The organism is Caproiciproducens galactitolivorans, assembly GCF_029266045.1.
Taxonomy (GTDB): Bacteria; Bacillota; Clostridia; order Oscillospirales; family Acutalibacteraceae; genus Caproiciproducens; species Caproiciproducens galactitolivorans.
In genome coordinates this window covers 57672-115342 of sequence record NZ_JAJUFJ010000004.1, presented here as the reverse complement: position 1 = coordinate 115342, position 57671 = coordinate 57672, and the positions used below count along the sequence as shown (strand labels likewise).

Sequence of the window (57671 nt, the reverse complement as noted above, 5' to 3'; positions counted from 1 at the left end):
AGGTTTCCGTAAAGGCCGACATCGAAACCCTGTACGACGAAGTGCTGTCCGGCAATACCATCCTGCTGGTGGACGGGATGAACCAATTTTTGCTTCTATATACCAGCGGGACAGAAGGCAGGGCAATAGGGGAAACAACCTCGCAAACGGTTATCCGTGGGCCTAAAGAAGCATTTACGGAAAATTTAAATACAAATATCTCGCGAATCCGAAGAATTGTCAAGGATAAATCCCTCAAAATCGAAAAAATGTCCCTTGGGGAGAAAACCAAGACCAAGATTGCGATTTTATATCTGGAAGGAATAGCAAAAGAAGAAATCCTGAACGAGCTCCGGGCAAGGCTGAATAAGATTAAGGTGGACAGTATTCTCGACAGCGGATATATTGAGGAATACATTAAGGATGATCCGAATTCCGTCTTTCCCGAATTCCTCAATTCTGAAAGGCCGGATACGGTATCGGCAAACCTGCTGGAAGGGAAAGTGGCGATTTTTGTGGAGGGTTCGCCCTATGCGTTGACGGTTCCAGCTTTATTTATTGATTTTCTACAGGTGAGTGAGGATTATTACCACCATTATATTATTTCTTCCTTTATCCGTTTTGTGCGGTACCTTGCCTTACTGCTTACTTTGGTTGTTCCGGCATTATATATTGCTTTGACTACGTTTCATCAGGAAATGATACCCACTACTTTACTGGTCAGTATAGCGGCGCAGCGAGAGGGCGTTCCGTTTCCCGCTTTTGCGGAAGCTTTTCTGATGGAAATTATTTTTGAAATCCTGCGAGAAGCGGGCATTCGGATGCCCAGGGCGGTCGGCTCCGCAATTTCAATTGTCGGCGCATTGGTCCTTGGCCAGGCTGCTGTTCAGGCTGGAATCATATCCGCTTTTATCGTGATTATTGTATCCATTACAGCCATCGCCAGTTTTGCTATCCCGAATTATGAATTGTCTAATGCGATCCGGTTAATCCGATTTGCTTTTATGATTTTGTCCGCTTGTTTTGGCTTGTTTGGCATTTTTATTTGTTTTGTTATATTAATCCTGCACTTAAGCAAGCTAAAATCCTTTGGGGTTCCTTATTTGACTCCATTTGCGCCTGCAGAGGCAATTGGAAATAGAGATGCAGTAGTTCGTTTTCCAATGTGGAAAATGAAATACCGGCCGCATGTCATGGTTGGCGCCGAGTCCGTCAGGGTGCAAATAGACCCGCCTTTAACAGATAAAAGAAAGGATCAGGAAATTTTTTGAACCGGGTACCGGGGGAGACATTTATGAAATTAAAAAAAATATTTGCTATTCTTCTTTCGGTTGCATTGTGTTTGGGCTTGACCGGGTGTTGGAACAGCCGGGAATTGAATACGTTGGCTTTTGCCACCTCCTTGGGACTTGATAAAACCGATAAGGGTATTCTTATGACCGTACAGGTGTTTAATCCAAGGGCGATCGCTTCCCAAAAGACAGTAAATGAAACGTACGTTATCATTTATACGCAGGAGGGGAAAGATATTATGGAAATGGTGCGAAGAATGATTACCCAAAGTCCCAGAAAGATTAATGTTACCCATCTTCAGACCGTTATATTCGGGGAAGAGTTTGCCAAGGAGGGGATTGGTCCGGCTTTGGATTTTTTTTCACGCGAGCATCAGTTTCGAACGGATATTTATTTTACCGTTGCTTACGATTCCACAGCGAATCAAATCCTGAGAACTCAGTCCAAACTGGATGCAAACCCCTCGAACAACCTGTTTTCCTCCATAAAGTCATCGGATCAAATCTGGGCGGGAAGTAAGTCCGTAAAAATAATTGAATTAATTAATTCCATTATATCGGATGGAAAGGAGGCGGTGGTTACAGGGGTGGAAATTACCTCCCGTCGTCCGGGTAGAGATACCCTAGGTGAATTGGAGAAAATGGAGGATGACCCGATTCGAGTAAGAAATCTGGCGTTTTTTAAAGGGGATAAATTTGCGGGGTGGCTAGATGAGGATGAGTGCAAGGGATACAATTATTTGATGGGAAATGTTTGGGATACCGTAGGCTATGTTGAAGCCCCAGAAATTGGAAAAATAACAACAGAGATAACCAATATGGAAGCGGATCGGAATGTGGAATTGGTAAATGGAAAGCCGGTCATCCATGTATCTTTAAAATTTCGAAGCAACATTGAAAATGTAACGGGAACATTAGATATTTCAAAGGTAGAAAATCTGCGAAAAATCGAAATGCTATGTGAGAAAAAATTAAAAAAGCAATGCCTGAAATCGCTTGCACACACAAAAGAGTACGGCAGCGACATTTTTGGCTTTGGGGAACTAATCCATCGGAAATACCCCCGCTACTGGAAAACTGTTAAAGAGAATTGGAGCGAAGAGTATAAGCAAGTTCCGGTAGACTTGAAGATTGACTATGAAATCCAAAGAACGGGTACGTTAGGAAATACCTTTTTTAAAGGAGGAAGCAAAAAATGAAAGTTGCCTGTATGGTATTTGTAATCCTTCTGGCGATTTTTCTATCGATTCGTGATATACCGGAGATGAAACGACAAAAATCATACAAGGAAATGGCTGTTTATGTAATTATACTATTCCTTGGTGTCATGCTTACGATCTTAAAAGCGAATGGGGCAGATCTTCCCAATCCTGCAGATGTTGTTGTTGCGGTTAATTCACCGTTTGTTGCCATGCTAAAAGGCGTTTTGGAGTGATATAATTGGACAAAGTAAAAATAAATAACCACCAGGTTTTTTCATTGGTTGCGGATTATACCATTGGGACAACCATCCTTTCCATAATTTCGGGCGTCGCGGAGTATGCCGCTCAGGACGCCTGGATCGTTGCACTGATTACACCATTGATGGGCTTTCCTTTTCTGTTGATTTATTTTTATTTGGCAAAATTATTTCCCGGAAAAACGCTGGTGGGAATCTTACAGGATGTTTTCGGTAAATGGCTGGGAACGATTCTGTCCGCATACATTGTTTTTGTATGTTTTTTAAGTGTATCTCAGGTTGTTTTTTATATAGGGAATTTTATGAAAACAGAATATATGACGGAAACGCCTTTATACGCCTTTAATACGTTTTTAATCATTGCCATGGCAATAGGATTAATGTATGGCCTGGAATGTATTGCCCGTACTTCTGAAATTTTTTTTTATATAATTACTTTTCTTGTCCTTCTTGTTATTATACTGGATCTTCCCAATGTCAAAAAGGAAAACCTATTTCCTGTTGCTGAAAATGGGATAATTCCGATTCTTAAAGGCTGCCTGTATCTGAACAGTTATGTAGCATGGCCGCTTATTGTTTTTATGATGTTTTGTCCCATAAATGTTGAAGATATCCAGAAAACCCGGAAGTCGTTTTTTTACGGTTATTACTGGGCGTCGTTTCTGAACTTTTTATGCACGATTATGTCTATTTTGATTTTAGGTGCCACAATAACGGCGCAGACAAACTACCCTACTTACCTGATTTCAAAAGAAATTGATGTTTCTGTCATTACCAGAGTGGAAGGGATTGTGACCTTTTCCTGGATGTGTTCCGAGTTTATAAAAGTTTCCGTCTATTTTTACGCAGGGCTGGTGGGATTTACGCAAATATTAGAGCTGAAGGATTACAAAAAAATGATTATCCCCATCAGCATTGTACTCTTGGTCTTTTCGGGTGTAGTCTATCCGGATGCGCAATATCAAAATATGTGGGATTCTACAATGTGGGAGCTTCTAATCGGCTTCATCGCGGCTGTCCTTCCAATTACTATAATTATCATGAAAAAAATAAAAGATGGGGTTAGACATATCCAGACGATGAAAATAAATGAAAAAGAACACTATGATAGCGTTCAAAGCTTATTCTATCTGGGGCTTGCAGCGTTTATTATCATTCTCTCCTTCTTTTTGATAAAATTTTTATTAATGTAGCTGAAGATGTATCAATTTGCGGAAATGGGGCGGGTTTTTTACTGCCCCATCTGTTTTTTGAGATTCGTCAACAATGAAGTTTTACAGCGGATTATACATATTTCTATATTGGCATTGCGGTCGGCTCCATTGGCTGCGAAAGACTTTGTAGTAAAATATAAGTAAAATAGTTTTATTTTACAACTAAAAAAATCAGCGCAGAAAATGGGAAAATTCATTCTGTAAAAGATTTTACCGTAAAAATATAAGTAAAAAACGCGTAAAAATTAAGAAAAATATTGAAATTTTTATTAAACCATGATACAATTCAATCAATCAAAAATTACACGCAGGAGGTTGTATTATGAAAAAGGTCGTTTCAATTATTCTGTCCCTCAGTATACTATTGACGCTTATGGCAGGGTGCGGCAGTTCACCCAATACCGAGAGCGGGGGCGCAAATACAAACGGTGGAAGCTCTTCGGGAAAGGTGACCATCCGTTTTTCATCTTGGGACTCTGCTGAGTCTTTTGAGCAGCAGCAAAAACTGGTCGATGAGTTCAATAAAACCCACCCGAACATTCAGGTGAATTTTGAAGGTTACGGCGATCAGTACGACACGAAGATTTCTGCGGCCATAGGCGCCGGAGATGCGCCCGATGTTATGTACATGTGGAATTATCCGAAATACAAAGAGGCGCTGGAACCTTTGGACAGCTATATTCAGAAAGAAGGCGACAGCTACAAATCCAATTTTTACGAAACTCTTTGGAACTACAACTCTATGGAAGGACAAATTCTGGGCCTTCCGGTAGGATATACCTCGTTTGTCCTGTATTACAATAAAGATCTGTTCGATAAAGCAAAGGTTGCGTATCCGACAGACAACTGGACATGGGATGATTTACATGCTGCGGCGAAAAAATTGACCGATCAAGGAAAGAAGGTCTATGGCTACGCCGTTCCTGCAAAACCGGATCCGTACGATTATGAAATGTTCCTGTGGTCAAACGGAACATCTTATACCGGTGTAAACGGTACCGTTCAGGGCTATCTCAACAGCGATAAGGCGGCACAGGCGTTTACTGTTATGCAGGATATGCTGAAGGACGGTTCGGCTATTTCGGTTACTTCCAGTAACTATGGTGAAGCAGAATTTAAGTCCGGCAAAACAGCTATGTACATCACGGGTGCCTGGTCGGTTAATACCTTGAAAAATGCAAAAGTTAACTTCGGAGTAGCCCTTTTACCCCGCTATTCCTCAAATCAGAAATCCGTCAGTGCGGTTGGGTCGTCCGGTGTTGCAATTTCGAAGACTTGCAAGAACAAGGAAGCCGCTTGGGAATTTGCAAAATACTGGACGAGCGAGGAACTAAACAAGGCCCGCATCGGCTATGAGCTTCCTGTACTTAAATCCGTAGCAGAATCGCAGAATTTTTCCAGCGATCCGATTTATTCCAAATTCTATACCATGTTGGAGGAGAGCAAAAACTATACGCCGACTTTATTGAAGTATTCGAATTGGAGCGATCTTTCTGACAGCCTTACACAGGCATTTGAGCAGATGTTTAATCCAAGCGTCTATAAGAACCCGAAAGATGCATTAAACGATGTTGCAAATAATTTCTAAAACTCCCTTATTTTCCGGGTTCAAGGAATCAATCGTCGGGCATGGAATCTTTGACAGGCGCCATGCCCGGCGGCAACTATTGAAAGCAGTTTAACGGGAGAAAAAGATGAAAGAATTAACCAAAAAGAAAAAGATCAATTTTACCCCATGGATATTTATTTCGCCATGGATCATAGGGTTTCTGATTTTTACCGCGATGCCGCTTCTCTTTTCCCTGATCATGAGCTTCTTTAACTGGCCTGTGATTGGTCAAAAGGTTTTTGTGGGATTTCAGAACTATATAACAATGTTTACGAAAGACGCGCAGTTTTACAAATCACTATTTATTACGCTGAAATTTGCCCTGATTTTTGTGCCGTTCAATTTGATTATAGCGCTGATTCTGGCGGTGATGATCTCCATACCGGTACGCGGGGTCTATGCGTACAGAGTTATCTTCTATCTGCCTACGGTTGTGTCAGGCGTTGCCGTGTCCATCATCTGGGGATGGATACTTAACGGACAATATGGTGTGTTTAACTATATTCTTTCTTTTATCGGAATCAGCGGGCCGGACTGGCTGAATAACCCTTCTTGGGCAATCGTTGCGATTGTTATTGCAGGTGCATGGGGTGTCGGTACCATGATGCTGATTTTCTACACGGCGATAAAAGCAATTTCAAAGGACCTTTATGAAGCGGCCTATATTGACGGCGCGTCCAATGTCCGCTCTTTCTTTTCCATTACGCTGCCCCTAATTACGCCGACTCTCCTATTCAACCTGGTTACGTCTATTATCACATCTTTGCAGGAAATTACGCTGGTGCTGTTGCTCACAAACGGAGGGCCGATGAAATCCACCTATTTTTACGGGCTGTACGTCTTCAACAATGCGTTCGTTAAAAACAGGCTCGGCTACGCTTGCGCGAACGCGTGGTTTATGTTCCTGATCATCCTTTTGCTGACAGCGCTTGTTTTCAAATCTTCGGATGTCTGGGTTTACAACGCGGCGGGGAAAAACAAGAAAAGGAGTAAAACATCGTGAAATTAAGTAAATTGGAAAAAAACATATTTTACATTCTGCTTACGGCGTTTTCTCTCTACTTTTTGCTGCCTTTTGTCTGGATGATTCTTACCGCATTGAAGTCGGAAGCGGAAGCCTATACTTTTCCGCCGAAATTTTTCCCGTCTGTTTGGCATTTTGATAATTTTAAGGCAGCTTGGAATTCGCAGCCGTTCGGCACATATTTGGCCAATTCGCTGATTGTTGCCGTTTTGACTACAATCGGGCAGATTGTGTCCTGTTCTATGGTGGCATATGGCTTTGCCAGATTCAATTTCAAAGGCAAAAAAGTGCTTTTTACCCTTTTGCTTTGCACAATGATGCTTCCATGGGACGTTACAGCGATTCCCCTTTATATGGAGTTTAAGATTTTCGGCTGGATCAATACGCTGAAACCACTAATTGTACCCGCGTTTTTTGGCTCCGCGTACTATATTTTCCTTCTTCACCAGTCCCTTACCAGTATTCCGCGGGATTTTGAGGAAGCGGCAAAAATTGACGGCGCCAATGAATTTCAGGTGTTTACCCGCATTTTCTTACCCATTATGAGACCGGTTCTGAATTTAATCGGCGTGCTGAATATTATTACGGTCTGGAATGACTATCTTGGACCCTTGGTTTTCTTAAATGATCGCAGCAAGTACACGCTTGCCCTTGGGCTGGCAGCATTTAAGGGTGTACATACGCAGCAGATTGTCCCAACAATGGCGATTACAGTTGTTATGGTAATACCTCCTCTCATTGCGTTCGGATTTGCCCAGAAATATATTATAGAAGGAATGAGCGGTGCGATTAAGGAATAAACGAAGAGGGCAGTTTGGAATTTATATGGAGGTTTATGAATGTATGCAGGAACAAAAGAAGGATTGGGAAAATGTAGGACTTATCGGGATTAACCGCAGGGAACCGAGAGCTTATTACGCTGTTTATAGCGATGAAACCGCCGCGGCTTCCAACAAGGAATCCGTTCTTTCCCTCAATGGGGAATGGAAATTCCTGTATTTGGAATCCCCGGAGCATTCTCCGGCAAATTTTTTCCGGGCGGATTATGATACTTCCAAAATGGACACGATCCCGGTGCCGTCGTGTTGGCAGTTGCACGGGTATGGCGCTCCGCATTATACAGATTTGTATTATCCTTTCCCGATTGATCCGCCGTTTGTGCCGTCCGAAAATCCAACGGGGATCTATAAGCGGAAATTTTCTCTTGAAGAGAATTGGTGCAAACGGAGAACCGTTCTGCGCTTTGGTGGAGTGGATAGCTGTTTTCACGTCTGGGTCAACGGAAGTTTTGTCGGTTACAGCAAAGGAAGTTATTTGACTTCCGAGTTCGAGATCACGTCTCTTGTACATCCCGGGGAGAATGAGATTACCGTACGTGTTATCCAGTGGTCGGACGGAAGCTATCTGGAAGATCAGGATATGTGGTGGCTTAGCGGGATATTTAAGGATGTGGAGCTTATCAATGAGCCATATATTTGCGTGGATGACCTTTTCGTGCGCACAGAGTTTGAGAATGGGTTCGACGAGGCCATGCTGCAAATCGACGTACTTTGCTCCGATTATCAGGAAAGCCATCTTCCTGTTGAATTGCATTGCAGGTTAATGGATGAATATGGGCAGACAGTCGCCGTCCTGAACGGAAATGGAGTTCCCAAAGAAAGGGGAATCCATATCCTCTTGAATTCTCCGGTGGAACATCCGCTTTTATGGAGCGCGGAAACCCCGCATTTGTATCAACTTCAAATCGAAGTAAGAAGCGGTTCGGAGTTAATGGAAGTCGTTCGCACCGACGTCGGGTTCCGCAAAGTCGAAATAAAAGACGGCAATCTTCTTTTGAACGGACGTGCCATCCTCTTTAACGGAGTCAACCGGCATGATTTCTGCTGTGACACCGGAAAGGCTTTGACCCGCGAGCAGCTTCTGGAGGACGTGCTGATTATGAAACGCAATAATATCAATGCTGTACGTTCTTCCCACTATCCAAATGATCCGTATTTTTACCACCTTTGTAGCAAATACGGATTGTATGTGATCGAGGAAGCTGATCTGGAGTGCCATGGCTTTGAGCTGACGGGAAAATACAACTGGCTCAGCAACAGCAAGGAATGGGAAAAGGCTTACGTGGACCGTGCGGTTCGCATGGTGGAACGCGACAAAAACAATCCCTGTGTCCTAATGTGGTCGCTGGGGAACGAGTCGAGCTTCGGAAGCAATTTTATCGCGATGAAAGAGGCGATCCGTCGCATTGACGACACGCGTCCGATTCATTACGAAGGGGACGCTGATACATTGATTTCTGACGTTTACAGCACAATGTATACAAAGCTGGATAAGCTGCATGAAATTGGAAAGGATGAGCTGCTGGAAAAGCCGCATATTCTGTGTGAATACGGCCACGCCATGGGCAATGGGCCGGGAGGTCTTGCAGAATATCAGCAGGCCTTCCGCAAATACAGAAAATTGCAGGGCGGCTTTATCTGGGAATTCTGCGAGCACGGCATCCGGCAGAAGGCGGAGAATGGCAGCGAATATTTCGCCTACGGCGGCGATTTTGGCGACAAGCCAAACAACGGGAATTTCTGTCTTGACGGCCTGTTGTTTTCCGACCGTACGGAGTCCCCGGGAATGAAGGAATACCGCAAGGTCATTGAACCGGTGAAAACCGAAGCGGCCGATCTTTCAAAAGGCCTGTTTGACATTACCAACCTGTATGATTTTATGGATTTATCCCATCTTGAGCTGCGCTGGAGCGTTGCTTGCGACGGGCAGACCCTTGAAAAAGGCAAGCTTCCGCTTGAGGGCATTCATGCCGGGGAAACCCGCCGGATTACCGTACCCTTCCATGCTGTTCATCCGAAACCGGGAAGGCATTACTGGTTGAATTTCTCTTATGTGCTGAGCAGGGACTTTCCTTATGCCCCCTGCGGGCATGAAACGGCAAACGCGCAATTTGAACTTCCGGTATTCCTTCCGGCTTGCGCGCAGCGCCCCGCTTTTCGAGCACCGAAAAGGATCCGGGAGGGCAGTAAGCTAAGCTTTACCGGAGCAGGCTATCAGATAACCTTTGATGTGTTAAAGGGAACCCTTCTGGAATATTCCGCAAACGGCCGCCCGGTGTTGACACGCGGGCCGAAACTGTGCTTTTGGCGTGCCTCGATTGACAACGACATGTATGTAAAGGATAATTGGAAAAACAAATATTTCCTTGACCAGATGCAGGAAAGTGTCCGCAGTTATACGGTTGTAGATAAGGACGACTGTGTTTCGGTAGCCTTTCAGGTAAGAGTCGGGGCACCGAGTCAGGCTTGGGGATTTTCCGCCGTATATGAATATACCATCTATCAGAACAGCATTTTGCTGCATGTGTATGGGGAACCAAAAGGGCTTCAGTTTGACGCCCCGCAGAGTATTCCGCGCATCGGCGTGGAAATGCAGCTGCCGCGCTCCTATGATTTGGTAACATGGCTTGGGCGCGGTCCAGGGGAATCTTATCCGGACAGCAAAACCTCTGCTCTGTTCGGCCTTTACCGGAATACGGTGGCTTCCATGCATACGCCGTATACCCGTCCGCAGGAAAACGGGAACCGGAGCGACGTATACTGGGTGACCCTTGAATCACCGGACAATGCGGTACTGTTTAAGGCAAAGGATACCTTCGACTTTACGGTACATAACTATACGAAGGAAGCACTAGAGAAAGCGCGCCACTGCAATGAAATCCAGACGGCAGATCAAACGATTCTCAATATTGATTACCGGCAGAACGGTCTTGGCAGCGAAAGCTGCGGTCAGGCGCAGTTGCCGCCTTACCTGCTGAAGCCGGAACCGTTTGAACTGACATTTGAAATTGTGCCTTACCGCTTCGGCGATGATCTTTACGAACTCATGTCTCTGTGAGAAGCAATAGGTGAGAAAGAATGATTGATTTAACGAAAGTGCCAATGAGCCGGTTCGGTTCTTATTTTGCTATATCCCAGGATGCAGAGAGCGGGGAGGTTATCCTTCGCGATCTGCATGGCGGGGATGAATGCCCGGATAAGCTTTTTACGCTGGAAATCCCGGGAGAAAACGAAAAGGCAAAAACAGCGGTGCGGGCGGAGCCAACCTTCCTCACGCTCAGCGCGGGAGAAGGAAAAGTCGAAGTCTGCTTCGGAACACCGGATACCGTGAACATCTACGGAACAAACACAGGCTTGCGCCTGCTTACGAAAGAGCCGACGCGCTACGACACCGTTCTTCCGCTTCCCGATGGAGGATGGGAGTTTATTTCTTATAAGAAGGATTATAAATATCGGTTCGACTGTGTGGGCGGCACGATCCTTGTAAAGAAGCAGGAGGACGGCATATCGCCTGTTTTTGAAATCATCCCTTCGGGAAACTACTTTGAGCTTGCGATTACCGGATACAGGGTAGTGTGCGGACACAGTCCGCACACGGATTATCGGCAGGCCAGGCAGGAAACCGATCGGTCGTATGCCTGCTGGCTCAGCAGTATGAATGTACTGGGCGGTGGAGAAATGGCAGAGCTTGCAGCCTATATCGCATGGTCCTGTGTGGTGGGCGCGGAAAGCAATCTGACCCGCCCCGCCATGTATTCCTCCAAGAATGTTATGGCGAACGCGTGGAGCTGGGACAACTGCTTCTGCGCGTTGGCGGTGGCGGGCAGCTACCCTGAACTGGCGCTGGACCAGTTGCTGTTGTTTGCGGATCATCAGGATGCGTCCGGCGCTTACCCGGATTTCGTCAACGATCGGTTTTCCTCTTATAGCTGTGTGAAGCCGCCTGTTTTCGGTTGGACATGCGAAAAGCTGCAATCCATCCATCCTTTCTTTAAAAGAAGAGAGGTGGTCGAACAGCTCTATCGCACCGTTGAACGCAACACCCGGTTTTGGATGGATTATCGAAAGGTGGACGGCCTGTTCTTTTATACTCACGGCAATGATTCCGGATGGGATAATGCCTCGGTTTTTGGAAAGGGAGTTCCTTTGGAGGCGCCGGACCTTACCGCCCATTTAATCCGGCAGGCGGATTCGCTCGCTTCGATGGCGGAAAAGCTCGGGGACAGAAAAGCCGCCGGCGAGTGGCATGAACGGGCACAGCAGTGGACCGGAATGCTTTTGGAAAGGCTCAGCGACAGCGATGGCTTTTTTGCAAGAGTGCAGGGGGAACCTTTAGAGTGCCGAAGCAGTCTGCTTTTGTGTCTCCCCGTTATCCTCGGAAACAGGCTGCCCGGCGCAGCGATAGAGAAGCTGCTGGATTCGCTCGAAAATCGCTTCTTGACGCCATACGGCCTTGCGACGGAGGAAGTATCCAGTCCCTATTACCGGCAGGACGGGTACTGGCTGGGACCGGTTTGGGCGCCGGTTATGTATCTTGTTACCGATGCGCTTAAGCAGCTTGGAAGGCTTGATTTAGCGAAAACGTATGAGCAGCGATTTTTGTCGGCCATTGAAAAGAGTGGCATGTCTGAAAATTTTGATCCGCTTACAGGCTGCGGAAACTGCGATCCGGCCTTTGCTTGGACGGCGAGTGTCTGTCTGCTTTATTTAAGGGATATTTCGGATTGGAATGAATGGATTTGAAGAAATATAAGGGAGAACTCGGTTTGCTTGTAACCGCGATGATTTGGGGCGGGGGATTTGCCGCCTCGAAAGCAGCCTTGGAAACGAACCTTACGCCTTACCAAATTACCGGAATTCGTTTTTTCATTGGCGCGCTTTTGCTTTCCGCAGTATACCACAAGCATTTCAAAAATTTGAATTCAAGGATTTTGCTCTCCGGTATGCTGTTGGGATTCTTTCTTTGTGCAGCGTTTACTTTGCAAACCATGGGCTTGCAATACACTACTGCGTCAAAAAACGCTTTTTTAACAGCGATCAATGTCGTAATGGTGCCGTTTATCGGTTTGGCTTTTTTTCATGAAAAAATCGATGTCTATGGGATCGCCGGAGGATTCCTCGCCGCTGCAGGCGCGGGCGTACTGATGCTCAACGGCGCGTTTACCGTTAACATAGGGGATGTGCTGACGCTGCTTTGCGCGCTTTGTTTTGCCTTCCATATTTATTGCGTTGGCATTTTTGTGAAAACATGTGATGCTGTTTTACTCACAATTATACAGTTTGCTTTTGCATGCGTTTTTTCGGTTCCGATGATACTTCTCTTCCCGGGTGGGCAGAGTTCCATTGGCGTCAACGGCGTGTTCGCCCTCCTTTATCTTGGGGTGCTCAGCACCGGCGTAGCGTTCCTGCTGCAGAACGTATCCCAGACATTGACAACCTCCACGAGGGCTGCGATAATATTATCTAGTGAGTCGGTTTTCGGGTCTCTGGCTTCCGTGCTGTTTTTAGGAGAAGCGCTGACCTTCCGGACGGTTCTCGGATGTCTCATGATTATTGCGGCAGTATTGATTGTGGAAACCAAGCTACCGTTTTTAAATAGAAGTAGGCCTAAAGAAAACGTATTGGGTCAAGATGGAGGCAGAGAGTAACTTATGGCTTTAATAAAAGATGTCGCTGAACGGGCCGGCGTTTCAATTGGAACCGTTTCAAGGGTGCTGAATTATGACGAAACCATCAATGTGACGGATGATACCAGAAAACGCATTTTCGAAGCGGCACAGGAACTGGAATATACTCCCATTCAGCATAAAAAAAAGAGAAAACAGAAAATCGGGTTGATTTATTCCTACTCTCTGGAAGAGGAATTGGAGGATATTTATTATTTATCGGCCCGTGTTGCAATTGAAAAAACGATTCAGGATGGCAAAGAAAGCGTTGTACACCTTTCGCTTTCCCAAAATCTGGAGAAGCTGAAAGGGATTGACGGTATTATCGCGCTCGGAACGTTTCATAAAGACGAAGTGAAGATGATTCGGCAAGCCAATAAGCCGGTCGTTTTTGCCGACTGCTCACCGGACGAAGACTCTTTTGACTCCGTTGTGATCAACCTTGAAAAGGGTGCCCGCAAAGTCATGAATTATCTTTACGACCTTGGACACCGGAAAATTGCGTTTCTGGGCGGGAACCTGCCCGGGGAGGAAGCCGTCGATTTCCGTGAAAGGGAATATGAGCTTTTTATGCGGAACCACGATTGCTTTTCCGAGGAGCTTGTGATGGCGGGAGGCTACACGCCGAAGGACGGCTATCACATGATGAGCGAACTGTTGCAAAAAAAGCAAGGAGTAACCGCGGTTTTTGCGATTAATGATTCGGTTGCCGTGGGTTGCTATAAAGCAATTTACGAAAATTCCCTGCGGATTCCGGAAGATATCAGCGTTGTCGGATTCAACGATATTCCCACCGCACAGTTTATGCTTCCGCCGCTTACGACCATCAAGACGCATGTTGATCTGATGGGTGAAACGGCGGTCGCCCTTATTCGCGAAAAAATCAGCATGCAACGCACGGTCTCCAAAAAAATCGTTATCCCGACTGCCTTGGTGGTCCGCGAAAGCTGCTGCGATATCGGCGGCAATACAGATTGATTATGCTGGAGAAGAACAGAAATAATTTGAATGAAGAAAAAGCCTGCATGGCGCGAAGCAAATCCGCTATGCAGGCTTTTTGATGTCTCATGATAATATTTAAATTTTTTTAAATTTTCGAAAACTTTTTACCAATCAGCAGCGTCTAATAGAAGTAAACAAGTTGATACGTATCAAAACAACAGGAGGGAGCGGTTCGCACGAATGGGAAAGAAAACAATTGAAATGCAAATTGCGGACTATGTAATGAAATATCAGGATAGCCATTACCGGTTGGCTTATAGTATAGTAAAAAATTCATACGATGCACAGGATGTTGTTCAGGAGTCTATAACCAAGGCCTTTTCCTCAAAAAAATCACTAAAGGAACCGGATTACATAAAAACATGGTTCTACCGAATTGAAGTGAATACTGCTTTGGACTTTCTGAGGAAACGAAACAAAACGGTTCCGTCCGATGAAGAGATGCTTACCGGTCAGGATTCAGGGGAATATGATGAGTACCAGAATTTTGACTTACAAAAAGCGTTGGATGAGTTACCCGTCAACTACCGGAGCGTTGTGATTTTGCGGTATTTTGAAGATTTGAAAATCGAAGAGGTTGCCGAAGTGCTGAACGAAAATATAAATACCGTCAAAACCAGATTGTATAAGGCGCTCCAAAAACTGCGCATAACGATGAGTGATGTGAAGGAGGATTAACGATGCGTGATCAAAAACTGGATCAACTGAAAAAAGAATATATGGATACGCCGATTCCCCAGGGACTGGATGCTTTAGTGCGTAAGACATTAAGGGAAAATGGCGTGTATTCCATCCCCAATAAGAAGGTTTTCCGAAAACTTGGCGCGATTGCCGCGTCGATCGCGATTGTTTTCGGCGTGTTTGTAGCGGAAATCAATTCAAGCCCCGCTTTTGCAAAGTCTATGGAGGAGGTTCCGGTGGTCGGAAACCTGGTGAAGGTGCTGACGTTCCGGGAGTATACGGTCAAAGATAAAGATTATGAAGCGGAAATCAAAGTGCCCCAGATTCAGGGACTGAAGGACAAAAAACTGGAGAACAGTATCAACGAAAAATACCTTCAGGAGAGTAAAAAGCTGTATGAGAAATTTATGGCGGAAATGCAGGAGATGAAAAAGGCGGGTGCCGGTCATAAAGGAGTGTACAGCAGCTACGAAGTGAAGACGGATAACGATACTATCCTGTCGGTAGGTCGTTCGGTTCTGGAGGTTCAGGCGGATTCCTACGAGAGAGTGCAATACGATACCATTGATAAGAAAAAGCAGGTTTTACTAACCCTTCCAAGCCTTTTTAAAGACGACCAATATATTCAGGTCATCAGCGACAACATTAAAAAGCAGATGAGAGAGCAAATGAAGAAAGACCAAAATGTCGTGTACTGGCTAGACGATAAGGAAATCGACCCAAGTGAACTGTTTAAGCAGATTAAGAAAGACCAGAGTTTTTATATTAATAAAGATGGAAAGCTTGTCATCGCGTTTAATCAATTTGATGTAGCGCCCGGATATATGGGGGCGCCTGAGTTTACAATTCCGACGGACGTTTTGTCCAATCTATTAGTAGGAAACGAATATATCCATTAAGCTTTTCTTGATGGAAAGGAAAGCCGCTGTCAGCACAATTGGTGAGACAGCGGCTTTCTGTATTAATTAGGAGTGGAGCAATCATTTATAAAGCGGGCCGTAAGTGGCGCACGCTCTGTAATCTGCGTCTTCCAGGTCCTTTGTTCCGAATGCGGACCAGGAATGGGGGCGGTAAATATCTTCGTCGGGAACATTATGCAGGGAAACGGGGATTCGCAGCATACTAGCAAGGGTGATTAAATCCTTTCCGATATGCCCATAGGCGAAAGCGCCGTGGTTGGCTCCCCAGTTCGCCATTACGGAATAAACATCCCGAAAGGCGCCCTTCCCAGTCAACCTGGGAACAAACCAGGTTGTTGGCCATGTCGGGTCGGTGCGGATGTCGAGCTTGTTGTGAATCTCGTCCGGAAGGACAACAGTATAGCCTTCGGCAAGCTGAAGCACCGGGCCAAGGCCGTCGATAATATTCACACGAATTAAGGTGATGGGCATTTCCGCTTGTGTTTTGAAGTGCGAAGAGAATCCGCCGCCCCGGAAGTAACCGAGGTTTGCCGGGCACCAGTCTGTCGCTTCTGTCATGGCCCGGATATCCTCATCGGTAATATCCCACCATTTTTTCATAACGCCCTTGCCCTGCTCGTTTTTGCAGGCACCGGTACCGTCGAGCGCGGCTGCTCCGGAATTAATTAAATGCATGAATCCATTTGCAGCCATGCCGGTCGGATTTTTGTCCGTTACGCGTTTTACCGCTTCAGGACTCCAATAGGTTCTGACATCCGCAAACACGCAGGCGGTTCCGGTTAGCAGCTTGCCGAATAGCATAGCAGTACCGTTCAGCCCGTCATTTTCCGTTGCCAGCGTAATCGGCTGGCGTTTACCGTTCCAGTCAAAGCTTGAATTGAGGATAGCTTCCGTAAAGTCGCCGTTCGGAAGCCAGTCCGTCCACATCCGTTGCCCTTGGAAGCCGCCGAGGATGGCATTGCGGCCAAGGGCTTCCTCGTGTCTTCCGATCTCGTTGAGCTTTTCGTTGCCGAGCATGATATCGCGGCAGACTAACGTCATCTTTACAACAAATTCCCACTCTTTTTCCTTCTGCTCTCTGGTACTAGGATGGGCGTTGTTGTCCACGCCCTCCTTGCAGTTTGCTTTTGTCCAGGCAAGCGCTTTTTCATATTCTTTATGATCGTAAATGCCGAGATGGATTCTTCTCAGGATTTCCGTCATATCCACCCATTCCGCGCGGATACCAAGGTATTTCTGGAAAAACTCCGCGTCGCAGTAAGACCCGGCGATTCCCATGGCTACCGCACCCAGCCCGACATAAGCTTTATTGCGCATTTGCCCGACGGTAACGGCGCAGCGAGCAAAACGAAGGATTTTTTCGGCGACATCGCCGGGGATCGACCGGTCGTCCATATCCTGTACATCCCGGCCGTAAATGGAGAAGGCCGGAAGTCCGCGCTGCGCGTGAGCCGCCATGGCCGCGGCCAGATACACCGCGCCGGGGCGCTCTGTCCCGTTGAAACCCCATACGGCTTTGATTGTGAGCGGGTCTAAATCCATCGTTTCGCTTCCGTAGCACCAGCAGGGCGTTACGCTCAGGGTTGCGCACACGTTCTGCCCGGAGAAATACTCGGCGCACCGGGCGGCTTCCGCGCCCCCGCCGATGGTGCAGGGGGAGACGACGCATTGCACTGGGGTGCCGTCCGCGTAGGTTATGTTTTCTTCAATTAAAGCCTTTGCGGCGTTTGCCATGCCCATGGTCTGGCCTTCCAGACCTTCACGGATTCCGCCCCAGCGACCGTCAATAACAGGCCGGATTCCAATTTTTGGATAATTCATATTGCTTTTCCTCCTAAATCTTTTATTTGCTTTCCTTTTCTTCCGATCGAAGTTTTCTGATTATTCCGATTCAAGCAATTGCCTGAATTTTTTAAAGTTCTGTTTCCATAAGTTGTGGTTTTCAGGAAGATATGTGTATGGTTCAAACGAGTTCCGGACAATCCTTCTTGCATGGGAAAGGTTGGGTATGCGGCCCAGGGCGATCAGTTGAACCGCCGCGTTCCCCAAAGCGGTTGCCTCCGCAGGGCCTGCGATCACTTTCCGGTTGGCGGCGCTGGCGGTCATTTGGCAAAGGAACCGGTCTTTCGTACCGCCGCCCGCCATGTAGATGCAGGGATACTCTTTGCCCGTGCATTCCTGTATCTTCTCCAAGGTATACTGATATTTCATAGCGATGCTTTCGTAAATACAGCGGACGATTTCCCCGTCGGTACGGGGGACATACTGCCCTGTCCTTTTGCAGAAATCCCGGATTCTGCCGGGAATATCGCCCGGCGGCACAAAGGTCGGCGCATCCGGGTCAATCAGGCAGGCAAACGGCTGGCTCGCTTTCGCCATTTGTTCCATGTCGGTGTAGGAATATGTTTTGCCCGAACAAATAAATTGGCGGCGGGTTTCCTGAATCAGCCATAACCCGGTGATATTTTTTAGGAAAGTGGTTGTTCCCCCATAGCCGGACTCATTTGTCAGGTTGAAAAGACGCGATTTTTCATTAATAATGGGAGCCTGCAATTCGGTTCCGAACAGGGACCACGTGCCGCAGGAAATAAAAATAAAGTCCGCTGTTTCGGCGGGAATGGCGGCAACGGCGCTCGCGGTGTCGTGGGAAGCCACGGAAATTACGGTTTTCGGTTCCGTTTCCAGTTCGCGGCTGAGTTCCTCTGTGAAAGTTCCCACGACTGTACCGGATTTCACGATAGGGGGAAATAAAGAAGTTCGGAGTCCCAACTGTTCAATCAACGACGGATTCCATTGTTTATGGACGGGGTCCATGAGCTGCGTGGTGGAAGCAATGGAACATTCAGTGTGTTTTTTGCCTGTTAGCAGGAAATTGAACAAATCCGGCATCAGAAGTACCGTTTCCGCACTTTGCAGAAGCTCCGGCCTGTTTTGAGCAATGGAACAGAGCTGAAATACGGTATTGATCTCCATCAATTGGTTTCCTGTGAGCTGATACAAACGCTCTGCGCTGATCTTTTTGCAGACGGCGTCCAGCATCCCCGTTGTGCGCCGGTCGCGGTAGTGTACCGGATTTTCCAAAAGGGTATTTTCTTTGGAAAGCAGGCCGAAATCCACACCCCAGGTGTCGATTCCGACGCTGTCGAATCCGCCCGCATGATTTGCCAGAACGATTCCCCGTTTGATTTCGTGAAAAAGCCGCAGAACGTCCCAGTAAAGTGTGCCGTGAACCATAACGGGCTCATTGTCAAAACGGTGGACTTCTTCCAGCTTGATTTTTTCTCCGTCAAAATGCGCCAGCATGGCTCTTCCGCTGGAAGCGCCGAAATCAAAGGCCAGTACTCTTTTTTCTCCCATATACACGCCTCCTTCTGCGCTATTTATGCCTTAGCGGTTGTATTTTTTATAACCGGGATGTTTTCCGGTTACATGGTAATAGGACGTTCTTAAATCCAGAAGTTTCTTTATATTATCCTGCGAAATTTCTTTCGCGCCCCCCAACAGGTGCGCGGTAAGGCTGATTTTTGCAAACAGCTCCAGCGTTTCCATCCGGTAGTAAGCCGTAATCAGGTCAGTCCCGATAGAGAGTGCGCCATGGTTTTCAAGCAGCATAACGTCGTGTTCCTTCAGATACGGCGTAATGGCTTCCGGTACTTCCATGGTGGAAGGTGTGCCGTAGGGAGTAAGGGGAATGGAACCGATCGCAATGACGGTTTCAATCATAGAATACTCGTCCAGGCTTTTGCCGGCGACGGCATATCCGGTCGCTGTCGGCGGATGCGCATGAAGCACCGCGCCAACGTCGTCCCTCTCTTCATAGCAGCGCAAGTGCATTTTGATTTCGGAGGAGGGGCGGTATCCCTCCTCTCCCTCTAAAACTTCCCCTTTGGCGTTGATTTTGACGATCTTTTCCGGCGTAATAAAACTTTTGCTGATGCCGGTGGGTGTGGCAAGAAAATTGCCGTCTTCCAGTTTTACCGTAACATTTCCGTCGTTTGCCGCTACCCAGCCCAACTGCCACATTCTGTGGCATATATCGCAAATCTGTTCTTTTATTTGCTGAATTTCCATAAAAGCTCCCCCTCGTCGATATATTTAAAAATTTCTTGTATTACTTCAAATTATAAATATACTGAAACAAATGTAAACAATTTGAAATATTGTTGCAAATATTGAGCGAATTCAGCTATAATTATTTCATAATTATTCAAAATGTTTCAATGAATGGTAAAGGAGTTTTGCGTTATGTTTGCGGAAGACCGATATGATAAAATTATGGCGATTTTAAAGGCAAAAAAGCATGTTTCGTTAGAATATCTGTGCGAACAGCTCTATTGCAGCCGGGCGACCATACGGCGCGACTTAATCGGATTAGAAAGCATGGGGCTGGTTATCCGAAAGCGTGGCGGTGCGGTGCTTGCCACGGGTGGAAACTGGGAATATCCCTATACATTCCGCAATATGGAAAAGAAAGATGAAAAAACATATATCTGCACATTGGCGGAGAATTTTTTAGCAGACGGTCTTTCCCTTTTTTTAGATTCCAGTACGACGGTAATGAATATCTGTCCCATCTTAAAAAAATATAACAATTTATCTGTAGCGACAAACGGAATCGCAACCGCCCTTAGCTTAATTCAGAATGACTGCGCGGATACTTATATGGCGGGCGGCCATGTAAAATACGGCTCAACCTCCATTGTGGGGGAACAGGCAAGTCATTTTTTTACCGAATTTAAAGCGGATTTAGCGATTATATCCTGCCGGGGGATAGACCCGCAGGGCGTGTGTGAAGCGAATCAGCAGCAGGTTATGGTAAAAAAGCAGATGATGAAAAACGCGGCGTCTACCATTTTACTTTGCGACAGCAGCAAATTTAATCAATCTTACTTTTTTCGGCTAAGCGGATTTCAAGGCATCGACGCAATCCTGACGGAGAAAAAGCCGCCGGCGGAAATTGCAAAGGCGGCGGCAGAGGCATCATGCGATATTTTGTTTGAATAAAATGTCACAACAGTAATGCCGTACATGCGTAATGGCTGGCATTTTTACTACATTTCTTCACTGTTGCTGTAATCGCGGGGAGAGCATCCATAAAATTTTTTAAATTTTTTACTGAAATAAAATACATCGGAATAGCCGACCATTTCCGCAACCTGAATGATTTTATAATCCCTTGTGGTCAAAAGTTCCATGGCTTTTCCCATTCGCAGAGCCGTTATCGACTGTACAATGGACTGGCCGGTGACTTTTTTATAGACGCTTCCCACATAAGCAGAGTTAAGACCGAAAAATTCAGAAATTTTCGATACGGAAAGTTCGGGATCCGTACAATTCTTTGTGATATAATCCCTTATTTTTTTGACCAAAACGGCATCCGAAGGTATCGTGACGATATGCTCCATACATTGCACGCCGTAGGATACGATAACTTCCGCGAGTGCCTGTAAAGAATAGCCTTCATCAATCAGTTCCCAGGCAAACGCATTCAAATTTTTTGCGGGCAGGAATACTTGATGGGAGTTTACGCTGTAAATAATGAGGATTTCCGTCACAATTAGGCTGAGCTGATGAGGATTCCCTGTTTTCTGAATATCGTCAAACAAATGATCCAGCAATTTTTCCAGATTATCTTTATCTTTTGCATTCAAATAAAGTACGATATTTTCCCGCAGAGATAAAAAGGCTTTTTTATCAATTTTATAAATCTCGCTGTTTTTCTGGCGAACCAGTTTTTTTCCGTCGTAAAAATACCGTTTCACAAGGTCATCTAATACCATCTGATACTGGGTTGCCCAAACAGACTGAATCGGAAAAGCTTCCCCAAGGGATAGAAAGAGATACCCTGTAAATTCATCTAGAAAATCATTGCAGAGAGCAAAAATTTCCTCGGAATTGCGTTCTTCTTCTAAATAAAACTGAAGGATTGCTATATGTTCGCTTTCCTGAAAATACTCAAAAGCAATGTTTTGGCTGCTAATCTTTTTACTGAACTGTTCAATGCAGGACTTCATTCCTTCATAGCAGTAAATACCCAGAAAACAACAGAAGCGGAAAGATGAAAAATCAGGATATGCCTGAAACAGTTCGCAAACGTCGATTCCTCCGGTCGCCACTTTATAAATAAAAGAGCGTCTGAGATACTGGTTGTATTTTCGAATGCCTTCCTGGCTTTTCAGCGATGACAGGATATTATTCCTGCAGGAAATCAGGGCGCTGTCCAGGCTTGCTTTGTCGATGGGCTTTAATAAATAATTTACCGCCTGGCATTTAATCGCCTTTTGGGCATACTCGAAGTCGTTGTATCCTGAAAGAAAAATTACTTTGGTGTTGATACCGTGTTCATATATATATTCCAGGACTTCCATACCGGATTTTATCGGCATTTTAATATCCAGCAGCAGGATGTCCACAAGGTGCCTCGTTACAAAATCGATTACCTCCTGCCCGTTTTCCGCTTCGCCGACACAGCGCAGTTCCAGCTTGTCCCAGTCGATAATACGCTTCAGACGCTGACGGATAAAAAATTCGTCGTCCGCTATTAAAACATTCAGCATGATCGTTTACACCTCCTTTGCGATTTCCAGCGTAATTGTGCAGCCGTTATCGGCGTTTTGCTCAATTTTCAGGCCATATTGGTCGCCGTAATACAGTTTGATTCGCTGATCTACATTTTTCAGACCAAAATGGCTGTTTTGTTCTTCCCAGATTTCCTCAATCCTTTTTTGGGAAATTCCAACGCCGTTGTCACGGACAGTAAAGCGAATGCCGTTTTCCGATTCTGTGATATCAATATTGATCATACCGGTGTAATAGATTTGCGCAATCCCATGGTAAATGCTGTTTTCTACAATCGGCTGCAAAAGAAGCTTCAGGCAGGGGTATGCTTTTAAATAATCCGGACACGAGATGGTGAATTCAAACTTGTTAAAGTACCGGATGCGCATGATATTCAGATAGGCGGTTGTAATGGAGATCTCATCCTTAATGGTTACGTAAAAACTTCCCTTGCTCAAGGTTTCACGATAAAATTTGGAAAGATTCATCACCACTTCAATTAGTGTTTCATTTTCATTGATTTCAGCCAGAGAACAGATATTATCAAGCGTGTTATATAAAAAATGAGGATTAACCTGTTCCTGCAATAAATCGAGAGAAAGCTTCTGTTTCATTTTCTGCTCTTTCAGAAGATTGTCTTTCAGCTTTGCCTGAGCGGCCAGCATATCGTTGAACCGGTTAAACAGAAAGTTGATTTCATTCTGGCCGGTGTGATTGGGGACGGGCTCCCACCTGCCCTGAATGACCTTTTGGATATGCTTGATAAGTTGGTTGATGGGTGACGTAATCGTCTGTGTTATTTTATGTGACAGAATGGTGCAGATTACAACTCCGCAGGCGGCAATGAAAACAGAAAGGAAAATAAGGAAGTAAATCGGCTGCAAAAAAATATTGCTGCTGACCTGGGTAATGATATACCAATTCAACTTTTCAAAATACTTATAAAATACAATATTATTGTTTATAAAGTAAAACCCGGATTTGTTTTTAAAAAGCGCGTTGTCCAAATTTGGATAAACGGAATACAAGGGGTACAGGCCGTCCGTGCTTTGGATGGAACCGGTTGAATCAACAATACAGGTGTTGTTCTCGTTTTCCGTATTCTCATAAATACTGGAAATGGCCGTTTCCGGTATAGATATTTCAACATACCCTAACATTTTTCCTGTGCTGTAACTGTAAAATCTTTGCAAAAGCATTAAGACTGGTATTTTTTGATTTCGGTCATAAATGGATATCTTCTTCGCAGTAAGCCAAATGCGGTCGGACGAAATTTCAATGCCGCTTAGGCTGTCTTCGTTGGTGGGAACTTCGGTGGAAGCGATTAGCTGTTTTGAATCGCTGTATATGTTGACACTATAGATAAAAGAAGTAGATTGAATAATTGTATTTAACTCGTCCTTTAGCCGCATTTGATCCATTTCGCTGAATTTTTGTCTTTTTGTATTGAATTTGTTTGTCGTGTCCTGAACCGCCGCGTTTACAATAATGCTTTTCGAGTAATTATCAACGGAAGTCAAGAAAAAATCCAGCTGGCTGTTGATGTGCTCCAGATTTTGAATAGAGGATTTCGTTTCCAGATCCATCACATTTGTAAAAATAATACTGCAGGTAGCGATGGAAATTAATAAAATAATGGCCGATGAAATGGCAAACATGCTCCCGAAAATCTGTTTGTTCAACGGCATACCTTCCATTTTTGCAGGGATTCTCATAATTTCTCTCCTTGCTGTTTATATCTGCATTATTTTAACATGTTTTTTTAAATAGAGTTGCATATATGAATCAATAATTCGATATTTTTTAACAGAAACAAAAAAATATATGAAAAAAGTACAAATAAAAAGGAAATTGTCCATGTTCTTAATAGGTAAATTGTTGTTATGATAAAGTCCAGAGAAAGGGAAGATATTCCTTTATTAAAAAATGGAGGTATCATTATGAAAAGGTTTTTATCCCTGTTTCTTGCGGCTGCCCTTTGCGCCGGCATGACGGCATGTTCCGGGAGCACCGGAAGCAAAAGCGACGGCAATTCCGATGGGGAAAAAATTGAGATCCGGCTTTTAACAAGAATGGCCGGTACGACCAAACAGGTTGAAATTTTTAAAGACATTATCAAAGAGTTCGAAAGCAAACATCCGGACGTGAATGTTATTGATGAGTCACAGGGCGACGAGTCTTCCTTTAACAACAAGCTGAAAACCGATCTTTCTTCCGGCACGCTCCCGAATATTTTCCGGATTCAGGGCGTTGCGAACCTGAGCGAATATATTGACAACGGCTTGATTATGGATCTGGACCCGGTTCTGAAGGCGGACCCGGAATGGAACAAATTCGTGCCCGGCGCGCTTTCTTACTATCAGGTTCCAAACCATAACGGGACTTACGCGATTCCAATGGAATCGGGCCTGATCGGTATTTATTATAACGAGGCTCTCTTTAAGAAGGCCGGAATCGATTCCTTCCCGGAGACATGGTCCCAGTTTAAAACAGCCATTCAGAAATTAAAGGCAATCAATGTAACCCCAATTGCTCTGGGTGCAAAAACAACCTATATGGCAGGCCATCTCCACGACCAGATTTTCTACAAATGGATGGGAACCGGGGCAGCAAAAAAGCTTGGAGCAAGAAACATGAACTGGACGGACCCCGACGTTGTGAAATCGCTGAGTTTTGTTAAGGAGCTCAATGATATGGGGGCGTTCCCGTCCGGAGCGGCCGGTATCAGCGACGATATCGTACTTTCACAGTTCCAGAAGGGACAGGCGGGTATGATTATTACCGGCACCTGGAACATAAGCAATTTCACAAACAAAAAAGACTGTCCGGTCGCGGATGATATTAAAGTTGCGAAATTCCCGTATTTCGATGAAAAACCACAGTACAAAAATGAAGATATGCAGGTTATCAGCCCGTACATGGTGAATGGAAAACTGACGGGAAAAGAGAAAGATTATACGATTGAGTTACTGAAAATGCTCACCTCGAAAGATGCCGCGAAACGCTTTGCGGAAGAAGCTTCTTTCCTGATTCCAAGAACGGATGTTGATATTGATACCCAAAAGGTAAATCCGTTGCTCTTGGATAACATAGAGCTCGGTAAAACTTCCACGGGTATTGCCGTCGACGTTTTTGATTTTGATCCGCTTGCATCCATGCAGGATACAACAAGAAATGCAATTGTAAGCATGCTGGTTGGAAGTTCTCCTGAACAGGCGGCACAGCAAATTCAGTCTGAAATTGACAAATCGAAATAAGCAGCCTGTAATGTTTTAAAGCGGAATTCCAGAGATGAAAATCTCTGGAATTCCCTTTATGGGAGGAATGAAGATGATTTATTTAAAATCGAGAAAAGATAAGTTTAAAATCTTTTTGTTTATCTTGCCAGCGCTTGTGCTCTATGTTTTATTCCAGATTGTTCCTATGATAGGCGCTTTTTACTTTTCCGTTGCGGATTGGAAAGGAATCGCAGGCACCTCGATTAAAATGGTTGGCTTAAAAAATTACATAACCGTTTTCAAAGACCCGGGATTCCTGATTTCTTTGCAGAATATGGGGAAAATGGTCTTTTTCAGCGTGCTTTTTCACACCCCGATTGCCCTTTTGCTCGCAGTTGCAATCAACACAAAATGCAGGGGATACCGCTTTTTTAAGGCTGTTTATTTTGTTCCAACCGTATTCCCACTTACAGCGGTCGGTCTGTTGTGGTACTTTATTTTTATGCCGAACGGCTCTTTTAACGCACTTTTGACGAACTTGGGGCTTGCCAATCTGGTTACCCCTTGGCTTATTAACACTTCGACAGCAATGAATACGATTATATTCGTTAACATATGGGCTGGAATCGGTTATTATATGGTCATTTTAATAGCAGGGTTGACGACGATTCCGGATGATATCTATGAGGCGGCTCAAATCGATGGGGTTACTACTGTGCAAAAATTCTTTCTCATTACGGTTCCCATGCTGAAACCGATTATCAGTCTGTGTATCGTAATGGATATTATCGGAACGGTTAAGGTGTTCGATCTGATCTTCGTCATGACCGAGGGCGGTCCGAACGGCCTAACGAATCTGCCGACGACCCTGATGTATTATGAAGCCTTCCGTTACGACCATTACGGAATTGGTAGTGCGATCGGCATTATCATCTTTTTAATCGCACTAGTCCTGACGGTTGGCAGCGAATATTTAACCAGCCGGACAGAGAATTGATGGGAGGTTAAAAAATGAATAAAAATTATAAGGGCAGGAAAGCGCTGGGAAAAGCCGGCCTGGTTGCTTTTTTAATTGCCATGGCGCTGATGTTTATTTGCCCGATGGTCTTTACCGTACTGTCCTCTTTTAAGGACAACACCGAGATTTTCAGCGATCCTTTTGCCCTGCCAAAATCATTCCGCTTCAACAATTATGTGGAAGCGTGGAACGGCGCAAATATGAGTACCTACTTCATAAACAGTCTGGTCATTTCGATTGCTACGGTTGTGATTTTGGCGGTGGTGTCCTCCATGGCGGCATATGCGCTTTCCCGTTTCAATTTAAAATGCGGAAAAGCCCTGACAATCTTTTTCCTCGCCGGCATGATGATCCCGGTTCACACCATACTTGTGCCAATTGCCTACATGATCGGCAAGTTCAACTTAAAAAACAACCTTGTCGCGTTGGTGCTGATTTATGTTGCTTTTTCCCTTTCGTTCAGCATCTACGTTCTTCAACGTTTTATGAAAGGAATCAACCGTTCCCTTGAGGAAGCGGCGATTATAGACGGGGCCGGATATTTTCAGATTTATGCCCGTATCGTGCTTCCGCTGACGGTTCCAGCAATTTCGACGATTTCCATTTTTAATTTTTTAGGTGCGTGGAACAATATCCTATTCCCCTTGCTCTTTATCAATGATGATAAGCTGAAGCCGGTTGCCTTGGGGCTTCTGAATTTTAATGGAGAAAGAGGCTCCGCCTACGGTCCGCTGATGGCGGCAATTGTCATTACGGTTTTTATTCCAATGGTAATTTATCTGCTGTTCCAGGAAAAAGTGGAAAGCGGACTTGCCGCAGGAGCGGTAAAGGAATAAGTGAACAGGGAAGGAGAAAAAAGAATGGGCGAATTACGATTCAGGCAGGTTCATCTCGATTTTCATACAAGCGAATATATTCCGGATGTGGCGAAAGATTTTCAAGCCGAGGATTTTGCACGCATACTAGAAGAAGCAAATGTTGACTCGGTCACATGCTTTGCCCGGTGCCACCACGGCTGGCTTTATTATCCGTCGAAAAAGTTTCCGGAACTGATCCATCCTGCGCTGACCAACCATAACCTGCTTCCGGAGCAAATTCAAGCCTGCCACAGGCATAATATACGGGTTCCGATTTACACAACGGTTCAGTGGGACGGGCGCATCATGCGCGAACATCCGGAGTGGCTGGCAGTTAGCGCGGACGGAAAATACATAGACACACAGGGCGTTCCGAAGCCGCATTTCTACTACACAATTTGTCTGAACAGCGGATACAGGGATTTTTTTAAGGAGCATTTGCAGGATATTATTGATGTAATCGGCGTGCAAAACATCGACGGATTTTTCATGGATATTCTGTTTAAGGCCGACTGCGACTGTCCGCACTGTCAGGCGAAAATGAAGCCGTTTGGATATGACCATACAAAAAAATCCGACAGGTTGGCCTACTCGATCCATATGTTGGAGGAGTTCAAAACAGAAATTACCGCCTTTATCCGCGAACGGGTTCCCGATGCGGAGATTTTCTATAACAGTTCCCATGTAGGCCCTGCTTCCAAAAACAGTTTTAAAGATTACACGCATCTGGAACTGGAATCCCTTCCGAGCGGAGGCTGGGGGTACGACCATTTCCCTGCAACCGCCCGCTATGCAAGGACTTTGGGAAAAGATTTTATCGGGATGACCGGAAAATTTCATACCTACTGGGGCGATTTTCATTCCTTAAAAAATGAAGCCGCTCTTGCGTTCGAATGCTTCAATATGCTTGCAATGGGTGCGGGGTGCTCGATTGGCGACCAACTTCATCCTTCGGGGAAGCTTTCAAAGGGCTCTTACGATCTTATCGGGCATGTTTATTCGCAGGTAAAAGAGAAAGAACCTTATTGCAGGGGAGCCGTCCCTAAGGCAGAGATTGCTGTTTTGACGCCTGAGGAATTTTACACGGAGGAAGAGCATGATCTGGGACTTCCGTCGGCGCTTGTAGGGGCGGTTCGCATGTTGCAGGAGCTTTCCTACCAGTTTGATATTATTGACAGTACAACGCCGATGGATAAGTACCCGCTGATTATTCTCCCGGACGACATCCTTTTCCGCAGGGACGTGGAGGAAAAGCTGAAAGACTATATTGCAAAGGGCGGAAAAGTTATCGGTACGTACCATTCCTGCCTGGATACAAAAAACGGTTCGGATAGTATCTATGGGGTGTCCTATATAAAGGAGTCGCCGTATTACAGGGACTTCATACTGCCGAATGACATAATCGGCAAAGACCTGAACCGCGAAGAATACGTAATGTACCTGCGGGCGGCGGAAACGCGGGTCAACGACGCCGAAGTGTTGATGGATAGCATCCAGCCCTACTTTAACCGCGAAGGAAACACTTTCTGTTCCCACCAGCATACGCCTTCTTCCGGCAGAAAGGGCTATGCGGCGGCAGCCAGAAAAGGCAATGTGATTTACTTTGCCCACCCGGTTTTCCGCATATACCGTAAAAACTGCGCAAACTGGTGCAAACAGATTATGAAGGATGCCATTGAGCTTTTGCTCCCGTACAAGCTGGCGTCGCACAATGGACCGTCTACTGTGATTACTTCCCTGAACCGTCAGGAAAGCGAAAATCGCGATATCCTTCATGTGCTTCACTATATTACGGAAAAGCGGTCGGAGGATATTTATACCATTGAGGATGTCCTGCCTTTGTACGATGTGACCTTCCGTCTCTATGTGGGGGACAGAAACGTGCGCTCTGTTCAGCTTGTTCCGCAGGGACAGAACCTTGCGTTTGGGCAAAAGGATGGGTATCTCACTTTCACGCCGGACAAAATCGAAGGCCATGCGATGGTAAGTATACAATATTCATCCGGATCGTAAAAAAGCAGTTGACAGAAATGCGATTAACTGGTAAAATAAAACTAACCTGAGGGAGTAGTTTACTTACGTTTTTGCGTATGTGCCAAGTCAACATACATGGCCGTTTTGGCCTGGCTTGTCTTAATGAACGAGACTCATGCATAACTTACATAAAGTTGTGCATGAGTCTTTTTGTATATATAAATTGAGTTTTTGCATTTGGAAGGAAGGAAAAAATGAAGTTTTATCTGGAAGACACAGAAAGGGTATTTCAGTATTTGAACAGCTGCCAGGAAGGGCTTTCTGCAGCGCAGGCGCAAGAGCGCCTGCAGGCAAACGGAAAAAACAAGCTGGCGCAGGGAAAAAAAGAATCCCTTGTGAAGCGTTTTTTTCAACAGCTTTTAGAGCCGATGACCGTTATTTTGATTGTAGCCGCGGTGATTTCCGCGATTACTTCGGCTTATTCGAATGAATCCTCGGCGGATGTGTTCATCATTCTCGTTGTGGTTCTGATCAATGCCATATTGGGTGTTTATCAGGAAAGCAAGGCAGAAAAGGCGATTGAGACATTGCAGGAACTGGCGGCGGCAACCTCCAAGGTCCTTCGCGACGGTGCGGTAACTACCATAAAAAGCGAGGATCTGGTTGCCGGCGACGTCATTATTCTGGAAGCCGGCGACGCCGTTCCGGCGGACTGCCGGATTATTGAAAGCGCCAGTATGAAAATCGAGGAAGCGGCTTTGACGGGCGAATCCGTTCCGGTCAATAAAATAGTCGATACCCTTGGCCTGAATAAGGAAAAAGAAATCCCGCTCGGCGACCGGAAAAATATGGCGTACATGGGCAGTACAGTCGTATACGGCCGAGGCAGGGCGGTTGTATGCGCAACCGGCATGGAAACAGAAATGGGCAAGATTGCGGATGCGCTTGCTAATGCGAAACAGGGCGAAACCCCGCTACAAATAAAGCTGACCCAATTGAGCAAAATATTAACATACATGGTCATCGGAATCTGCATTTTTATGTTCGCGTTCAGCCTTCTGAAAGAAGGAAATTTCACCGGAGAGATTGTTTTGAATACCTTCATGGTGGCGGTCAGCCTGGCTGTGGCGGCAATTCCGGAGGGGCTTGCCACCGTTGTAACCATCGTTCTTTCCATCGGCGTAACGAATATGTCAAGGCGCAACGCGATTATCCGCAAATTAACGGCGGTGGAAACACTCGGCTGTGCGCAGATTATTTGCTCCGATAAAACCGGAACGCTGACGCAGAACAAGATGACGGTTGTTGAGCACTACGGCGATGATGAACGTCTGCTGGCGGAAGCGATGGCGCTTTGCAGTGACTCGGAGCTAAACGAAAAAGGCGAGGTGAAGGGGGAGCCGACCGAAAACGCGCTGGTGAATTACGCCAACGCTTTATCCCTAAAAAAATATGAGCTGAAAGAGAAAATGCCCCGTATCGGGGAAGCCCCGTTCGACTCCATGCGCAAAATGATGTCTACGATACACGCGGCGGGAAAGAAATTTATACAGTACACAAAGGGCGCGCCGGATGAAATCCTAAAAAAATGCACCCATATTCTTCAGAACGGCAAAGCGGTGCCGTTAACGCAGGAACTTCGTTCCAAAGTGCTTGCGGAGAATAAGAGAATGGCGGACCAGGCGCTCCGCGTTCTGGGCGCCGCGTATAAAACCTATCCGCAGGCTCCGGCTTCGTTCGAGCCGGAATTTCTGGAACATGAGCTTACCTTCATCGGCCTTGTCGGGATGATTGACCCGATTCGCCCGGAAGTCATTGACGCGATTGCGGAATGCAAGGGGGCGGGCATTCGTCCGGTTATGATTACGGGCGACCATAAAGATACTGCGGTAGCCATTGCTACCCAGCTTGGAATTATAACAGACGCTTCGCAGGCGCTGACGGGTATCCAACTGGATGAGATCGGTGATGAAGAATTTAACCGGGATATTGAGAAATATTCCGTTTACGCCCGAGTACAGCCCGAACATAAGGTGCGGATTGTCAACGCGTGGAAGAAGCGCGGCATGATTACCGCCATGACAGGGGACGGGGTCAACGACGCTCCTTCAATTAAAAGCGCGGATATCGGCATCGGAATGGGCATTACCGGTACGGATGTTACCAAAAACGTAGCAGATATGGTTTTGGCGGATGATAACTTCGCTACCATTGTTTCAGCAGTTGAGGAAGGCCGGGTTATTTACGACAATATCCGAAAGTCCATTCAATTCCTGCTTTCGTCCAACCTAAGCGAGGTTATTTCCGTATTTGTGGCGACAATCCTTGGATTTACCATTTTAAAACCCGTCCATCTTCTTTGGATTAACCTGATTACGGACTGTTTCCCGGCCTTGGCGCTCGGTATGGAGCGGGGGGAAAAGGATTTGATGTCCCGTAAGCCCAGGGATCCCAAAGCGGGCATTTTTTCAGGCGGCCTTGGATGGGATGTGCTTTATCAGGGTATCATGGTTTCCTGCCTGACGCTTGCCGCCTATTTTATTGGCCATTTTATGGAGAACGGCAGATGGGAGATTACCAACAGTCCGGACGGGGTTACCATGGCGTTTCTTACTATGTCCATGGCGGAAATCTTTCATTCGTTCAATATGCGTTCGCGGCACGCGTCCATCCTGGCAATTCCGCACCACAATCTTTTCCTGATCGGTGCGATGATCGGCTCTTTGGTCCTCACTACAGCCGTAATTTATATTCCGGCACTTTCCACGGCGTTTGGATTTGAGGAGATTTCTTTTGTGGAGTATTGCGTGGCCTTAGCACTTGCTTTCTCCGTTATCCCGATCGTTGAAATTGTCAAACTGTTTAAAAGAAAGGCAGTAAAATAACAATAAGGCTGCATCCTTGAAGAGATGCAGCCTTATTTTGTATGCAAGTATTTCTTTCTTATACCGTACGGATTGTTTCATGGTATAATAAAAATAAAAAATAATAGGGGAGGATATTATGAAGTTTCAGCTGGCGTTATTAGCCGTAAAAGACGTTGAAATATCGAAGAAATTTTATTCGGATTTGTTTGAGCAAAAAGTAGTATTGGATTTGGGTTGGAATGTTACGTTCAGCGGCGGTTTTGCCATCCAGCAGAATTTCGCATGGCTGACGGGCCTTTCGGAAGGGGATATTGTCGAAAAATCCAATAATATGGAGCTGTATTTCGAAGTTGATGACTTTGACGAATTTTTAGAGAAATTACATGCTCACCCGGAGATAAAATACGTCCATCCTCCTAAGAAGCATGAGTGGCAGCAAAGGGTCGTCCGTATTTATGACCCGGATTATCATATGATTGAAGTTGGCGAGTCCATGGAGGTTATTGCGCGGCGTTATTTGAAAGACGGGTTTACCGCGGAAGAAACGGCGAAAATCATACAGCACCCGCTTGAATTTGTAAAAAGGGTCCAAGAATCCTTAAAATAAGGCGGGAATTACTGTTTTACGGATGGTAGCATACCTAAATTATTGTCTTCCGTTTCATCCGGCAAAGATTTCAGGTATTCATTTCCATTTCTTGAAGCGATGCCAACCCCGCGGATGCCGCCCTGCTTTGCGAGCTGAACGCCTTCCTCCTTATTCAAAATGCGTCCGTCCGCTAACTGGTAGCCGGTAATGCGGCCTCTTTCTTTGACTAAAGCGGTAATTTTCTGAGCGTCTGCTTTTGGTTCCGGGATGTCCTTCATTGCCATCATCGGCAATTTTGATAAGTCCATTTGATCTGACATAGAATTACCTCCCAAACAGAATTTAGCAGTAGTTTTCCACTATAACGGGAGGATATGCAAATGATTGCTTGAACGCACCCCGTCGGTTGATTGCCGGCATGATGGTTATTGAAGTGAGCAATAGAGTGAGCAATAAAGTGGAAAATAGGAATCAATTTTATCATTTTTCGTGCCATCTGCCGCCACTATTGCGTAAAAGAAAAACCCGCATGAATTCAGCATTCATGCGGGTTTGGCGGAGAAGAAGGGATTTGAACCCTTGCGCCGGTTACCCGACCTACTCCCTTAGCAGGGGAGCCCCTTCACCACTTGGGTACTTCTCCACGTTGTGAATAAAAAGATTGTATTGAAAGAGATGGCGGAGAGGAAGAGATTCGAACTCTTGGTCCCTTGCGGGATCACTAGTTTTCAAGACTAGCTCCTTAAACCACTCGGACACCTCTCCATCACAAGTGCGAGATTAATAATATCATATTTCCTATGCATATGTCAATGGATTCTGCAAAAAATCTTTATTTATAGTAATAAATTACAGGCATTTTTACTTTATACTCAAAATAACTCCCGCAAATCCGGCTATTTTGCCGTTTCTGCAGGAGTCCTTTTGGAAATTACAAAATGTTTGCCAAGCTTGGCAGTTGTGATTCATTCAAAAACATAATTTGGGTAATTGCCCGGTCGCATTCGGCCTCAAATTGGTCCATAGCATTATAATAACAAAGCATGGGCAGGGTGGACAGCGTCTGGTCGATTGCTTCCAGTTGGCTGTGCGGCATGAATGTACAAAGAAAGGAGTGCTTGTTATGCCAGTCTGATAATGCTTTCCGGCTTAGCTCTAAGGCGGTATCCGTGTCTCCCTTTGCTGCCGCTTCCTTTGCGCTGCTGACGGTCTGCGTCATTTGGCCGCTGACCTTTTTCGTAGTAATTGTGCCGATTGTGCAGATTGTAACAAGAAATACAAATATGATTACCGAAGCCCATATACGCTTCATTGCTGATCATCCTTTTTAATGATATTGAAATCTCCCTTTCGGTTTGCCGTCATAATAAAAACATCTTCCGCTTTTATATTTTTGCCGCGCAACACGCCGTCAAGCCAATCACGGGTTTTATTGCAGAGCTGCAGGGAAAAATCCGATATAACGCCGTCGCTGATGACAACGGTTTCAATCCCAGTATCCGGAAGCGCAACGCCCAGCATACCGGCGGTCGGCTGCTCCTTATCCGGTTTCTTAATCACGCTCATTTTTCCGTTTGTTTCGATAATCGCATAAGCCACGTCTTCGATGCTGAATACATTTTTCTGGCGAAGCTGTTCCGAAAGATCCTCGGTGCTCATGCGAAGGCGGCGCATTTCCTTCTGGTTCACCTTTCCGTCGTTTATCACAATGAGCGGGCGACCGCAGATGAGCCTTCTGAACTTCGTGCTTTTTAACATCAAAGCAGATATTACGATTTCACACATGACCAATACCGCAATTGGGATAAATCCGCTTGCGAGCGGCTGTCCCGTGTCTTGCATAGGGATGGCCGCAATATCGGAAATTAAAAGCGTGACAACCAGCTCACTTGTCTGCAGCTCGCTGATCTGTCGTTTTCCCATCAGCCTTACTGCTGCAATAATCACTATGTAGAGCAGCAAGGTCCGTATAAATGAAATCGTCATTCTTATCACCTAAGGATAGTATCAACCGCTGTTATCCGCTTATTCATTTTGCTTTCGTAATTTTTGGAAAAACGAAAGCCCCAGCTGTAAAGCCGGAGCCAAAACTTTCTAATTATGAAATAGGTTTGATTAACTTTGCAAACTTTGCAAAATTGGTTTCTGCACAAAAGTTTTGCAAATACAATTCACGGCAGTTCTTTCTTAATTTCGCCATGTTTTCCGCTGGAAGGGAAACGGCGGACCGAATGGTTTCTGCCAGCTTGTCCGGCGTGATATCTGCCGGGACTAAGAATCCCGTTTCACCATCTTTTACAATTTCGCCTGTACCGCCCACGTCTGTCGCAACCGCCGGTATTCCAAAGGAGCAGGCCTCCATAATACTAACCGGAATCCCTTCCGTACTGCTTGTGTTTACAAATAAATTCACAGGGGTGTTTTTGTAAAACTCCATCAGTTCGCTGTTTCGCACCGCGCCGGCGAATTTCCATTCCATAAACTGCAAATTTTCAGCCGCGTACCGTTTGAGATCTTCCAGCGCGTCCCCGCCCCCGAAGTGGGTCCATTTCAGTTTCAGGCCGCTGCCGCTAAGTTTACTGAGCGCCTGGGCGAGCAAATCCACCCGTTTTAAAGGAACAATATGGCAGCAGCTTACGATATGGAACGGATCGTGTCCGCTTGCGCCTTTTGTCCCGAAATCGCGCGTCCCAAGATACGCGGTTTGGATTTTGTTCTCATAATCAGGATACCGCTCCTTTAAATATTCGCTGCCGTTGTTCGAACACGGGTAGACCATGTCGACATTTTTTAAAATATAATACCGGAGCGGCAGATAATTCATGGAATTCCGGTAGGCGTACAAATCGTAGCCGTGTGCGCGGCAGACAACGCGGCCGTTGATGGCACCGTAGTATTTTTTCAGCTTTGCGGCAACCATAGCGGTATCGTAAAACCAATAGCTGTAAAAAGTAATGCCGTCAAATTTCTCCATGGCGTATTTTGCAAGAATTTTTACGGACTCGTCATAAATAATTTCCGATTTTGCAATAAAATAGCTTAAATACAACCTTTTTTTTAAGGAGCCTTTTACAGCCCTGCGCTCATCTTTTCCGGAATAGCCCTTATAATCCTTAAAGGGAAATTGCCTGGCCATGGCGCCGGCAAGGCCTCGCTTTACTTTCGAAGCGGGGATAAAGTGAACACTTACGTTTTCCGGAACGCTTCGCGTTTGTTCCGGTTGGTCGGTAGTGCTTGTGGCGATCAGAATGACCTTTTGAAATTCCTTTGCCAGGATGGCGATTTCGTCTTCTATAAATTCTTCCCCTTTATCGAAAGGAAAGGTTTTTGTTAATAGCAATAGGCAGTCCTTCATTTTAAAAACAGCCTCCTGATAGCATTAATACTCTAAGAATAGCATAACGAATACCGCAATTCAACACGGTATTACAAAATATTCTTGTATTGGGTGTGGGGAAATGGTATTATTTTAATATACAAACTTTAACAGCATACCCGTTTTTTGCGTGTTTTGCTTGTAAAAACAGAAAAGTTTCATCGTATTCGATTTTGCTTTGGAGATACAGTATTTAAGTGTGAAGGAGGATCGGTTTTGCCGAAGGTAAGTGTTATTGTACCTGTCTATAATGTTGAGAAGTATTTGGCGCAGTGTGTGAACAGTATTCTGGCACAGACGCTGACAGATATCGAAATCTTTTTAGTAAATGATGCATCAACCGATAATTCCCTTTCTATAGCCCGCGAGTTTGAGAAGGATCCGCGGGTAAAGGTTCTTGATAAACCCCACGGCGGGCTGGGGGACACGCGCAATTACGGTGCGGCCCGTGCTTCCGGCGATTATCTGGTTTTTATTGATTCGGACGACTGGGTTGACCCGGAGATGTTGCAAACCCTATATGATTCCGCCGAGCAATGCCGTGCCGATATGGTTGTCTTTAACTTTGTGCGGGAAAATCTTATGGACGGCGAACAGCGTGTTTGCAAGCTGCCCGTCAGTTTTCCCGCGTTCGATAAAGAAACCCGGGAAACATTGCTTACCCAGCTGATCGGTCCGGACCCCGGCGACAGCCAATGGCGGCAGGTGGAGATGCTTGGGTGTGCATGGCGCAGGATGTTCCGGCGTGAATGGTTTGTGCGAAATCATCTGGTGTATTTTAACGAGCAGGAGATTATGCTGGAAGACCTGCCGGTTTCCATCATGGCGCATTGTTTAACGGATCGTGTGCTTGTTCTGGGCGGCGCTTATTACCATTACCGCTATAACCCGCAGTCCCTGAGCACGAAATACCGTCCGCGCAAAATGGAGATGTTGACGGCCTGCTTTCAGATCGTGCGCGATTTTCTGGAAAAACAGAATTTATATGAGAAGTACAGCGAAAGGCATCTGGCGTGGCTGCTGCGCAGCGCGGCGCATTCTTCACTAGTGAACTGCTTTAGCCCGATGAATCCCGCGCGTTTTCAGAAACGGTACCGGGAGGTGCGGGGTATCCTGAAAAACCCGCTGCTCCGGCAGGCGGCGAAGTCCGATTATCTGAAAAACGGCAGCCGTGCGGATCGGATTATCCTGCGCGTTATCCGGTCGAAAAACACACTACTTGTTTATCTCTTTTATCGGTTTTATTCCAATATGCTTTTTAAAGATACGGGGAAGAAATAATGACGAAGAAACGCGTTCTATTTATCAATTACAGTTTGCACAGCGGCGGTATTGAAAAAAGTCTGGTTACTGTGCTGTCGCTTTTCGATTATGAAAATTATGACGTGGATTTGCAGCTTTTTGCAAATGAAGGGCTGTTTCTCAGCCGCGTTCCGGCAAAGGTAAACCTTTTGCCTCCGCTTTTTCCGGCGGAATATAAGCTGAACATCCGGCAGGCCTTTTTTAAACTGATCTTAAAAGGGCATCCGCTGATTGCTTTCTGCCGTTTGATGGTCACCTTTGCGGGACTGAGGGGTACAATGGGAGAACGTTTGACCCGCATGTGGAATGTGGAACGACGGTTTATCCGTCCGGCAAAAAAAGAATATGATGCGGTAATTGCCTTTATGGAAGGCCAGCCGATCTATTATGCGGTTACAAAGGTAAAAAGCAAAACCAAAATCGGTTTTATCCACGGCGATTACGTTGCCATGGGTTTAAACAAAGAGTTTGACTATCCCTTCATCAAACAGCTCAATGCCTTGTGTACGGTTTCGGAATCCTGCAAGTCGGCGCTGGACAGTACCTTCCCGGGGTTTTCCGGAAAGTTCCATGTGATTTATAATATCATTTCCGCAACCTTCATGCGGAATATGGCGGAGGAGCCGGCCGATTTTGAGGATGGTTTTACAGGGTTGCGCGTGCTTTCGATCGCGCGCCTTTCCCATCAGAAAGGGCTGGACATCGCGCTGCCCGCCGTTGCAGCGCTTAAGAAAAAGGGATTGCGCTTCAAGTGGTATATTATCGGGGTCGGCCCGGAGGAAGCAAACCTGCGCAATCAGATTCATGAGTTGGGGATCGAAGAGTATGTCCGTTTTCTGGGAGAACGGTCGAACCCGTATCCGTATCTGAAGGCATGCGATATTTACATGCAGCCATCCCGTTTCGAGGGCAAATCCATTGCCGTAGACGAAGCCATGGTCATGGCGCGCCCGATTTTACTGACGAACTTTTCAACCGCGGCGGATCAGATTGACTCCGGCAAAAACGGTTTAATCGTTCCTATGACGAGCGAGGGAATCGCCGAGGGGCTGGAGGATTTGTTGCTCAACGAGGAACGCCGCGCCCAGTTTACTGCGGCTTTGGAGAAATGCGATTATACGAACGAATACGAGATCAATAAGCTGTATGCCTTAATCGGAGGGGCTTCTCTGTAAGAATCTTCCGTCCACTTTTGCAAGGGCATGTATGGATCGGATTGTCCGAAACATCCCACAGGGATGAAAAAGCTCCTGCCCGAAGCAGGAGCTTTCTGCATGTCGTTTTAGCTGATTTTATCTTGAATAATCGGGTGGGAGGCTTCCCAAAGCTTCTCTGCAACCGGAGCCCAATGTTCTGCCGCGTCTTTGCATTTGGCGCTCAGTTCTTCCACATCCTCCGGGTTTGTCATATCGGTTGACACCGCGCCTGATTTTTTCACCATGTCGGTCAGACGGCCCGGGTTGTCGAGCAGGGGGCACGGGCGCAGATGGTTTTCGTTAAATGGCTGGTTCCTGCGGTACTGCATAAACAGCGGGGACTGATATGCTTCCAGAAGTGTCTTTTCTTTTATGTTGGAGTCCGCGTAATGGATGAACGCACACGGCTCGATATCCCCGTTCGCATTGATATGCAGGTAGCAGCGCCCCCCGGCGATGCAGCCTTTCACATATTCGCCGTCATTCCAGAAGTCCATGGTGAACAGCGGCTTGGTTTGCCTGAATTTCCGTATCTGATGGTACATAAATTCACGCTGCTGTGCGGTTGCCATTAGCTCCGGCACAGCGTCCTTGCCGACCGGGATATACGTAAAGAACCATGCGAATTTCGCGCCTTTCGCAATCATGTCGTCAAAATATTCTTCGTTTCCGATTACATCCACATTCTTGCTTGTATAACAGCAGGAAATGCCGAACGGCAGTTTCTTGTTCCTTAAAATTTCCATTGCCTTAATAACTGCCTGATAGGTGCCCTTGCCGCGGCGGTAATCGGTCGCTTCCTCGAACCCCTCCACGCTGATGGCGGGGATGAAGTTTTTCACCCGGAGCATTTCGTCTGCAAAGGCTTCGTCAATCAATGTAGCGTTGGTGAACGCAAGGAAGGCGCAGTCGTCGTGCTTCTCGCAAAGCTTGATAATGTCGTTCTTGCGGACAAGCGGTTCGCCGCCGGAATAGATGTACATATACGTACCGAGCTTTTTCCCTTGCTCAATAATGCTGTTGAGCATTTCCAGGCTCATGTTGAGCTTGTTGCCGTATTCCGCCGCCCAACAGCCAGTACAGTGTAGGTTGCATGCCGAGGTCGGGTCCATCAGGATAGCCCACGGGATGTTGCAGTCGTATTTTTCTTCATTTTTATTTTTGCGCTGGCACCCCAGAATAGCGGAATTTATCAGAAAGTTTTCAAACAATTTTTTCCGGACGCCGGTATCGATATCCGTATAAAGGCTCATAATCAGTTTGTACCAGTTGTTGTCGGGATCCTTCAGGGCTTCGTCCAAAAGTTCATACGCGTTGTGGTAATAATCCTCCTTGTCAAATTTCCTTACCCAGTTCAACACCTTCGGGACGTTTTCTTCCGGATTATTGTCTAAATAGCTCAACACTTTTTTCAGGCCGTAGGACTCCAGCATTTCATTGACTGTTCCCATCGTACATTCTCCCTTTCATATTTTCGCTATTTTTTTATATGCTAGCATTTTTAATGAAATAAGTATCTATACAAAAATAATGCTCAGTCAAAATATCATACACTTTTTGGAAACTGTCAGATTGCCGGGAGCTTTGGAATCATTTGACTTTGACTTTGCTTTATTGTATCATCAAAAAAGCGTAACGGCGGTTTTTCAATCGGATTGTTTTTATCGGTTTTTCAGGTATCATGGCGGATGAATCATAATCGTTGCCCTCCCTTTGTAGAATTGCTGTAAAAATAGTTTTGGAGGCTCATCATGAAATTAATCAGTTTGCTTGAGGGACTAAAATATTCCTGCCCCGGCAATATGGATGTTGAGATAACGGATATTATCTTCGACTCGCGTAAAGTGGTAAAAGGCTGTGCGTTTGTCTGCCTGTGCGGTTCTTCCGTCGACAGCCATGCTTTTGCACAGCAGGCGGCCGACGCCGGCGCCGCCGCAATTATTGCACAGCATGAGGTGGAGGTGAAGGGCGTTCCGGTCGTTTACGTGAAAAACACCCGCTATGCGATGGCGGTTATGTCCGCGGCGTATTTCGGCCATCCGGCCGACCAAATCCGGGTAGTGGGCATCACGGGGACAAAAGGAAAGACAACGACTTCGTATATGATTCGTTCCATCCTGGAATGCGCGGGTATCAAAACCGGTTTGATTGGCACAATCGGAACCGTCATCGGCGATGAAGTCATTCAGACGAACAATACAACGCCGGAGTCCTACGACGTACAGCGCTATTTGCGCAGGATGGCCGACAGCGGCTGCAAGGCTGCCGTAATTGAAGCCTCGTCCATCGGGCTGAAGGATCACCGGGTTTCCGGATTTACGTTTGATATCGGTTTGTTCACCAATTTTTCTCCAGACCACATCGGCGGAAACGAGCATAAGACGCTGGAAGAGTATATGCAGTGCAAAAATATGCTGTTCAAACAGTGCAGAACCGGCGTAATCAATATTGACGATGAAAATTACAAAGGAATTATCGAAGGACACACCTGCGAAATCGAGACGTATGGCTTCCGGGAGGAGGCCGGTCTGCGCGCGTCCGGGGAAAGGCTGATTTCACGCCCCGGCTATCTTGGGGTGCATTTTGATCTGTGCGGGCAGTTGAATTTTGGCGTGGACGTCGATATCCCCGGCCATTTCAGCGTATACAACGCGCTTGCCGCGGTCGCCGTCTGTCGGCATTTCGATGTTACGCAGCAGAATATCATCGACGGCCTGAATACCGTTAAGGTAAAGGGTAGGGTGGAGCCGGTACCGGTTCCTGGAAACTATACCTTATTAATTGATTACGCGCACAACGCGCTTAGCATGGCGAACATTCTGGAAACGCTACGCGAATATAAGCCGAACCGTCTGATCTGCATGTTCGGGGCTGGCGGCAACCGCGCGCGTTCGCGCCGATATGAAATGGGGGAGACCAGCGGGAACATGGCGGACCTTTCCGTAATTACCGCGGATAACTCCCGTTATGAGGACGTAATGGATATTATTGAAGATATTAAAGTCGGCTTATCCAAAACAAAGGGCGAATATGTTGTGATTCCCGACCGGAAGGAAGCAATTAAATACTGCATGGAGATCGCGGAGGACGGCGATATAATCGTACTTGCCGGAAAGGGTCATGAGGACTATCAGGAAATTCGTGGTGTAAAATATCATCTGGATGAACGCGAGGTCATTGCGGATATTATTAATAAAACGATATAAGGTGATACAATGAAAATGACAGCACGGGAGATTGCCGAAGCCTGCGGGGGCAGGCTGCTTTGCGGCGATCCGGATACCGTTGTAACGTCGGTCAGCACCGACAGCCGGAAAATCGACAGCGGCACGCTTTTCGTTCCCATCAAAGGCGAAAGGACGAACGCGCATACATTTATCGGCGCAACCTTTGCGGCGGGGGCCTTGGCTACCCTGACGCAGGAGCATGACAGCATGGAAGACCGGCACGTCTGGATCCGCGTCCAAAGCACCGAGCAGGCCCTCCAGCAGATCGCGGCCGCTTACCGGAAGAGGTTTTCCATCCCTTTTGTTGGAATTACGGGAAGCGTGGGCAAGACAACGACGAAGGAAATGGTGGCCCTCGCGTTGTCGGCAGGCCTAAACGTTATGAAAACCGAAGGGAATTTCAACAGCCAGATCGGGCTTCCGCTGACTATGTTTACATTGGATAAAAGCCATCAGGTGGCGGTTGTTGAGATGGGGATGAGTGATTTTGGGGAAATGAGCCGCCTAGCGCAAATTGCCGCTCCTGATTACGCGGTCGTTACCAATATCGGTATTTCCCACATTGAACAGTTAAAAACACAGCAGAATATTATGAATGAAAAACTTCATATAACGGACTGCTTTCACAAAAATTCCGTGTTGTTTTTAAACGGGGACGACCGGCTTCTTACGCAGCTTCGCAATACGGCGAAGTTTAAAATTGTATGGTTTGGCACCCAGTCATGGTGCGATTTCCGGGCGGATAACATACGGACGGAGAAAGCGTCCACCAGGTTTACGCTGGTTGCTCCGGAAGGTTTGTATGAAGTACGGCTTCCTGCCTTAGGTATACACAATGTGACGAACGCGCTGGTGGGTTTGGCGGTAGCGAAAACACTTGGCGTGCCGCTTGAAAAGGCGATTGCAAAGCTGGCGGAATATCGACCGCTTGCCATGCGGCAGCAGATTCACCGGGTAAACGAGGTGACGGTGATTGATGATTCCTATAATGCAAGTCCCGATGCGATCCGCAGCAGCGTTGACGTGCTTTGCGGCTTCCATACGGGCAAACGGATTGCTGTTCTGGCCGACATGCTGGAGCTTGGGGAGTACTCACAGAAAGCGCATTTCGACGTCGGTGAATACGCGGCCAAGGCCGGCATTGACGCTCTGGTTACCGTGGGGGAAAGGGCAAAGGAGATTGTCCGGGGCGCACGGTCGGTTCATCCGGAGCTTCCCTGTTTTCCCTGTGGCGATAACAGCGAAGCGATCACCAAGCTTAAATCCATTTTAATGGGCGGGGACGCCGTGTTGGTCAAAGGTTCCCGCGCAATGAAAACGGATCAGATTGTAAAAGCGCTTCTTTGAAAATAGGTTTTATCGAATATCCTATGCGGCGGACGAATTTCGTTCGCCGTTTTTATGTCTTGAAAAGAAATGACAATTATTTAACAAATAATTTTATAGAAATTTAAAAGAAATTGTGAACTTTTTAATAATAATGTATTATTTCTATTGTCTTATTTCCAAATTTATGCTAAACTGTAACCAATTTGTAACAGTTGTAACGATTATGTTTTAAAATAGAGGATGTTTAAAGCGGGAGGATATTATGAAAAAGTGCCATTGGATTCTTTCAGCATTTCTTGCGGCTACGGTTGCTGTGGCATCTTTCGCTACCACGCCTACGCCTGCGGCTGCGGCGGAAGCAAAAACGGGTGTCGGCCTTTCAGAGCATGTATTAAAAGCTTACGAGGAAGGATGGCAATATCGTTCCAGCGGTTTTGGCCAGTTTTTCGGGTCATCCCGGGGGACGGATTGCTCGGGCTTAATTAAATCCTATCTCTGGTGGACGGATGATTCAAGCAATCCCAAACCGAATCGGATTGCCGTGGCGGGAAGCTCGGCCAGTATGCTGGAGTCCGCGAGCGTAAAGGGGACGATTAATTACTCGGATCCGTCTTCCCTGCCAAGAATCCATGGGTTGATCTTATACCAGCCTGGCCATGTCGGTGTTTACATAGGGGACAACATGGCTGTGGACAACCGTGATTATGGCGTTAATATGAAATGCGAAAAGGTATTTGGCCGTAGCAGGGCAAAATGGACAATGTGGTTCAAGCTTCCGCAGATTACCTACCCCACAAACGGTTTTGTTACATATAATGGAGAAAAATATTATTACGAAAACGGACAGTATGTGGTAAATGCCACCAGAACAATTAAAGGCGTAACCTATACCTTCGGGGAGTCGGGAACGGTTACTTCGACTTCAAATGCGGAAATTCGTACGGTGGATCAGGCGAAGCCGGTTGAATATTTCCCGCTTCAGTTACAGTCCCGTGGCAGCGAGGTGAAGAAGCTGGAGCAAAGGCTGAAAGAGCTCGGCTATTATTCCAGCAGCATAGGTGCCGTTTATGACGATAGTGTTTATAATTCTGTGCTGCTTTATCAGCATGCCGCCGGTTTAAAAGAAACCGGAATTGCGGATCAAAACACCTTACAGAGTATTTACGGTGCAAATGCCGTGAAAAATCCGGCAGCTTAAAGAAATGGCGATCACGGATATGCAGTCCGATAAATGAAATATTCTTTTTGTTACCCCTGTCATTGACGGGGGTAAATTTTGTCATACGGAAAAATTCGTGGCTGTGCCGGGCGTTCAAAAAGGGTTTTCGATTTTCCATCTGTAGGTGTGCGGAAAGGACAAGGATGAAGTGTGCAAATCACCAATAAAAAACAGAGTAAAATAGAGAAAATCAGAGGAAAATAAAATAAATTCAATGATAAATCAAAAAAACAATAGAAATTTGCTGAAAAATTCAAAAAAATCTTGACAAATAACGAACAGACCATTATATTTGTTATGTTGCGTTTGCATCTAAATTTTATATTGGCGGCGCTTCACTGCCGCGGTCACAGAATGATCGTGAAAAATCCTTTGCGGAGGGCAGTGGCAACGGCGTTGCCGGGATTGCGTTTAACCGCTAGGCTTAACGTAACTAATTTACCGCAAAGGGGATGCACTTATTGGAAAATACACCCATCATATCATTGGAAAACATCTCGGTATCGTTTGACGGAGAAATCGTGCTGAAGGATTTTAACCTCAGTATTCGAAATGGTGAGTTTGTCACCCTGCTTGGTGCTTCCGGCTGTGGGAAAACCACAACCCTAAGAATTATCGGCGGCTTTGTAAAACAGGATTTTGGGGATGTTTTTTTTAATGGTAAAAAAATCAACGACCTTCCGCCGCATAAAAGGGAGGTCAACACCATCTTTCAGAAATACGCCCTGTTTCCGCATTTAAACGTGTACGATAATGTGGCTTTCGGAATGCGGGTACACGGCAAAAGCGAAAGCCAGATTAAAACGACCGTACATGAAATGCTCAGCATGGTCAATCTGAACGGCTTTGAACACAGGAACGTCAATTTGCTTTCCGGCGGGCAGCAGCAGCGCGTGGCCATAGCGCGGGCGCTTGCGAACGAACCGAAGGTGCTGCTTCTTGACGAACCGCTTGGCGCGCTGGATTTAAAGCTGCGCAAGGATATGCAGGCTGAGCTTAAGAAAATACAGCAACAGACCGGTATTACCTTTGTGTTTGTTACGCACGATCAGGAAGAGGCCCTTTCCATGTCCGACACAGTTGTCGTTATGGACAAAGGGGAGATTCAGCAGATCGGTACGCCCCAGGACATCTATAATGAACCGGAGAATGCCTTTGTCGCTGATTTTATTGGGGAAAGCAATATTCTCGACGGCATTATGCACGAGGATTATCTGGTTGAGTTTGCCGGGCACCCGTTTAAATGTGTGGACAAAGGCTTCCAGACGGATGAACCAGTAGATGTGGTCATTCGTCCGGAGGACATTGATGTTGTGGAACCGGATGCAAGCCATCTTTCCGGAACGGTTACCAGCGTTAACTTTAAGGGTGTGCATTATGAAATCATCGTTGATGTCCACGGCTTTAAGTGGATGATCCAGTCGACCGATTACCAGGAGGTTGGAAATCGGATCGGGCTTTCTATTCAACCGGATGACATACACATCATGCACAAATCGGAATATTCCGGCATGTTTGGCGACTACAGCTCCTTTAGTGACGAAATGGATGAGGAGAGCCAGCCGGAAGGTAAGGAGGCTGAGATATAAGAATGAAAGCAAAATCTGCGGCCGCTCCCTATATCGTATGGATGGTCATTTTTATTATTGTTCCCATGCTTCTGGTTGTCATCTTTGCTTTTACGGATAAAAGCGGTTCGTTTACCTTGAAAAATATTGAGGAAGTGGGCCAGTATTCCAATGTGTTTCTGCGCTCCATTTGGCTAGGCGCAATCGCCACCGCGATTTGCCTGCTGTTGGGCTATCCGCTTGCCGGGATTATTTCCCGTATCAGCCCCCGGCGCCAAAGTGTGATCATTATGCTCGTGATGCTTCCGATGTGGATGAATTTCCTGCTTCGAACCTACGCATGGATGACATTGTTGGAGGATAACGGCATTATTAACAATGTGCTAGCTTTCTTCGGGCTGGGAAGGCTCCATTTGATCAATACGCAGGGCGCGGTCGTTCTGGGCATGGTCTATAACTACATTCCTTACATGATTCTTCCGATTTATTCGGTATTGACAAAGATCGATAAGAAAGTGGTCGAGGCCGCGCAGGACTTGGGCGCAAACCGGGTGAAGGTATTTTCAAAGGTGATTTTTCCAATGAGTATGCCTGGCGTGATTTCCGGGGTGACCATGGTCTTTGTGCCTGCCGTTAGCACCTTTATCATTTCCAAAATGCTGGGCGGCGGAGCAAATCTAATGATTGGCGACCTGATCGATATGCAGTTTTTGGGAAGCGCCTATAACCCGAACCTCGGCTCGGCAATTTCGCTTGTGCTGATGGTTCTGATCCTGATCTGCATGGGAATCATGAACCAGTTTGACGACGGCGAGAACAACGAAGGAGGAATTATGGTATGAAAGCAATCTCAAAAATTTATTCCATGCTTATATTCCTTTTTCTCTATGCCCCAATTGTCGTTCTGATTATTTTTTCCTTTAATAATTCCACGACAATGAGCCGTTCCGTCTGGTCCGGCTTTTCCTTGAAATGGTACATGAAGCTTTTTCAGGACGAAATGCTCCTCATCGCTTTGCGCAATACCCTTGTGATCGCGGCTATTGCTGCGCTTGTTTCGACTGTGCTCGGTACTGCTGCGGCGATTGGGATCGGCGGGATGAATAAGCTGATGAAGCGCATGGTGATGAACATAACCAATCTTCCCATGGTGAATCCGGAAATTGTTACCGGCGTTTCGCTGATGCTTTTGTTTGTATTTGTTGCGAAGAGCATGGGGAACCTGACGTTGGGGATGTTCTCTTTGATTCTGGCGCACATTACGTTCTGCCTCCCGTATGTGATTCTCTCCGTTCTGCCGAAGCTCCGGCAAATGGACCCGAATTTGTACGAGGCGGCGCAGGATCTCGGTTGCAGCCCGATTCTCGCCTTTTTTAAAGTCGTGTTGCCGGAGATTATGCCGGGCGTGGTTACGGGAATGATTATGGCGTTTACGCTTTCGATTGACGATTTTGTTATCAGTTATTTTACAAGCGGAACAACCCAGACCCTTCCGATTTTCATCTATTCCATGACGCGGAAAAGAATCAGTCCGGAAATTAATGCGCTGTCCACTTTGCTGTTCGGTACGATTATTATACTCCTTTTGATTATCAACTTCCGCCAGTCCAAAGACCAAAAGATGGCGGGAAAAGCGGGGGAGGCGTAAAATTGAAAAAAACAATTGCGGCTCTTGCGGCCGCTGTGATTTTTGTTACCGGCGCAATCAGCCCTTCGGCAGCGGCGGAAACGTCCGGAAAAGTTGCGCCGAAGACCGGGGTAACCATTAATGTCTACAATTGGGGGGAATATATCTCAAACGGAGTGGACGATACCATCGATGTCAATAAGGAATTTACCAGAAGAACTGGTATTGGAGTGAATTACACGACGTATGACTCCAATGAATCCCTCTATTCTAAGCTTGCGAACGGCGGGGCAAATTACGACATTATCATCCCGTCGGACTATATGGTTTCCAAACTGATTCAGGAACACATGGTAGAAAAACTTGATTTCAAGAATATCCCGAATTTTAAATATATTGATAAACGGTTCCGTAACCCGCAGTACGATAAAACGAATGAATATTCCGTCCCGTACACATGGGGAGTGGTTGGCATCTTTTACAATAAAAAATATGTAAAGGAACCGGTCGATAGCTGGAAAATTCTGTGGGATAAAAAATATGCGGGCAAAATTTTGATGTTTGATAACCCTCGCGATACGTTTGGCATTGCACAGAAACGCCTCGGGTATTCTTTTAACAGCACGAATCCGGAAGAATGGGAGAACGCGGCAAAGCTGCTGAAAGAGCAGAAGCCCCTTGTACAGGCCTACGTTATGGACCAGATTTTTGATAAAATGTCCAGCGGGGACGCATGGCTGGCACCCTATTACGCGGGCGACGCCGCAACCCTTGTCAAGGATAATCCCGATATCGGCTTTGCCATTCCTACAAAGGAAGGCACGAACTTTTTTGTAGACGCCATCTGCATTCCGGCCGGATCGCAACATAAAAAGGAAGCGGAGGCATATATCAATTTCCTGTGCGATCCGGAGATTGCCGCCGCGAATATGGAATACATCGGCTACTCCACACCGGAATCGGCTGCTAAAGAGCTAATGCCGAAAGAAATGGTGGAAAATCCGATCTTTTATCCGGATGAGAACATTATGAAGAATTCCGAAACTTTCGTGAACCTTCCGGAGGATACCAATTTATTGCTCGACACCCTTTGGGCTGAGGTGAAGATGGGCGGGCCTGGTCAATCGGCCACCTTGGTAGCGGTTCTCTGCGGATTTCTGCTTCTTTATATAGGAATCGTCGTTTATAAAAAAGTTAAGGCAAAGCGGGAATTGCAATAAGATTTTTTAATTTAATATATTTTATAAGAAAAACCGCAGCGGAAAATGCTGCGGTTTTTGTGATTTTATGCCTTGTCATGTAAATGCAGCCATTCCGGGCCTAAGAATGCGGGGTTGGAACCAAATTTTCCATAAAAATCCAATAAAATAGATAATTGTCATAATATTTTCACCGTCCGGTGGCAGATTAATAATGCGGCGCAAGGAGGTGAAAATTTGAAAAATTTTCTAAAAGGTTTAACCGCATGCTCTTTGGTGCTGATGATTTTATATTCGGTAAGCATTGGAATGGCCAGCTATTTCACTCCGGATTCTTACCGCGTAACCGCGGGAAGCTCGTTACAATGGGGTTCGGATGCGATTACGGCAGTAACGGAAAACGGAGCGGATATATCGGCTGGGATTTGTTCCACGCCAAATAAAAGCTATAAAGCAAAATTAATGCTCTATCATGTAATCCCACTTAAAACGGTAAATGTAGACGTTGTAAAAGAGACCCTCCTCATTCCCTGCGGCACGCCGTTTGGCATTAAACTGTTCACAAACGGTGTTGTCATTGTCGGGGTAGCCGACATTAAAACCGCAGAAGGAACGGTAAACCCCGCGGCAATTGCGGGGCTGAAGGTCGGTGATGTTGTAACTTGTGTTGATGGAAAAAAGGTTAATACGAATGCCGAGCTTATTGAAACCGTGTCGAAAAGCCAGGGAAAAAATCTGACTTTTACGGTCCAAAGAGACAATAACTGCTTTAATGTGACCGTAAAGCCGGTGAAATCCGAAATCGATTCCGGCTATAAAGCGGGAATCTGGGTTCGGGACAGTACGGCGGGAATTGGAACGCTAACGTTTTACAATCCTGTTACAAAATGCTTTGCCGGTTTAGGACACGGCGTTTGTGACACGGATACGAATGAACTGATGCCGCTTTTAAATGGGGATATTGTTCCAGTTACCATCAGCGGAATTACGAAGGGCGAAAAGGGAAATCCCGGCGAACTCCGCGGATATTTTACCACGGATACTGCAATGGGAACCCTGGACGCCAATGTTTCCGCCGGTGTTTACGGCAAGCTTCGCACGGTTCCAAAAGGGGAAGCGATGGAGGTTGCCATGAAGCAGGAAATTACGACAGGACCCGTTCAAATTCTCTCTACAATAGATGGCGGCAAGCCGCAGTATTTTAATGCTGTGATCGAAAAAATTGATTACCGTGAAAATCTGCACAGCAAAAACATGGTGCTTCATGTTACGGATGAAAGGCTTTTGAACACAACGGGCGGTATCGTTCAGGGAATGAGCGGTAGCCCGATTATCCAGAACGGCAAGATTGCCGGGGCTGTTACGCACGTTTTCGTAAACGATCCGACGCGTGGATACGGCATATTTGCTGAGAATATGCTGGAAGTTTCCCAGAAGGTTTCCGCGTCAAATTCTTTAAAAGCGTCTTAAAAATAGAGCTTCATTGCTATAATTCCCCCTTAATAGAAAAATATTTTTACAACCTATTGCCATTTTTTCCAATATATGGTAATATAGCAGTAATAAAAAAACTAGTTGAGGGAGGCACCAGAAGATGAAGCATATAAAACTTCTTATTGCCAATGATAGTGCTGAATTTATCCGTGATTACGGTCGAGTTTTTGAACAATCGGGTATGGAAATAATCTATACGCAGAAGGATGGTATGAAGCTGCTGGAAAAAATCGAGTCGATTCGTCCGGATGTGGTGTTATCTGATTTGTTTATGCCGCGTTTGGATGGCATCGGTGTAATGAAAGCAGTTCAAACGAAGATTCCCGAATGCGTGCCAATGTTTATTATTATTTCCAACTTTACCAGCCCTGCCTTGGAAAGAGAAGTTATGATGTCAGGTGCTTCTTATTTTGCAATTTACCCATTTAATGCAACTGATTTGTGCGATCGGATTATTCAGTTATGTTCCATGTCGGGTTTAACTCCGAAAGCGCAAAATAAGCCCCAAACCCCGACAGCATCCGAACCGTCCCTGGAAATTCAGGTAACAGAGATCCTTCACCAGATTGGAGTTCCCGCCCATATCAAAGGTTATCATTATTTACGCGATTCCATCATTATGGCAATTGAAACCCCGGATATTATTAATGCTGTTACAAAGCAGCTTTACCCCAGCGTCGCAAAACAGTACGACACAACGGCATCACGCGTTGAGCGCGCAATCCGGCACGCAATCGAAGTTGCCTGGGATCGCGGCGATGTCGATATCCTGAATTCCTATTTCGGCTATACAATTCACAACACGCGCGGCAAGCCGACCAACAGCGAGTTTATCGCAATGATTTCAGACCGGTTGAGGCTTCACATGAAGAGCGCAAGTTAAAACAAAAAACCAGCCTGCATCGTACGATGCAGGCTGTGTTTTTTAATAAGCCTCCAAACGCCGCTGCTGTCTTAATTTCCGGCGTTTTTCGGCGGCGTGCCATTCCGCTTCTTCCTGGAAATTGTCTAAAATCAGTCTTGGAACCGGAACAGGCTTTTCATTTTCATCCAAAGCTACGAGTACAAGATAGGCGGTATTTACAAGCTTCCGCGTTCCGGTTAGGTCCTCGGAAAAGCTGTCTACGCGCACTTCCATAGAGGTTGTCCCCACATAAGTGATTTTTCCGTGGAGAATAACCAGACAGTTTGCATATACGGGGCTCTTAAATTGGAGCGAATCAATTTCCGCGGTCGTAACGTTGCGATTACAGTGCCTGCGTGCAACTGCTCCGGCAACAATATCAATCCAAGCGGCGAGTTGTCCGCCGAATACGCGACCCTGACCGTTCAGATGATTGTAGAAAATAGAGTGAACCTGTTCCACTTCGGAGTCTTTAACATGTTTAGCCGGTAGTTCGTTCATATCATCACCATTTCCTTTAATATTTGTACTACCAATAATATACTAATGTCGACTAGAATACAATCTTTTTTTCATCCATGAATTGTTAACGTAATTTGAATTTTTAGAGAATGATAATTTTATAATTGCGTAGAAGTGTGTAAAATATTATAATAAAAAGGATTCAGTTTAAAATAAGGAAAGGGACGGCAATATGGGAAAAGATTCCAACTGCTGTGCAATCATTGTTGCCGCCGGCGAATCCACGCGGATGGCACTTGGGTTTTCCAAGCAGTTTATTCCCCTTTGCGGTGTGCCCGCGATTGTTCATACACTTTTTGCGTTTGACGCGGCCGAAATGGTTAAGAGCGTTATTGTTGTATGCCGGCGGGAAGATATGCCGGAGATGAAGGATTTTATTGAAAAATATAGAATTAAAAAAGTCATTTCCATTGTAGAAGGCGGTATAACGCGGCAGAAGTCGGTTGAAGCCGGTGTAATGGCAGCCCCGGTGGATGCCGCTTTTTTTGCAATCCACGACGGAGCAAGGTCATTGATCACCCCAGAAGAGATAGATGCTTCCATAAAAGACGGGATCCGTTGCGGCGCATCCGCGCTTGCAGTACCTGTAAAGGATACAATTAAAATTACCGGAAAAGATAATTATGTTATTTCAACGCCGGAACGTTCCACCCTCTGGGCGGTTCAAACCCCGCAGGTTTTTGAGCGGGAACTCTATCTGAAAGCCATGCAGCAGGCGAACAAAGTCGGAGCGGATTATACGGATGACTGCCAACTGGTGGAAAAGATCGGAGTTAAGGTTCATTTATGTATGGGCACATATACAAATCTGAAGCTGACAACAAATGATGATATTTATACCGCGGAAGCGATTGTGAAATGCAGGAGGACGGAAAAATGAGAATCGGGCACGGCTATGATGTTCACCGCTTGGCAACCGGTCGGAAACTCATTTTAGGCGGGGTGGACATTCCGTTCGAAAAAGGGCTTCTGGGCCATTCGGACGCGGATGTGCTTGCTCATGCAATTTCCGACGCGCTTCTCGGTGCTGCGGCGCTTGGCGATATCGGCGGGCATTTTCCGGACACGGATCCCACTTATAAAAATGCGGACAGCCTGTTGTTGCTGTCCAAGGTGTGCGGATTGCTCGAAGAAAAAAACTATAAGATAGAAAATATAGACGCTACTATTATTGCACAGGCTCCCAAGCTGAAACCATATATTGAAAAAATGCGGAAAAACTTGGCGGCGGCCTGCAAAATTGGTTTTGATCAGATTAGTGTAAAGGCAACCACCGAGGAGGAACTTGGCTTTAGCGGCGCCGGGGAAGGGATCGCCGCGCACGCAGTTTGTATAATTATGTCCGCAGGGGACGGACAAAAGGCTTGACTATCGCATACTCTGTAATAAAAACAGAGAGGTGATAACCATGGGCAAGCCTATGATTATGGTCAACTCAATTACGTATGCGATGAAGGGCCGTGACATTTTATTCAGTCACGGAATAAAGTCATATGTAGAAAGAACACCGCGCGGCAATGAAATTGGCGGCTGCGGTTATAGTATATATGTTCCGGAACGAACCGACGAAGCAGAAAAAATTCTAACCGATATGGGTATTAAAATTCTTGGACGTGCGGAAAGAGACGGTATATCATGATTTATCTTGATAATGCTGCCACTACTTATCCAAAACCAGCTTCGGTGCAGAATACGGTTCAAATTGCGCTAAAAAAATACGGTGCAAACCCCGGTAGGGCCGGCCATGCCATGTCGCTTGCAGCAGCGGAGGAAATCTACCGCTGCCGTACGGCGGCAGCCGATTTTTTTAAAGCACCCGGCCCGGAGTGCGTTGCGTTTACCTTGAATTGCACCCATGCAATGAACTATGTTTTAAAGGGACTTTTAAAGCCGGGAGATCATGTCGTTACATCCAGCCTTGAACACAACGCAGTTATGCGCCCATTGCAAAAGCTTTCGGAGAACGGCGTTATGTTTACCGTAGCCAAGGTTTTTCCGGGCAATAACGATGCGACGCTGAACGCATTCCGAAATGCCATTCGCGAAAATACGAAATTAATTGTATGCACGCACGCTTCCAATGTGTGGGGAATCCGGCTCCCGGTGGAACGGATTGCCGCGCTTGGGCATCTATATAATATCCCAATTGTCGTGGACTGCGCACAGTCGGCTGGCGTTTTGCCGATTGATATGGCGGAAAGCGGCTTTGACTATCTTTGCGTAGCCGGCCATAAAGGCCTTTATGGTCCAATGGGAACCGGTATGCTGGTTACGCCCAACGGCTCGAATCTGGAAACGATTATCGAAGGCGGCACCGGAACAAGTTCTTCTTCCATGGAGCAGCCACAGACAATGCCGGACCGTATGGAAAGCGGTACGCAGAACATGCCTGGAATTGCCGGGCTTCTTGCCGGAATAGAATTTGTCAAAAGCAGGGGAATTCCAAACATTTACCGCCACGAAATGTCCCTTATAAAGTATCTTTATAAAAAACTGTCTGAAAATAAAAATATAAAATTATATACGGATGAACCGGATTGGCCGTACTTTGTACCGGTTTTATCTTTTAACGTAAATGATCTGCCAAGCGAAACGGTTTCGCAAAAACTGAACGCGGCCGGAATTGCGGTACGGGCGGGGTTACATTGTTCGCCTGCTGCACACGAATCCATGGGAACACTGAAACAGGGTACTGTTCGTGTCTCCCCTTCCGCGTTCACCACGATGAATGAAATGAACGCCCTTGTAGCGGCTGTTCATAAAATAATCTGAAAATACGGGATAAAGGGATTGCATATAAAAGGATATATGCTAAAATAAAAAAGGGTGTGTTTATTCTCGCGGAAGGAAGTAAGTTATGGATGCAGTCGTAAACATTTGGAATTCGTTTTTCAGCCTTGCGAAACAATTTCGGGTTTCGGATGCTTTGGACGTAATTCTGGTTTCCTTTATTATATATAGTGGAATAAAACTTGTTCGCGAAACAAGAGCAGAGCAGCTTGTAAAGGGAATCCTTGTGCTTTTGGCGGTATGGGGCGTATCCTATATTCTCAAGCTGTATATGATGAGAAACCTGCTTGCTTACTTTTTCCAGTTTAGTGTGATGGCGTTGCTTGTTGTTTTCCAGCCGGAAATCCGGCGCGCGCTGGAGCAGATCGGCCGAAGCGGCATTGGGAATAAGCCCTGGATGTTCGGTATGCCGCAGGACGATTATGAAGTGTTGGCTCAGCAGAACCGGAAGTGTGTGAACGCGGTTGTGGATGCCGCAGCCGTTTTACAGAAGCAAAGGACCGGTGCGCTGATCATTTTTGAAAGGAAAACGAAGCTGGGGGACATTATCGATACGGGTACGGTCGTAAACGCGATTCCTTCCGTTCCGATCATCTGCAATATCTTTTTCAACAAGGCTCCGCTTCATGACGGCGCCATGATTTTACGCGACGGGATGGTTTATGCGGCCGGGTGTATTCTGCCGCTTACAAAAAGCGACAATGTCAGTATCGAACTTGGTACAAGGCATCGTGCCGGAATCGGCATGAGCGAAAACTCCGATGCGGTTGTAGTCATTGTTTCCGAGGAAACCGGGCAGATTTCCGTTGCGGTTAATGGCGTGCTTACGCGAAATTATACCAGGGAAACGCTGAAAAGCCGGCTCGAGAACCTGGTCCTTACCAGCGAAACCGAGCAGAGCGAAAAACGACAGAGCTTTCTCCCTTCCATAAGGAGGGCGAAAAAGAAATGAAGATCAAAAAATTTAGCATCGGAAGATTGTTTTATAACGATAAATTTGTCATGTTTTTTTCCGTACTCATGGCAATTGGCTTGTGGATTTTTATGGCGTTAACCGATACGGAGGAATTCCCAAGACAGATTACCGACGTGCCGATTATAATTCGGCTTTCGGATGCTGCACAGGAAGATGGCTTGAAGGTTTTCAGTCCGGTGAATCAGACGGCGACGGTGTCGATCAAGGGGAACAGCCTGGTCGTAAAGCAGATACAGGCGTCTGATCTGGAGGTTGTCGCGCAGCTTGCCTCAACCATTACCAGTCCGGGGAATTATACATTTGATTTGTCTGTTAATAAAAAAGGAACGCTGTCGGATTTTGATGTTGTTTCCATCTCCCCGAGTCAGGCGAATATCAGCGTAGACCGTTACGCGGAGAAGACGCTCCCGATTGAAAATGAGATTAAGTATAAGCCGGATTACAAATCGGATCCTTCCTATTTTGTCAGCACTCCAACCTTCAGCGTCGATACGGTTACCGTTTCCGGACCGGAAAAGGAAGTTTCGCGCGTTAGCAAAGTTTCTGTACAGTATCAAATTAACGATACCCTTCGGGAGTCCAAAAGCTTTACCACCGATTTGGTTTTGACTGACGCCAGCGGGAACAAAATTGTAAGCAACAAAATTAAGCTGAGCCAAGATAAGGTGGATGTTACGATACCCGTCCTTTCCAGAGTTGTTCTGCCGCTCAGCGCCAGCTTTACAAATAAGCCGGCCGGTTTGTCGCTTTCTGCGGATCAGATAACCATTAGCCCACAGTCCATTGAGGTTGCCGGCCCGAAAGATGTGCTTGCGAATTTAACGGAGATCACCTTGGCGCCGATCGACTTTTCTGGAGTAAGCCCGACGACCAGCACCTTTGACGTTAACGTGAGCCTTCCGGCAAGCTGTAAAAACCTTAGTAACATCCCGGTTGCCAAAGTTTCGCTGAATTTAGGCTTCATGGCGACAAGAAAAATGGTTGTCAGCAATTTTGCCATAAAAAATCTTGCGGCGGGTAAGACCGCAAGCGTTTATACTAAGAACCTGACGGTTACCGTTGTAGGTCCGGAAAGCGAAATCACGAAGTTGACTGAAAACAGCCTTTCCGCACAGATTGATATGTCTGGAAAAGAAAATTTCACCGGGCATACGGAAATGCCGGTCAGCATTAGCGTGGGCAATTCTTCCAGTTGTTGGGTTTACGGGAGTTATATGGCGAATATCAGCGTAAGAGCAGTAGCAGTTAGTTAGAATACAGATGTCTTTCGGAAGCATATCCGGTTTGCCGGATATGCTTCCTTTTCTGAACCGGATTATTTTTACCTTTAATAGATAATTTACTTTAAACTTTATGCCGGTTGAGATATAATGAAGATATATTAAAACAGAAAGCAGGTGTTTTTTTGGATACAGGATTTACCGTGCCTCTGTCAAAAGTAATAAAAGAGCTTGCATTGGAAACGATTTTTATGCCCGGCGACCCGGAAAATATTTTGATATCCTCTATGGATGTAAACAGGCCGGGGCTTGAACTGAATCGTTTTTACGATTATTACGACACAAGACGGATTATTGTTTTCGGCAATGCGGAAACTTCGTTTTTAAAATCCATTTCCTCGCAAGAGCGTGCCGAAGTATTAAATGAAATTTTCTCTAAAAAACCGCCCGCGGCAATTGTAGCCCGGAATATTAAGCCGATGTCGGAACTTTTAAATGCGGTGAAAACTAATAAAATACCGCTTTTGGGCACACCGGAGACAACGTCCAGCCTGGTGGCCGCGCTGGTATCTTTTATGAACGTGGAACTGGCTCCCCGGATTACACGGCACGGGGTGCTGATTGAAGTCTACGGCGAAGGGATCCTGCTGGTCGGCGACAGCGGCGTCGGTAAAAGCGAAACGGCGATTGAACTAATTAAACGCGGACACCGCCTGATCGCGGACGACGCAGTAGAAATCCGCAGGGTATCCGCGAAATCGCTTGTAGGACAGGCCCCAGAAAACATCCGTCATTTTATCGAGCTGCGCGGCATAGGCATTATTAACGCGCGCCGTATTTTCGGCATGGGTGCCGTTAAGCTGACGGAGAAAATCGATATGGTTATCAACCTTGAGATTTGGGATAATCAAAAGGTTTACGACCGTATGGGCATCGACAGCGAATACACGGAAATT

Annotated in this window: 49 protein-coding genes and 2 tRNA genes (2 of these 51 cut by a window edge); 38 read left to right on the top strand and 13 right to left on the bottom strand. The window is 46.1% G+C overall.

Annotated features, from left to right (window positions below):
- The 13 genes from P9B68_RS04920 to rsiV form a co-directional block, all read left to right on the top strand.
- A protein-coding gene (locus P9B68_RS04920) for a spore germination protein (RefSeq protein WP_277668539.1) crosses the window boundary here: on the top strand, positions 1-1250 show its 3' portion. 280 nt of this gene lie to the left of the window's left edge; the window shows 1250 of its 1530 coding nt (coding positions 281-1530); the start codon falls outside the window, past its left edge; the stop codon is at positions 1248-1250.
- A 23-nt stretch (positions 1251-1273) separates the two neighbouring features.
- A complete protein-coding gene (locus P9B68_RS04915; RefSeq protein WP_277668538.1) occupies positions 1274-2470 on the top strand; it encodes a Ger(x)C family spore germination protein in 1197 nt (398 codons plus the stop codon).
- Positions 2467-2706: a hypothetical protein gene (locus P9B68_RS04910; protein WP_135656750.1), complete on the top strand. Its 240-nt coding sequence runs from the start codon at positions 2467-2469 to the stop codon at positions 2704-2706. Before P9B68_RS04915 ends, P9B68_RS04910 begins: the two co-directional genes overlap by 4 nt.
- A gap of 5 nt (positions 2707-2711) precedes the next feature.
- Positions 2712-3923, top strand: coding sequence for a GerAB/ArcD/ProY family transporter (locus P9B68_RS04905; RefSeq protein ID WP_135656752.1), 1212 nt, complete (start codon positions 2712-2714; stop codon positions 3921-3923).
- Positions 3924-4266: 343 nt separating this feature from the next.
- A complete protein-coding gene (locus tag P9B68_RS04900; protein WP_135656754.1) occupies positions 4267-5532 on the top strand; it encodes an ABC transporter substrate-binding protein in 1266 nt (421 codons plus the stop codon).
- A 106-nt stretch (positions 5533-5638) separates the two neighbouring features.
- On the top strand, positions 5639-6556 hold the full coding sequence (locus P9B68_RS04895; protein WP_135656756.1) for a carbohydrate ABC transporter permease: 918 nt from the start codon (positions 5639-5641) through the stop codon (positions 6554-6556).
- Entirely contained in the window at positions 6553-7377 is an 825-nt protein-coding gene (locus tag P9B68_RS04890) for a carbohydrate ABC transporter permease (protein WP_277668537.1), read from the top strand. Before P9B68_RS04895 ends, P9B68_RS04890 begins: the two co-directional genes overlap by 4 nt.
- A 43-nt stretch (positions 7378-7420) precedes the next feature.
- On the top strand, positions 7421-10474 hold the full coding sequence (locus P9B68_RS04885) for a glycoside hydrolase family 2 TIM barrel-domain containing protein (protein ID WP_277668536.1): 3054 nt from the start codon (positions 7421-7423) through the stop codon (positions 10472-10474).
- A 20-nt stretch (positions 10475-10494) separates the two neighbouring features.
- Positions 10495-12159, top strand: a complete 1665-nt coding sequence (locus tag P9B68_RS04880; protein ID WP_277668535.1) for an amylo-alpha-1,6-glucosidase — start codon at positions 10495-10497, stop codon at positions 12157-12159.
- On the top strand, positions 12150-13064 hold the full coding sequence (locus P9B68_RS04875; protein WP_207669525.1) for a DMT family transporter: 915 nt from the start codon (positions 12150-12152) through the stop codon (positions 13062-13064). Before P9B68_RS04880 ends, P9B68_RS04875 begins: the two co-directional genes overlap by 10 nt.
- Positions 13065-13067: 3 nt before the next feature.
- Positions 13068-14060 carry a LacI family DNA-binding transcriptional regulator gene (locus tag P9B68_RS04870; protein WP_135656764.1) on the top strand — a complete coding sequence of 331 codons (993 nt, stop codon included), beginning with the start codon at positions 13068-13070 and terminating at the stop codon, positions 14058-14060.
- A gap of 204 nt (positions 14061-14264) precedes the next feature.
- Positions 14265-14762 (top strand): RNA polymerase sigma factor, encoded by a 498-nt coding sequence (locus P9B68_RS04865; protein ID WP_135656766.1) that lies wholly within the window; start codon positions 14265-14267, stop codon positions 14760-14762.
- A 2-nt stretch (positions 14763-14764) separates the two neighbouring features.
- Positions 14765-15664 (top strand): anti-sigma-V factor RsiV, encoded by a 900-nt coding sequence (gene rsiV / locus P9B68_RS04860; RefSeq protein WP_135656768.1) that lies wholly within the window; start codon positions 14765-14767, stop codon positions 15662-15664.
- A gap of 81 nt (positions 15665-15745) precedes the next feature.
- Here rsiV and P9B68_RS04855 read toward each other — a convergent pair whose 3' ends face one another.
- From P9B68_RS04855 to P9B68_RS04845, 3 genes are read right to left on the bottom strand one after another with little or no spacing between them, the layout of a single operon-like run.
- The gene (locus tag P9B68_RS04855) at positions 15746-17506 is read right to left on the bottom strand and encodes an L-fucose isomerase (RefSeq protein ID WP_277668534.1); all 1761 of its coding nucleotides are present in this window, start codon (positions 17504-17506) and stop codon (positions 15746-15748) included.
- A gap of 60 nt (positions 17507-17566) precedes the next feature.
- On the bottom strand, positions 17567-19042 hold the full coding sequence (locus tag P9B68_RS04850; protein ID WP_135656772.1) for a rhamnulokinase: 1476 nt from the start codon (positions 19040-19042) through the stop codon (positions 17567-17569).
- Positions 19043-19072: 30 nt separating this feature from the next.
- On the bottom strand, positions 19073-19756 hold the full coding sequence (locus P9B68_RS04845; RefSeq protein WP_135656774.1) for a class II aldolase/adducin family protein: 684 nt from the start codon (positions 19754-19756) through the stop codon (positions 19073-19075).
- A 174-nt stretch (positions 19757-19930) separates the two neighbouring features.
- On the opposite strand from P9B68_RS04845, the gene P9B68_RS04840 reads away from it, so the two are divergent.
- Positions 19931-20689 carry a DeoR/GlpR family DNA-binding transcription regulator gene (locus P9B68_RS04840; RefSeq protein WP_277668533.1) on the top strand — a complete coding sequence of 253 codons (759 nt, stop codon included), beginning with the start codon at positions 19931-19933 and terminating at the stop codon, positions 20687-20689.
- A gap of 47 nt (positions 20690-20736) precedes the next feature.
- Here P9B68_RS04840 and P9B68_RS04835 read toward each other — a convergent pair whose 3' ends face one another.
- Both P9B68_RS04835 and P9B68_RS04830 read right to left on the bottom strand, forming a co-directional pair.
- Positions 20737-22242: a response regulator transcription factor gene (locus P9B68_RS04835; RefSeq protein WP_135656776.1), complete on the bottom strand. Its 1506-nt coding sequence runs from the start codon at positions 22240-22242 to the stop codon at positions 20737-20739.
- A 6-nt stretch (positions 22243-22248) separates the two neighbouring features.
- Entirely contained in the window at positions 22249-23958 is a 1710-nt protein-coding gene (locus P9B68_RS04830) for a sensor histidine kinase (RefSeq protein ID WP_277668532.1), read from the bottom strand.
- 225 nt (positions 23959-24183) lie between these two features.
- On the opposite strand from P9B68_RS04830, the gene P9B68_RS04825 reads away from it, so the two are divergent.
- The 6 genes from P9B68_RS04825 (at position 24184) to P9B68_RS04800 (ending at position 32784) form a co-directional block, all read left to right on the top strand.
- On the top strand, positions 24184-25500 hold the full coding sequence (locus P9B68_RS04825; protein ID WP_243112893.1) for an ABC transporter substrate-binding protein: 1317 nt from the start codon (positions 24184-24186) through the stop codon (positions 25498-25500).
- 73 nt (positions 25501-25573) lie between these two features.
- Entirely contained in the window at positions 25574-26458 is an 885-nt protein-coding gene (locus tag P9B68_RS04820) for a carbohydrate ABC transporter permease (protein WP_135656779.1), read from the top strand.
- 14 nt (positions 26459-26472) lie between these two features.
- Complete coding sequence (locus P9B68_RS04815) at positions 26473-27315, top strand: carbohydrate ABC transporter permease (protein WP_135656780.1); 843 nt, start codon at positions 26473-26475, stop codon at positions 27313-27315.
- Positions 27316-27339: 24 nt separating this feature from the next.
- Positions 27340-29349 carry a beta-galactosidase trimerization domain-containing protein gene (locus P9B68_RS04810; RefSeq protein ID WP_277668531.1) on the top strand — a complete coding sequence of 670 codons (2010 nt, stop codon included), beginning with the start codon at positions 27340-27342 and terminating at the stop codon, positions 29347-29349.
- Positions 29350-29564: 215 nt separating this feature from the next.
- Positions 29565-32195, top strand: a complete 2631-nt coding sequence (locus tag P9B68_RS04805) for a cation-translocating P-type ATPase (RefSeq protein WP_135656782.1) — start codon at positions 29565-29567, stop codon at positions 32193-32195.
- A 118-nt stretch (positions 32196-32313) separates the two neighbouring features.
- Positions 32314-32784 (top strand): VOC family protein, encoded by a 471-nt coding sequence (locus tag P9B68_RS04800; RefSeq protein ID WP_135656783.1) that lies wholly within the window; start codon positions 32314-32316, stop codon positions 32782-32784.
- 8 nt (positions 32785-32792) lie between these two features.
- Here the strand turns inward: P9B68_RS04800 and P9B68_RS04795 are convergent, their stop codons facing one another.
- The 6 genes from P9B68_RS04795 to P9B68_RS04770 form a co-directional block, all read right to left on the bottom strand.
- A complete protein-coding gene (locus tag P9B68_RS04795; protein WP_135656785.1) occupies positions 32793-33086 on the bottom strand; it encodes a DUF3892 domain-containing protein in 294 nt (97 codons plus the stop codon).
- A 233-nt stretch (positions 33087-33319) separates the two neighbouring features.
- Positions 33320-33409 (bottom strand) — tRNA-Ser (locus P9B68_RS04790).
- A 33-nt stretch (positions 33410-33442) separates the two neighbouring features.
- Positions 33443-33531: transfer RNA gene (locus P9B68_RS04785), tRNA-Ser, on the bottom strand.
- Between the two features lie 166 nt (positions 33532-33697).
- Positions 33698-34078 (bottom strand): DUF4363 family protein, encoded by a 381-nt coding sequence (locus tag P9B68_RS04780; protein WP_277668530.1) that lies wholly within the window; start codon positions 34076-34078, stop codon positions 33698-33700.
- Positions 34075-34752, bottom strand: coding sequence for a DUF421 domain-containing protein (locus P9B68_RS04775; RefSeq protein ID WP_135656789.1), 678 nt, complete (start codon positions 34750-34752; stop codon positions 34075-34077). Before P9B68_RS04775 ends, P9B68_RS04780 begins: the two co-directional genes overlap by 4 nt.
- 112 nt (positions 34753-34864) lie before the next feature.
- The gene (locus P9B68_RS04770; protein WP_277668529.1) at positions 34865-36121 is read right to left on the bottom strand and encodes a glycosyltransferase; all 1257 of its coding nucleotides are present in this window, start codon (positions 36119-36121) and stop codon (positions 34865-34867) included.
- 237 nt (positions 36122-36358) lie between these two features.
- On the opposite strand from P9B68_RS04770, the gene P9B68_RS04765 reads away from it, so the two are divergent.
- Entirely contained in the window at positions 36359-37423 is a 1065-nt protein-coding gene (locus tag P9B68_RS04765) for a glycosyltransferase family 2 protein (RefSeq protein WP_167875120.1), read from the top strand.
- Positions 37423-38619, top strand: a complete 1197-nt coding sequence (locus P9B68_RS04760; protein ID WP_135656795.1) for a glycosyltransferase — start codon at positions 37423-37425, stop codon at positions 38617-38619. The genes P9B68_RS04765 and P9B68_RS04760 overlap by 1 nt, the downstream gene beginning before the upstream one ends.
- 107 nt (positions 38620-38726) lie before the next feature.
- On the opposite strand, the gene P9B68_RS04755 is transcribed toward P9B68_RS04760, so the two are convergent.
- Positions 38727-40091 (bottom strand): radical SAM protein, encoded by a 1365-nt coding sequence (locus P9B68_RS04755; protein WP_207669526.1) that lies wholly within the window; start codon positions 40089-40091, stop codon positions 38727-38729.
- Between the two features lie 300 nt (positions 40092-40391).
- Here P9B68_RS04755 and P9B68_RS04750 point away from each other — a divergent pair, with 300 nt between their 5' ends.
- From P9B68_RS04750 to spo0A, 9 genes are all read left to right on the top strand, one after another.
- Positions 40392-41846 carry a UDP-N-acetylmuramoyl-L-alanyl-D-glutamate--2,6-diaminopimelate ligase gene (locus P9B68_RS04750; protein ID WP_135656797.1) on the top strand — a complete coding sequence of 485 codons (1455 nt, stop codon included), beginning with the start codon at positions 40392-40394 and terminating at the stop codon, positions 41844-41846.
- Positions 41847-41855: 9 nt separating this feature from the next.
- Positions 41856-43214: a UDP-N-acetylmuramoyl-tripeptide--D-alanyl-D-alanine ligase gene (locus P9B68_RS04745; RefSeq protein WP_135656799.1), complete on the top strand. Its 1359-nt coding sequence runs from the start codon at positions 41856-41858 to the stop codon at positions 43212-43214.
- Between the two features lie 244 nt (positions 43215-43458).
- Positions 43459-44394, top strand: a complete 936-nt coding sequence (locus tag P9B68_RS04740) for a peptidoglycan-binding domain-containing protein (RefSeq protein WP_135656801.1) — start codon at positions 43459-43461, stop codon at positions 44392-44394.
- A 482-nt stretch (positions 44395-44876) separates the two neighbouring features.
- A complete protein-coding gene (potA, locus tag P9B68_RS04735; RefSeq protein WP_277668528.1) occupies positions 44877-46004 on the top strand; it encodes a spermidine/putrescine ABC transporter ATP-binding protein in 1128 nt (375 codons plus the stop codon).
- A 2-nt stretch (positions 46005-46006) separates the two neighbouring features.
- On the top strand, positions 46007-46825 hold the full coding sequence (locus P9B68_RS04730; RefSeq protein ID WP_135656806.1) for an ABC transporter permease: 819 nt from the start codon (positions 46007-46009) through the stop codon (positions 46823-46825).
- Positions 46822-47631, top strand: coding sequence for an ABC transporter permease (locus tag P9B68_RS04725; RefSeq protein ID WP_135656808.1), 810 nt, complete (start codon positions 46822-46824; stop codon positions 47629-47631). The genes P9B68_RS04730 and P9B68_RS04725 overlap by 4 nt, the downstream gene beginning before the upstream one ends.
- 2 nt (positions 47632-47633) lie before the next feature.
- Positions 47634-48830 (top strand): ABC transporter substrate-binding protein, encoded by a 1197-nt coding sequence (locus P9B68_RS04720; protein ID WP_135656811.1) that lies wholly within the window; start codon positions 47634-47636, stop codon positions 48828-48830.
- Positions 48831-49046: 216 nt separating this feature from the next.
- The gene (gene spoIVB, locus P9B68_RS04715; protein WP_243112895.1) at positions 49047-50279 is read left to right on the top strand and encodes a SpoIVB peptidase; all 1233 of its coding nucleotides are present in this window, start codon (positions 49047-49049) and stop codon (positions 50277-50279) included.
- Between the two features lie 124 nt (positions 50280-50403).
- Positions 50404-51186 (top strand): sporulation transcription factor Spo0A, encoded by a 783-nt coding sequence (spo0A, locus tag P9B68_RS04710; protein WP_135656813.1) that lies wholly within the window; start codon positions 50404-50406, stop codon positions 51184-51186.
- A 42-nt stretch (positions 51187-51228) separates the two neighbouring features.
- Here the strand turns inward: spo0A and P9B68_RS04705 are convergent, their stop codons facing one another.
- Positions 51229-51708 carry an acyl-CoA thioesterase gene (locus tag P9B68_RS04705; RefSeq protein ID WP_135656816.1) on the bottom strand — a complete coding sequence of 160 codons (480 nt, stop codon included), beginning with the start codon at positions 51706-51708 and terminating at the stop codon, positions 51229-51231.
- Positions 51709-51901: 193 nt separating this feature from the next.
- Here P9B68_RS04705 and ispD point away from each other — a divergent pair, with 193 nt between their 5' ends.
- The 7 genes from ispD to hprK all read left to right on the top strand — a co-directional run.
- Positions 51902-52609: a 2-C-methyl-D-erythritol 4-phosphate cytidylyltransferase gene (gene ispD, locus P9B68_RS04700; protein WP_135656818.1), complete on the top strand. Its 708-nt coding sequence runs from the start codon at positions 51902-51904 to the stop codon at positions 52607-52609.
- A complete protein-coding gene (gene ispF / locus P9B68_RS04695) occupies positions 52606-53097 on the top strand; it encodes a 2-C-methyl-D-erythritol 2,4-cyclodiphosphate synthase (RefSeq protein WP_135656821.1) in 492 nt (163 codons plus the stop codon). The genes ispD and ispF overlap by 4 nt, the downstream gene beginning before the upstream one ends.
- A gap of 40 nt (positions 53098-53137) precedes the next feature.
- Positions 53138-53368 (top strand): DUF3343 domain-containing protein, encoded by a 231-nt coding sequence (locus P9B68_RS04690; RefSeq protein WP_243112896.1) that lies wholly within the window; start codon positions 53138-53140, stop codon positions 53366-53368.
- Positions 53365-54501 (top strand): aminotransferase class V-fold PLP-dependent enzyme, encoded by a 1137-nt coding sequence (locus P9B68_RS04685; protein WP_277668527.1) that lies wholly within the window; start codon positions 53365-53367, stop codon positions 54499-54501. Before P9B68_RS04690 ends, P9B68_RS04685 begins: the two co-directional genes overlap by 4 nt.
- An 85-nt stretch (positions 54502-54586) precedes the next feature.
- Positions 54587-55471, top strand: coding sequence for a diadenylate cyclase CdaA (gene cdaA, locus P9B68_RS04680; protein WP_135656825.1), 885 nt, complete (start codon positions 54587-54589; stop codon positions 55469-55471).
- Positions 55468-56748, top strand: a complete 1281-nt coding sequence (locus P9B68_RS04675; protein WP_277668526.1) for a CdaR family protein — start codon at positions 55468-55470, stop codon at positions 56746-56748. Before cdaA ends, P9B68_RS04675 begins: the two co-directional genes overlap by 4 nt.
- A gap of 152 nt (positions 56749-56900) precedes the next feature.
- Positions 56901-57671, top strand: the 5' portion of a protein-coding gene (gene hprK / locus P9B68_RS04670; protein ID WP_135656830.1) for an HPr(Ser) kinase/phosphatase. Its footprint extends 195 nt past the window's final position; 771 of the gene's 966 nt are visible here — the first part of the coding sequence; it begins with the start codon at positions 56901-56903; its stop codon lies off the right edge, out of view.

Bases quoted from the DNA above. Each gene is read 5' to 3' on its own strand.
- P9B68_RS04915 (WP_277668538.1), top strand. From the start codon at position 1,274: ATGAAATTAAAAAAAATATTTGCTATTCTTCTTTCGGTTGCATTGTGT.
- P9B68_RS04910 (WP_135656750.1), top strand. From the start codon at position 2,467: ATGAAAGTTGCCTGTATGGTATTTGTAATCCTTCTGGCGATTTTTCTA.
- P9B68_RS04900 (WP_135656754.1), top strand. From the start codon at position 4,267: ATGAAAAAGGTCGTTTCAATTATTCTGTCCCTCAGTATACTATTGACG.
- P9B68_RS04895 (WP_135656756.1), top strand. From the start codon at position 5,639: ATGAAAGAATTAACCAAAAAGAAAAAGATCAATTTTACCCCATGGATA.
- P9B68_RS04885 (WP_277668536.1), top strand. From the start codon at position 7,421: ATGCAGGAACAAAAGAAGGATTGGGAAAATGTAGGACTTATCGGGATT.
- P9B68_RS04880 (WP_277668535.1), top strand. From the start codon at position 10,495: ATGATTGATTTAACGAAAGTGCCAATGAGCCGGTTCGGTTCTTATTTT.
- P9B68_RS04875 (WP_207669525.1), top strand. From the start codon at position 12,150: ATGGATTTGAAGAAATATAAGGGAGAACTCGGTTTGCTTGTAACCGCG.
- P9B68_RS04870 (WP_135656764.1), top strand. From the start codon at position 13,068: ATGGCTTTAATAAAAGATGTCGCTGAACGGGCCGGCGTTTCAATTGGA.
- P9B68_RS04865 (WP_135656766.1), top strand. From the start codon at position 14,265: ATGGGAAAGAAAACAATTGAAATGCAAATTGCGGACTATGTAATGAAA.
- rsiV (WP_135656768.1), top strand. From the start codon at position 14,765: ATGCGTGATCAAAAACTGGATCAACTGAAAAAAGAATATATGGATACG.
- P9B68_RS04855 (WP_277668534.1), bottom strand. From the start codon at position 17,506: ATGAATTATCCAAAAATTGGAATCCGGCCTGTTATTGACGGTCGCTGG.
- P9B68_RS04850 (WP_135656772.1), bottom strand. From the start codon at position 19,042: ATGGGAGAAAAAAGAGTACTGGCCTTTGATTTCGGCGCTTCCAGCGGA.
- P9B68_RS04845 (WP_135656774.1), bottom strand. From the start codon at position 19,756: ATGGAAATTCAGCAAATAAAAGAACAGATTTGCGATATATGCCACAGA.
- P9B68_RS04840 (WP_277668533.1), top strand. From the start codon at position 19,931: ATGTTTGCGGAAGACCGATATGATAAAATTATGGCGATTTTAAAGGCA.
- P9B68_RS04835 (WP_135656776.1), bottom strand. From the start codon at position 22,242: ATGCTGAATGTTTTAATAGCGGACGACGAATTTTTTATCCGTCAGCGT.
- P9B68_RS04830 (WP_277668532.1), bottom strand. From the start codon at position 23,958: ATGAGAATCCCTGCAAAAATGGAAGGTATGCCGTTGAACAAACAGATT.
- P9B68_RS04825 (WP_243112893.1), top strand. From the start codon at position 24,184: ATGAAAAGGTTTTTATCCCTGTTTCTTGCGGCTGCCCTTTGCGCCGGC.
- P9B68_RS04820 (WP_135656779.1), top strand. From the start codon at position 25,574: ATGATTTATTTAAAATCGAGAAAAGATAAGTTTAAAATCTTTTTGTTT.
- P9B68_RS04815 (WP_135656780.1), top strand. From the start codon at position 26,473: ATGAATAAAAATTATAAGGGCAGGAAAGCGCTGGGAAAAGCCGGCCTG.
- P9B68_RS04810 (WP_277668531.1), top strand. From the start codon at position 27,340: ATGGGCGAATTACGATTCAGGCAGGTTCATCTCGATTTTCATACAAGC.
- P9B68_RS04805 (WP_135656782.1), top strand. From the start codon at position 29,565: ATGAAGTTTTATCTGGAAGACACAGAAAGGGTATTTCAGTATTTGAAC.
- P9B68_RS04800 (WP_135656783.1), top strand. From the start codon at position 32,314: ATGAAGTTTCAGCTGGCGTTATTAGCCGTAAAAGACGTTGAAATATCG.
- P9B68_RS04795 (WP_135656785.1), bottom strand. From the start codon at position 33,086: ATGTCAGATCAAATGGACTTATCAAAATTGCCGATGATGGCAATGAAG.
- P9B68_RS04780 (WP_277668530.1), bottom strand. From the start codon at position 34,078: ATGAAGCGTATATGGGCTTCGGTAATCATATTTGTATTTCTTGTTACA.
- P9B68_RS04775 (WP_135656789.1), bottom strand. From the start codon at position 34,752: ATGACGATTTCATTTATACGGACCTTGCTGCTCTACATAGTGATTATT.
- P9B68_RS04770 (WP_277668529.1), bottom strand. From the start codon at position 36,121: ATGAAGGACTGCCTATTGCTATTAACAAAAACCTTTCCTTTCGATAAA.
- P9B68_RS04760 (WP_135656795.1), top strand. From the start codon at position 37,423: ATGACGAAGAAACGCGTTCTATTTATCAATTACAGTTTGCACAGCGGC.
- P9B68_RS04755 (WP_207669526.1), bottom strand. From the start codon at position 40,091: ATGGGAACAGTCAATGAAATGCTGGAGTCCTACGGCCTGAAAAAAGTG.
- P9B68_RS04750 (WP_135656797.1), top strand. From the start codon at position 40,392: ATGAAATTAATCAGTTTGCTTGAGGGACTAAAATATTCCTGCCCCGGC.
- P9B68_RS04745 (WP_135656799.1), top strand. From the start codon at position 41,856: ATGAAAATGACAGCACGGGAGATTGCCGAAGCCTGCGGGGGCAGGCTG.
- P9B68_RS04740 (WP_135656801.1), top strand. From the start codon at position 43,459: ATGAAAAAGTGCCATTGGATTCTTTCAGCATTTCTTGCGGCTACGGTT.
- P9B68_RS04730 (WP_135656806.1), top strand. From the start codon at position 46,007: ATGAAAGCAAAATCTGCGGCCGCTCCCTATATCGTATGGATGGTCATT.
- P9B68_RS04725 (WP_135656808.1), top strand. From the start codon at position 46,822: ATGAAAGCAATCTCAAAAATTTATTCCATGCTTATATTCCTTTTTCTC.
- spo0A (WP_135656813.1), top strand. From the start codon at position 50,404: ATGAAGCATATAAAACTTCTTATTGCCAATGATAGTGCTGAATTTATC.
- P9B68_RS04705 (WP_135656816.1), bottom strand. From the start codon at position 51,708: ATGAACGAACTACCGGCTAAACATGTTAAAGACTCCGAAGTGGAACAG.
- ispD (WP_135656818.1), top strand. From the start codon at position 51,902: ATGGGAAAAGATTCCAACTGCTGTGCAATCATTGTTGCCGCCGGCGAA.
- ispF (WP_135656821.1), top strand. From the start codon at position 52,606: ATGAGAATCGGGCACGGCTATGATGTTCACCGCTTGGCAACCGGTCGG.
- P9B68_RS04690 (WP_243112896.1), top strand. From the start codon at position 53,138: ATGGGCAAGCCTATGATTATGGTCAACTCAATTACGTATGCGATGAAG.
- P9B68_RS04685 (WP_277668527.1), top strand. From the start codon at position 53,365: ATGATTTATCTTGATAATGCTGCCACTACTTATCCAAAACCAGCTTCG.
- cdaA (WP_135656825.1), top strand. From the start codon at position 54,587: ATGGATGCAGTCGTAAACATTTGGAATTCGTTTTTCAGCCTTGCGAAA.
- P9B68_RS04675 (WP_277668526.1), top strand. From the start codon at position 55,468: ATGAAGATCAAAAAATTTAGCATCGGAAGATTGTTTTATAACGATAAA.